The sequence below is a fragment of the Nostoc spongiaeforme FACHB-130 genome (assembly GCF_014698475.1).
GTDB lineage: Bacteria > Cyanobacteriota > Cyanobacteriia > Cyanobacteriales > Nostocaceae > Nostoc_B > Nostoc_B spongiaeforme.
Genome location: NZ_JACJTB010000021.1, coordinates 1 through 57,671, shown reverse-complemented (window position 1 = coordinate 57,671; position 57,671 = coordinate 1). Strand labels below are relative to the sequence as shown.

The following is a 57,671-nucleotide window of genomic DNA, read 5'->3' as shown; positions in this document are numbered from 1 at the left end:
CGACTCAATAAAATAATCGTAAACTTGGTAGACTTTCAGACAAGGTAGTTCATAATCTTTAACTGCTACCTCTTCCAGAAAATTCCGAAATGATAAAGGTTCACTACTCGTTAAAAAAGTAAACAAAGAACGGTCATTTTGAGCATACTTTTGACACAAACTTGGTAACACCAAAGCCGCTAAGGGATGTAGAGGATAAACATTTTTAATTACTTGCGCTGTAACTTCCTCATCGACAATAACCGATTCTAGATACTTACTCCACTCCTGTGCATAAGTATGAGTCGCGCTTTCAATATTAGCTGCGGCTGAAGAGTTAATTGCTGCACCAATCAAACCCATCATTTGTCCCGATGATTCAGTAAAGGGAATATCTTCAAATCTCCCCTGAATCTTCGCCCATTCGTTGCGTTGAATTGTCGCTAATCTTTGACTATATTCCCCAAAGGCTTGATGTAAAATTCCTAAAACATAAACGGGATGTTGACTATCTTTTGGTAATTCTGCTAATTGTTGTAAAAGATATAAATCTTCATCACCTTGAGCATGAGCCGCATACTCTAGATTCTTCCCTAATTCATCAATTACCAGAAAAACACCCGTTCCTGATTCCTTAGCCAATTCTAATATCAAATGCGGAATTTCTCTGCCATCAACCTTTCCACCATCATTAATTTCCGCTTCTAAATCTACCAACTGACGTACAACGCCGATTTTATTTCTTTGACTAGCAGTCCAAAAATTATCTACACCAGTCAACAAAGCCCGAATAATAGTATGGCTAATTGGTTCTCTTTGTCCCGTAGCCACAGCCCGAATTAATCCTTTAGGGTTAATTTTCTCTTGGATTAATTGATAAATCTCACTATTTTTACCTAATTTATCCTCAGCGATCGCTAAAGCTTTAAGGTAAATTTTACTCTGGGATTTAGCCGCCAGAGAAATTAAATAATGAGCAAAAGCCGATTTTCCAGTTCCGTAAACACTAGTTAAAGTCCAAGCCCTATTCCCTTCATTGTTATTAAAATTATTTAAAATTCGTTTGAGCGAATCAATCGCTCTTTTCGTCAGTACATAACCCTCTAAAGCTTCCACACTATCTAAATCTCTTTCTAAATTAATAGACCGAGAATAGCGACGCTGCAAACTAAAATAATAGGATAGCTTTTTGTTAGTCATAATTTCACTCATGTTTATCAATAAATATATAGATATAATCCTAATTTTTCTTTTAATCCTATTCTCTCAGATAATATCTATCTAAAATTTCTTCAGCTAATATCTCTGGATTTTCCGGTGAAGATAACTGAATCAAACCTGCGGTATCTTCTAGAATTATCGCGTTAAATTCCTTAGTCACTTTTTCAATAGCTGCCAATAAAACACTCTCTGTCAATTTAAATACCATCCCTGGGCTACCTTCATCATAAAGTAACTTGCGAATAGTAATTGTATTGCTGTCTTGATTTGCCCAACTAGCATACTCTAAACAAGTGGCAACTATCACCGATGCAGGTAAATTAGCTTTCGCACCAATTTTAAACTGATAACTTTTACCAAAATGACGAATTAAACCCAGTTCATTAAAAGGACAATCAATCGAATCTTCTATGGGGCTATTATCTCTAATAAACTCTTGTGTCGCATACATTCTTAAAATACAACTGATATCTTTCATAAAAGATGAATCAGCAATTTTTTTATCAAAACTCTTTATATAGTCTTGTAAACCAACTAAAATGTCTTCTTTGGTAAAATCTAAATCTCGAAAAACATTAAAAATATAATACCAAGCCGCCGCTTCACAAGTAGGTTTCAACAAATTCCAATGTAACAACCACAATGAAGCCGGATCTTCTAAATAAGCATCCCAGCCATTACTTCCCAAAAGTTTTTCGCCAAATGTTGTCGGTGAATTATTTTTATCAATTAGCTTAAACGCACTACACCAATAACGAATAGCACGTACCATATTTTTACCAACACCTAAACGCACAGGTGCATCATCTAGTAAGAAAACTCCAGGATTTTTCTTAGCTGCATCAAATCCTTTTTTCAACCAGCCAAAACGCGGATGAAAAGTTTCATGGTTCGCAAATGTTGGGTTAACAGCAGTTTCTAGATATTTTAAGTTTAGATGAGTTTGGATCATAATATTGAAATTAATAACTTTAAAAGTTTACAACTGAATCATAATTAAAATATTTAAAGCTGCTAATATTGTGGGGTATTTTTTTAAATATCAATCTAGTCTATCTTGCCTAGATTGGTTAACACTTTTTGTAACAACTCCGTAGTCCGTATAAGAACTGTAGCATCCGTCATCCTTGATATTTTATATTACAAAAGTAATACAAAAACTAACCCAAATAATTATTAAAAAGTAAGTATCGAGTATGATGGCTTCTTTGCCTATGGGAATTGAATTCTAAAACGCGGAGTTATAAAAGCGATCGCACTAATCCATGATCTGGTAAGACCTTAATGTATGGAATGACTGCGAGTGCCAAAGGATTAAAATATCAAAATAGTTAATGCGATCGCCAACACTACTGCACTTGTAGTATTCAAGAATAATTAGGATATCTTAAATAACATCAGGCGTAAATCCTAACTCAGCAATCAGGGCTATTATTGTGGAACTGTATCTGATTCGTCATGGCATCGCCCAAGAGCGGCAGGCTGGCATTAAAGATGAGGAAAGAGAACTCACCAAAGAAGGACGGCAAAAAACCGAGAAAGTCGCCCAGCGTCTGCTCAAGCTAGATTTGCAGTTTAATTTAATTGTCGCCAGTCCCTTAGTCCGCGCTCGTCAAACAGCAGAAATTCTTGTCGCCACCGGACTGGGTTCACAATTAGAAGAATCTTCTCACCTCGCTCCTGGTGGTCATTTTTCCAATTGGTTAGTTTACTGGTTAGAACCGAAAAATTATGCGCCAAATACCCAACTTGCCTTGGTTGGACATGAACCTGATTTAAGCAACTGGGCAGAAATTCTCCTTTGGGGAGAGGTCAAAGGCTGTTTAGTCCTGAAAAAAGCAGGTATGATCGGAGTAAAACTGCCAGAAGCAGGAGCTGTTGTGGGTCGTAGTCAAATGTTCTGGTTGACACCACCCAAGTACTTGCTATAACAGTTTTTCAACTCTTCTCGAAGAATTGTTGTGATAGCGACTACTGTTATGGCGAAAATAATTTCTGGTAAGTTAGCGTGATCGAATATTTCACAAAGCAAATGGTGTTGCCATGATGGTGTGCGAATACAAGCCCGGTTTAGAAGGCATTCCCGCAGCCCAATCGAGTATCAGCTACGTGGATGGGCAGAAGGGAATACTAGAATATCGTGGCATCCGGATTGAGGAGTTAGCCGCCAAAAGTACCTTTCTCGAAACTGCTTATCTCCTGATCTGGGGTGAATTGCCAAGTAAAGAAGAACTCAAAGCATTTGAGGAAGAAGTTCGCCTCCACAGGCGGATTAAATACCGGATTCGGGACATGATGAAATCCTTCCCGGAAAGCGGCCATCCAATGGATGCTCTGCAAGCCTCGGCGGCGGCTTTAGGCTTGTTTTACTCCCTACGTGATTTACATAACCCTGCCTACATTCGGGATTCAGTTGTGCGCTTGATAGCAACTATCCCCACAATGGTGGCTGCATTCCAGTTAATGCGTAAGGGGAATGACCCTGTAAAGCCCCGCGATGACCTAGATTATTCCGCCAATTTTCTCTACATGCTCAACGAGAAAGAACCGGATGCTTTAGCGGCAAAAATCTTTGACATCTGCTTAATTCTGCACGTTGAGCATACAATGAATGCTTCGACCTTTAGTGCTAGGGTAACAGCTTCTACCTTGACTGACCCTTATGCTGTAGTAGCTAGTGCTGTAGGCACCTTGGGCGGCCCTTTACACGGTGGAGCCAACGAAGAAGTCATTCAGATGTTGGAAGAAATCGGCTCAGTCGAAAACGTCCGTCCTTATGTTGAGGAGCGCCTACAAAACAAACAAAAACTGATGGGCTTTGGGCATCGCGTCTACAAAGTTAAAGATCCACGCGCTATCATTCTCCAAGAGCTTGCCGAGCAACTGTTTGACAAGTTTGGGGGAGATAAATACTACGACATTGCCCAAGAAATGGAACGGGTAGTCGAGGAAAAACTTGGTCACAAAGGCATCTACCCTAATGTTGACTTTTATTCTGGTTTGGTGTATAGGAAGATGGGCATTCCTACAGACTTGTTTACACCAATATTTGCGATCGCCCGCGTTGCTGGTTGGTTAGCTCATTGGAAAGAACAACTAGCAGAAAACCGTATTTTCCGTCCCACCCAGGTTTACAACGGTAAACACGAAGTTCCTTACACCCCGCTCGAACAACGTTAACTAGCCGTGTGTCCGTTCAGCAAGCACCTACCTACAAGTAAAAATATCAGCATCAACCCCCAATTTAGGGAATCAGAAATCCTATAAGCAGCAAATAACCGTTGCCAGCATGGAAGCGGCAGTTTTTTGATGTTTGCCTGTGGTATGGGCAATGAAGTCAAAAGATAAAAGGCAAAAGTAAAAAGCTCAAACTCTTTTGCCTTTTAACTTTTTACTTTTGACTTTTTCATCCCCCATAGCGAATACCAATCCTACCTATAAGCAGAAGTTCTTGTATAGCTACAGGGACTGAAAACCATGCAACGATATACTAGGCATGGGAATATGGCAATAAATCTTCAATCAGGAGTCATCTCAGAAAGGCTGAAGGCTGAAGGCTGAAGTAGAAAATTCATACTTCATACTTCATACTACCCTCCGGGAAGCCACCCAAAGGGTGTCTACACACTTCATACCTCAACTGACTTAAAGAGCGGAAACATGAATTCAGGAATTGACCTTCAAGGAACGTTTATTAAATCCCTGACGGATTTAGGACTATCAGACAGCACAGCCAAAGCACTTTGGATGCCGTTGCCAATGATCCTGATGCTGATTGGGGCAACAGTGGGTGTATTAGTGTGTGTGTGGCTGGAAAGAAAAATTTCAGCAGCAGCACAGCAGCGAATCGGCCCTGAATTTATTGGGGCTTTTGGCTTACTTGCTCCAGTTGCCGATGGTTTAAAGCTGGTGTTTAAGGAAGACATTGTACCAGGTAAAGCTGACCCCTGGTTATTTACTCTCGGCCCCATCATTGTGGTACTGCCAGTATTTCTGTCTTATTTGATTGTGCCGTTTGGACAGAATATTGTAATTACTAACGTGGGTATGGGGGTGTTTTTGTGGATTGCCTTGTCTAGCATTCAGCCAATTGGCTTGTTAATGGCAGGCTACGCATCCAATAATAAATACTCCCTCTTAGGGGGCTTGCGAGCAGCAGCGCAATCTATTAGTTATGAAATTCCTCTGGCGCTGAGTGTGCTGGCGATCGCTATGATGTCTAACAGCCTCAGCACCGTTGATATCGTCAATCAACAATCTGGTTACGGTATCCTCGGCTGGAATATATGGCGACAACCAGTCGGCTTTCTCATCTTTTGGATTGCCGCTTTAGCAGAATGTGAACGCTTACCCTTCGACTTACCCGAAGCAGAAGAAGAACTCGTAGCAGGTTATCAAACTGAGTACTCAGGCATGAAATTTGCTTTGTTCTACCTCAGTTCCTACGTCAACTTAGTGCTTTCTGCTTTATTGGTATCAGTACTATATTTAGGCGGTTGGGATTTTCCCTTTCCCATCAACACCATCGCTAGTTTGTTAGGTGTCAGTGAAACTAATCCTGTCTTACAAGTAGTCACTGCTGGTTTGGGTATTACAATGACCGTACTCAAAGCCTACTTCCTAGTGTTTATCGCCATCCTCTTGCGCTGGACAGTACCCCGCGTACGCATTGACCAACTCTTAGATTTAGGATGGAAGTTTTTGTTACCTGTAGGTTTGGTTAATCTTCTATTAACCGCAGCCCTGAAATTAGCCTTTCCCGTCGCTTTTGGTGGATAGTCAATTGTCATTAGTCATTGGTCATTAGCAAAGAACAAATGACCAAAGATCAATGACAAAGGACAAATGACAAAAAAGAGAGAGTGAAACACAATGCTAAAGTTCCTGAAGCAAGTTGGTGATTACGCCAAAGAAGCAGTACAAGCTGGTCGTTACATCGGTCAGGGGCTATCCGTCACCTTTGACCACATGCGGCGGCGACCAGTTACCGTACAGTACCCTTACGAGAAACTCATTCCTGGAGAACGGTTTCGCGGTAGGATTCACTATGAATTTGATAAATGTATCGCCTGCGAAGTCTGTGTGCGTGTATGTCCCATTAACTTACCTGTAGTTGATTGGGAATTTGAAAAAGCTAGCAAAAAGAAAAAGCTCAAACACTACAGCATCGACTTTGGGGTTTGTATCTTCTGTGGTAACTGTGTGGAATACTGTCCCACCAACTGTCTATCCATGACAGAAGAATACGAACTTTCCACCTACGATCGCCATGAACTGAACTATGACAGTGTAGCTCTCGGCCGTCTGCCTTACAAAGTCACAAATGATCCAATGGTGACACCGCTACGCGAACTGGTTTATCTACCCAAAGGCGTACTTGAACCCCACGGTGTCCCCGCAGATGCACCCCGCGCTGGCGCACGTCCAGAAGACCTTGCAGAAAAATAAATGTCATAAGTCATTTGTTCTTTGTCCTTTACTAATGACTAATGACTCATGACTAATAACCATTGACCGAGGATAAAAAAGTGAATCTAGCGGAAGGTGTACAGATTATTTCGTTTGGCGTACTAGCAGTAATGCTAATTGGCGCAGCACTTGGTGTAGTGTTGTCTTCCAGCATTGTTTATTCTGCCTTTTTGCTAGGAGGCGTATTTATCAGCATCGCGGGAATGTACCTGTTGCTTAATGCGGACTTTGTAGCCGCAGCCCAAGTGCTGATTTATGTTGGGGCGGTTAACGTGTTAATTTTGTTCGCCATTATGTTGGTGAACAAACGCCAAGATTTTGCGCCATTTCCTAGTGCTGGAGTGCGGAAAGTACTCACAGGTGTAGTTAGTATTGGGCTATTTGGCTTGTTGAGTGCAATGGTTTTGGCAACACCTTGGGCATACTCCACTACACCCGTAGCTGGTGAAAGTTCGATAGTGTTGATTGGTGAGCATTTCTTCAGCGACTTTTTATTACCCTTTGAGTTGGCTTCTATTTTGTTGCTGATGGCAATGGTAGGCGCAATTATTTTGGCGCGACGTGAGTATCTGCCAGATCAAGTTTCACAGTCAACTGTTCTAACTTTGCCAGAACGCCCCAGAGAACTTGTATCAGCAGGTAGAGACAGCCAAGACTAAAAAGTAAAAAGTAAAAAGTGAGCCAGTGCGGTGGACGGGTTCCCCGGCATAAAGGAGACAGTGCCGTGGGCGGGTCTCCCGACTTGAGGCAACTGTCGTCAACTGGCGAACTCGCAAGAGTAAAAAGTAAAAAGAATGGGTTAGATGCGGCAAAACCTTCATAACCAACTATTTTCTTTTTCTTTCTTTTGCTTTCTAACTTTTTACTTTTGCCTTTTGCCTTTTACCTTGTCCAGCATATTAGAGAAGGAATAATAGGATTCATGCAACTTCAGTACTTTTTATTACTGGCCGCCGCTTTGTTTTGTATCGGCATTTATGGTTTAATTACCAGTCGTAATGCTGTGCGGGTGCTGATGTCAATTGAGCTACTGCTAAATGCTGTTAATTTGAATTTAATGGCATTTTCCAACTTTCTTGACTCAACATTAATTAAAGGCCAAGTATTTACCGTATTTGTCATTACTGTGGCTGCTGCCGAAGCGGCGGTAGGTTTGGCGATCGTTTTGGCCATTTATCGCAACCGTGATACCGTCGATATGGAGCAGTTTAATCTCCTGAAATGGTAATTGTGCGTGCAACTCAAGCAGGTAATTATTGCTTATAAGGCGCGAGATTCTCAAAGTAAACGCTGGGCAGAAATTTGTGCCAAGCAGCTAGAAAATCGCGGTTGTCATGTACTGATGGGGCCTAGCGGGCCAAAAGATAACCCTTACCCGGTATTTTTGGCATCGTCTAATCAACCAATTGACATGGCTTTAGTACTCGGTGGTGATGGTACTGTTTTAACTAGTGCCAGACATTTAGCCCCAGCTGGTATCCCCATTCTTGGTGTGAATGTGGGTGGTCATCTGGGCTTTTTAACCGAGTCTGTAGATGAATTTCAAGATACAGAAAAAGTGTGGGATCGGCTGTTGGAGGATCGTTATGCTATTCAAAGGCGAATGATGCTACAAGCCGCAGTGTATGAAGGTCATCGCACGAATTTAGAACCAGTCACCGAACGCTACCTATCATTAAATGAATTTTGTGTTAAACCCGCTTCTGCCGATCGCATGATCACCTCTATCCTAGAAATGGAAATTGATGGTGAAGTAGTCGATCAGTATGTGGGAGACGGGTTGATTATTTCTACTCCTACAGGTTCTACTGGTTACACTGTTTCGGCTAATGGCCCTATCATGCACGACGGTATGGAAGCTGTCACCATTACTCCCATTTGTCCCATGAGTCTTTCTAGCCGTCCCTTGGTGTTACCACCTGGGGTAGTGGTGAGTATTTGGCCTTTGGGCGATTACGATTTAAGTACTAAATTGTGGATGGATGGGGTGTTATCTACTTCCATTTGGCCAGGACATCGCGTTGATGTGCGAATGGCTGAGTGTCGAGCTAAATTTATTGTCTTACGCGAAAACAATTCCTATTATCAAACACTGCGCGAAAAGTTACTCTGGGCAGGTACAAGGGTTCGCTACAGTAACAATCATCGTAATTGATTGACAGTCCCCAGTTGTCTGGAAGTAATTCTCAGCGTTTGATCACAGGTAATTGCATCGAATTAGTAATTCTATGAACTTTTAGCCCCTGAATAAATTCGGGGGTTTTTTGTGTTGATTGGTTTTGAAGCCCGCCTCCGCAGACTTTGTTCATGTAGCCGCGACTTCTAGTCTTTGGGTGGAGAAACGAAACGCAACATCATTAAAACTAAGGTTTAACGCAAGCAACGTGATTAGAACCAACTTTGTAAACATCTGCTTTAGCAACTTGACTAACCAGTGTCACTTCTCCTTGATTATTAGACACCCAACCAGTTGCAGGAACTATTGAAACAATATGAGAAGACTTTTGTGGTGTAGTCACACGACTTGCTGAACCATTTTGGGGTTTTGCTGCTACAGTTAAGCGCGTATCAGACCACACTACATCACTACTCAAATAATCATCAGGACTTGCAGGTAAACCACCACGGCCAGTCACAGTAAATTGACTACCTGTCTTATCATCAAAAGTATTACAGCCAGAATCAACCAAACTAGCTGTGTTGACTGTATCTGCTGGTAAATTAGTTAAACCCTGAGTGGGGTCAACATTAGGTGTATTGATAATAATTTCGCCATTAATTCCTGTTGTAGAACTGGCAGTAATATCACTGCTATTAATACTGTCATTCAGGCGAGGTTCGATACCAAAAATGCCTTGCGTGTTAATTTGGACTTGACCACCTGTACCGGAAAAAGCATTAGCTGTAATGTTGCTGTTTTCTTGTGGCAAAGCAATGACAAAACCTGCATTAATGTTGATGTTGCCCCCATTACCACCAGCTTGTGCAGTACCAGCAGTCGTAGAGATTTGACTACCACGACGTAGTAATAGGGCATTTCTCGCGTTCACGGAAATATTACCACCATTCACAGAGCGGGATTCGGCAATAAATCTGCCACCATTATCTAACAGTACAAAGGGTGAGTTAACTTCGATATTTCCTGCGCTGCCTAAGCCATCAGACCGGACAAACAAACCACTAGCAGCATCAACATTGGCAACATTGCCACCAAATCGGGCAACTCGGTCATTGAAAGTTGCATCACTACCACTAATAATTGCTCTCTCTGTAGCATTAACCCTAATTGTACCTGCACTTCCCCTACCAGATGTCGTACTCAGCAGTTGACCTCCATTGAGAACTTCAACGGTATTTGCATTCACTGTAATATTGCCAGCATTATCATCATTTGCTGTTCGTGCATCTACCACAGCACTATCTGAGAGGCGGAATAAATTAGTATTGACAGTGATATCACCACCTTTACCTGTGCTAAATGTTGAGGTAAATAACCCACTAGAGAATCCAGTCACAGAAATAGTTCCAGAAATATTAACAGCCTCAGAAGCGGTAATGTGAATGTTGCTTGCATTTCCTTGCCCACGAGTTGAAGCAGCAATTTGAGCGCCATTGGTTAGCGTAAGTAAATTTGTAGTGATATGGACACTGCCGCCATTTCCTACTGCGCCTTGTTCTACTGTGCTGAATATATTTCCATTATCAAATGAGACATTATTAGCAGCAAGGATTACATTGCCTGCATTTCCTTGCCCACGGGTTAAGGTAAGCAGCTGACTGCCATTGTTGAGCGTGAATAAATCAGTAGAGATGCGGATGCTACCGCCGTTTCCTACTGCGCCTTGTTCTACTGTGCTGGCAATAACACTAGGAAAGTTGCTATCACGTCTTGTATCGCCTAAAACGACCTCAAGAGCATCAATAATCACACTACCTGCATTTCCTTCCCCAAACGTTGAAGCTTGGAGTTGAGCGTTATTTTTGAGAGTAAGTAAATCTGTGCTGATGCGGATACTACCGCCGTCTTGTAACGCACCCTGCCCCACAGTACTGAAAGCAAAACCTCTATCGAATAAGACCTCACGAGCATTAATAATTAAATTGTCTGCCTTTCCCTGCCCAAAAGTTGATACACTGACATAAGCACCGTTGGTAATGGCAAGTGAGTTTGTGTTGATATGGATATTGCCACTGTTACCTACAGCTCCCGGCTCTACTGTGCTAAGAGCGGCAGTGGCAAAATTGCCATTACTACTTGTACCATCAAACAATACCTTTTGAGCATTTATAATCAAACTACCTGCATTTCCCTGCCCACGGGTTGAAGCAGCAATTTGAGCGCCATTGGTTAGCGTAAGTAAATTTGTGTTGATGCGTATATTGCCACTGTTACCTACGGCTCCTGGTTCGACAATACTAAAGACATCTCCATCATCAAATGAGACATTGTTAGCAGCAATAACTATACTGCCAGTATTTCCCTGACCACGGCTTAATGCAAGTAGTCTAGCACCATTGGAGAGGCTGAGTACATTTGTAGTGATGTTAATGTTACCTGCATTACCTGTCGCATAAGGAGCTACAGTATTTTGAATGCGACTTGATTGATGTATTGTAATTGCATCTGTAGCATTAATAGTTATATCTCCTGCTTGGCTGTTAAAATTTCCTAATCCTAAAGCAATTCCAGCAAATACTACACTACTGGATAGAAAATCTATATTCCGAGCATTGATAGCAATACTACCTCCATTTTCAGCAGTAACATCTAAAATACTTCTATTGATCAGTGAAACATCTGCTCGTGCTAAATTTTCAGGGAAGCTCAAACTCAAAATATTGCCGTTAGTAGTTAAGCCTACTGTTCCCGGTTCTGCCACTGCTCCGAGTTCAATTCTGCCACCTTCTGTAAAATTGACAAATAAGAAGCTATTGTCCAGGCTGACATCACCTCCCAATAAGAGTAAGCTTTGACCTTCAAATACTCCTAGTGAACTACCAGAAACTCTGATGGGTTGTGGTGGTCTGTGGTTAAATAAAAATCCACTGGGGTCGCCGACAATGGTTAACAAACTACTTGTCCCACCAGGATTTGTCGCACTGAATTGAGTGCCATTAGACCACACTAAAGCATCGGCTGTGGTGGCAATAAATGAGCCTCTACTGCTACTACCTACATCTAAACGGGCGTTGGGGCCAAATACAATTCCACTGGGATTGATTAAATATAAATTGACATTGCCACTTTGGGTAAAAATGAGACCATTAATGTTAGAAGGAGAGCCACCTGTAACACGCGAAAAGATGTTTCTGATGTTGGCATTGCTTTGAAAATTAGCCCTTTCTCCTTGATTTAAGCTGAACTGACCAAAGCTGTGGAATAAATTACTCCCTACTGTTTGCCCAACTGACTGCGGAATTATATATATTGGGCCGTTTAAGGTTTGTACAGGGCTGAGAGTACCATCTATGGTGATGTTTTGCGCTAGAACATTGTTTGCAGAGGTTGTAATTATGGCGCTACTCAAAGCTAAAATCAACTTGAGTTTTGATAAGTAATAACTTTGAGTCATCTTGATAGTTTTCTCTTCCATACCCTGAATAAATTCTTAATTGTCGAAATGTTCAGATACTTGACTTCTTTGAGAATTCGGGTATCTTTTTGTTCAATAAACAGTTAATTGCTAGATTTTTTACGTGTTTTCCACATCAAGTTGGCAATTAATGACAAATTTTTGACGTTTTAACAGTAGTATTCAGGATAAGCTGAGAAATGTACTTTACACAATATAGTTAACCGAAATTTTTAAGTGCGCTCAACTCACGCGATCGCCTAAAAGGTCTAAAATAAGTATTCAAGTGGAGGAAATCTAGCTTGAAACTAATATTGGTAGCACCTAACCCTTTATTGTGTGCAGCCTTTCAACAGCATTTTAGTTACTTACCGAATGTAGAAATAGTTCATAACTACTTTGAGTGGTTGACAGACTTTGATTGCTTGGTCAGCCCTGCTAACTCTTTTGGGATGATGGATGGTGGTATAGATGCAGCTATCATCCGCTTTTTTGGTCGTGCCTTAATGGAAAAAGTGCAACAACGCATTTTGCGAGATTATTTGGGTGAACAGCCTGTAGGAACTTCAATGATTGTGGAAACAGGTCATCGTCACCACCCTTTTTTGGCACATACACCGACTATGCGTGTTCCAATGTCAATTATGGGGACAGATATTCCGTATATTGCAATGTGGGCTATGCTGTTGGCAATTCGTCAGCACAACCAACACAGCAATCAAAAAATTCATACCATCGCTTGTCCAGGTTTGGGTACAGGTATCGGGCGAGTGCCGTATACTGAGGCCGCTAGACAAATGGCTTTAGCCTACGATAATTTTCTCTATCCACCTAAGCATCTCAACTGTATAGTTGCAGCTGAAAGACAATTGCAAATTTGGGAAGGAGGAGATTTACTTTCCACAGTATGATAGCCCGAATTACAAATCCCTTAAATCCTGTAAAATCGCCTCAACAGTTATCTTAAGTTGGGGTAAATTTTGTTCAATCACTCCCCACACACGGTTTAAGTTGACTTTTAAATAATCATGAATCAATACATCTCTAAAACCAGCTACCTGTTGCCAAGGTACATCAGGATAAGCTGCTCTAATTTCTGGAGATAACCGCTTGGTTGCTTCCCCAATTATTTCAAAATTTCTAATTACCGCATCTTGAATGATCGTGGTTTGCAAAAATGTCTCTTTCCCATCCTGGGTATAAGATTCGATACGCTGGATACATTCAAAGATGTTGCTCAAGTAAAGCCTGTCATCTCTCATAAAACCACAGCTTCCCGCAACACTTTATCTTTAATTAACTCATGTAGAGTTTCAGTTTCAGTTACATCTACTTTACGCCCCAGTAATTCTTCCAAGGACTGCATCAAAGCAATCTGGTCTAATAAGGTTCGTTGGGGTTCAAGTTCTACTAAAAAATCTACATCACTATCTGGTCTGGCTTCCCCCCTAGCAACTGAACCAAACACCCGTACATTATATGCTCCGTACTTAGCGGCAATTTGCAGAATTTCCTCTCGGTAAGCTTTCAGAATTTCATCAATGCCCATCGCCAAACTCCAAATGAGCAGTAACTTACTTCAGTCAAGTTGTTTGTCATCCGAGTTCAAACCCGTTGTAAACTTTCCTCTTGAATCAAAGTAACAAAACCGCCTGAAATTATTTTGAAATTATTATGACAAATAAACGCTTGTATCACATTGGTTTTGGGCAAGAGGCTTTAGGGAAATCGCCTCCTACTATTGCTTTATTATCGGGCGATCGCGATCGCACTTGTCTGATTGCCGAAAATTATTTCCAAGATGTACGTTTATTATCCCAAAATCGCGGTCTAGATAGTTATTTAGGCTATTTACCGAATCATCGCCCTATCTTATCAGCAACTAGTGGGATGGGTGCGCCTTCTTTAAGTATTGTGGTGAATGAATTGGTGCAGGTGGGAATCCGGCAGATTATTCGCATCGGGACTTGTGGCTCAATTCAACCTCATGTACCAGTCGGCAGTATTGTGATTAGTAGTGCCGCTTTGTGTCGTCAAGGTGCAGCTAATGACATTGCACCTATAGAATATCCGGCGGCGGCTGATCCGTTTTTGACGGTGGCTTTAGTCAAGGCTGCACAAGAATTAGGATTTGAGCATTATTTAGGAATTACGGCATCTGTTGATACTTTTTATGAAGGACAGGAACGCACTGATTCAGCAAATCCCTATTTAATGCAATCGCTCCGGGGAATTACTGAAGAGTATCGACGGTTGAATATTTTGAACTACGAAATGGAATGCGGCACATTGTTCAAAATGGCAGGTGTGTATCAATTTGCGGCGGCGGCTGTTTGCGGTGTGGTGGCGCAACGCACTGTTGATGAGGGGATAGTTTTAGAACAGAAAGAGGTGGCTGTGGGAAATGCGATCGCTACTGCTATCCATGCCATCACCAATTCTTGTGTCTAGCTTTAAATATTACCTCAGTATATTTATGGACTCTTCATTTAATCTTTAAATTAGCTTTTCCTCAATCTCGATAATATAGATTTATTAGGTGAAAACTTCATAGTTTAAATATTAATAAATCCTAAAAAATACTGGATTTTACCAGCCAACTTATTGAGGAATCCGTGAAATTGAGCAACTGAAACAATCAATCTAAAATTTTAATAAAGAATTTATTTTTCATATTGATAAACAATCGGAGAACATCCTCAAATGAACTGTGCTTGGAAACGGGGAATTACTAATATTAACGTGGCGTTGATTGCAGTAATACCAACGCTGATATTCTCAGCATTTACACACCGGGCAGTAGCGGAAGATAAAGGTACTTGTTTTATGGTGACTGCTTCTGGAATGACGGTGGAGTTAACCAAGCTTTGCGGTGATTCTCAGAAAATCAACACAACTTCTGGGGGTAAGGTTTTTCGGATACCTATCAAACGTCACTTTGGTAGAACCCCGGTGATTGATGTCACTTTTAATAACCAAAAAACCTTTGAAATGGTTGTCGATACAGGTGCTAACGGAACCTTAATTACCCAAGCAATGGCCAATGCTTTGCAAGTTAAACCCACAGGTAGACTGCAAGCTCAAACTGCTGATGGTAGCCAAGTACAATTTTCTACAGGCAAAGTTCAGTCTATCTCTGCCGGTGGGATGGTAGCCAATAATCTGGAGGTGGCGATCGCATCCAAAGCCGATATTGGCTTACTTGGTCATGATTTTTTTGGTAACTATGACATCAAAATCTCACAAACAGCCGTGGAATTTCATACGCGCTAAATAAACCCAAGAGACTGGAAGTCTGGCGCTATTTGGGATTACTCCTGATCAATGAAACTATATAGAATTTTGAAGAAAAAAGGAATGTGGTTTTTCGCATCACATTCTTGTTCTGAATAAAATTTTCCTATCTCTAGCGTTAATACATCTCTAAACGCTCGTTCTGAACTAGTCCATGCTTGAGGCGGTTGAATCTGTTTCCAATATTTTTTGGCTTTGGCAATTGTCAGTAAAGCTAAACTTAAAATGTTTTTATCTAAATTATTTTGACTATTGATAAAATTGAGTTTCCAAGAATTTTTAAAATTTGTGATATTATCAAAATCTAAATTTGAGCAGTAGTTAATTCGATTAAATGTTTTTTCTAAGTTATCTTGTAAATCTCTATCTTCATGCAAGCTATCAACTATATCAAGATAAATTTGCTCAAGATTAACAACTGAATCTTGATAAACTGGTGTATTTGAGTAATTGTCCAAGACTGACTGAATATCAGGTGTTAAAAAGTATGCTTCTTTGTGAACTAAGCCAGTCACCCATATACGATGATTTATACAATTCCCTTCATTAATGTTCGCTTTTTCATACAAATTGTAGAAAATAGAATCAGTATCTTTAAAAGTGTAATCGTTTTTTATGCTGGCTATTTGAATATCTAAATCTACAATGGCAAATAGCTGATGAGGACTGAGATAAGAGTTAGCAGGATTTTGATTATGTAAGTCTAAAATACTAAAAAATGTATTTAATACATCTTGGCGATCGCCACAATTAAAAAATTTAGGTGTACACTGACGATTCCACCATCTTGGAATGCAAGCATGATAAAAGTTAGCATCAGGCATTTTCTCCATACTGTTATATGCTTGAGGTGATGGCCTACCATTAACTTTTACTATATCTCCTTCACAAAGTACAACTATTTTATCTAGTATTCTGCTTGATGTAATAATACGTTTACAATGTTCTTCTAGCTCTGCTTCACTGAGACTCATATTTCGCTGCTTGGTGATTTGTTTGGATTGATAAGTTTTGATGGTAGTAATTTAACATGAGCAGGTGTAACTGCTTCACATAGATCATAAGAATGTGTCGCTAAAATATATTGATTAGTGGGAGACCATTCTTCTAAGTCTCTAACTATTTGATATTGCCAATCTGGATGGAAATATATTTCAATTTCGTCCATTAATACAATTGCATTTTCTATTTTATTATATTTAATCAACATATATAAAAATAGTCTTTTGAGTTCACCATGACTTAAATCTTCTGGGTAAAGTTCTACATCATCTTCATTTTTTTTGAAAATAACACCAGACAAATCTTCATTCAAATTAATCTTTTTATCAATAAATATAGAATTTAAATCATTTAATAAGGCCTGATAGCTATCACCATATTTTCCTGTTTTTATAGCTTGAATAAAATCTTGATCACGAGCTTGAGTAAAAGATTTAATCAGGAAATCTATAGCCATAAAGTCATAGGTAAAAAACCCAGGTAGTTTAATTTTTTCTTGTTTTAATTCTAAATAGTAATTATTTTCACCTTGAGCCTTAAATAATAACTTTCTAGAGTTTTGAGAAAAAAATAGAAAAATTTGAGAATTTGGTGCTGCTAAAAATACCTTATCCGATAAATTTCTCAAAAAGGATTGAATTTTGTTTGTATCTAAGTTATTAACATGGCAAAGTAAAATTTCTTTTTTATATTTATTCTGCTCAGAATGAAAATAAATATCACAAATATGTATTAATTTACTTTTATTCAGATACTCTGTAAATTTATTATCAAAATACTCATCCTGCTCGGTTTTATCAATTACCACACCTGATAAGCCACCGATTTTATGAGCTTCATTTTTCGGTTCAGTATATTGTCTTAATTTATGTTCATAATTTTCATTAAGCCTAGAAAAAATTTTTTCGATTACTTCATCATTATTATCAACATTTTTAAATAAATCTTTGATAAAGGTTTCTGTACATAAAAAAAACTCTAGTTCTACAGTTTTACAACCATCCCAAATATCAATTATTGCTAAAACTCTCTTATCAGAGTTTTGATTAATCTTAAAACCTTCAGTTATATTTTTTAAAAAATCTATTCTATCTGGGTGAGTAGAACAATGCAATAATATAAAAATTAATTGTAATAATGTACTTTTACCACCGCCATTCAAGCTACCCAATGGAAATATACTAGGAGTAAATTCTTTTTCAAAAGAAATATCAACATTCTTTAAAACACGAAAATCAGGAACTCGAATTCTCTGCAAAAACATAAAAACTCCTAATTTTTTAGTATTGATTAATACTTTTAAATAAAAAGATACTTGCTCATCTCCTCTCGAATATGTTCTATTATGGCTTATGAAAACTTATGCAGTGGCAATTATTGAGAAAAAATCATTATCTATCAACATCTGCATAAGTTCTCTGAACGCTGCTAATCTTAATTTTGCAGATAAGTATCTAAACTGGGAACATCAACCCAACTGCTAGTTTGATGAGATTGATGAGATAAATCCATTAACAATTGGGAATAAACCCCTTCCCGTAAAGATGGGACGACTGACTGTTTTTGGTCAATTCCTTGTAGCCATTGGTCTATAACGCGGATAAATGCAGAAATACGTCCGTCGGTGAAGTTTTGGGTAAACATTAATGACTGAGGAATTTCAATTTCTGTGAGTGGTTGTCCGATTTGGGAACCCCAAACGCGAAAACCGTGGATATAGTCTTTTTGATTTTCGCTGCCTAATACTAAAGTACCGCGATCGCCATACACTTCTAACCAATGAGTACGCGGTGCGTGAACCACTGCACTAATATTCAGTTGACAAGGTGTTCCATCGGCTAATTCCAGGGACAACAAACAATTATCATCGGTTTCCACCGGCTTGAGTTGATTAGTGCTGGGGTCAAGGCGGTTGGGGATGGCTGTACTTAAATAAGCACTTAATCTGCGGACTGGCCCAAATAACCAATAAATATAATCAAAGGCGTGGGAACCCAAAGACCCCAATGCACCACCACCTTGGGCTTGAGACGAATACCAATTCCACGGGCGAGAAGTATCAGCGCGAGAAGAACCAAACCAATCAATTTTAATCAGGCGTTTGTTACCGATATAACCTGATGCTAATAAATCTGCAAATAATTGCCAGCCGGGAACAAAGCGAAATTCAAAATCTACTACCGCAGTTAGTTGATTGGCAATTGCTAATTGATATAATTCTTTAGCTTCAGTTGCATTTAAAGTTGTGGGTTTTTCTAATAATAAATGTTTACCGGCTTTTAGCACAGTTTTAGCCATTTCATAATGCAGAAATGGTGGTGTGGAAATACTAACTGCTTGTACTTCTGGGATGTTGACAATATCAGTAATGCTGGTACAAGCATGAGGAATTTTATGGGCATCAGCAATGGCTTGGGCTTGATAAATATCCCGATGATAAACAGCCACCACATTAGTTCGAGGATGGGCAAGAAACCCAGGAATATGGACTTTTTGACCAAATCCAGTCCCAACGACAGCCACACCAACTACATTTTGATTCATGGTTAATTCTGCACTTCTAAATTAAATTTAACAATTCCAAGATTATTTACATTAATCATCTTGAATAATTATCACAATATAATACGATAGTGATGACATTCATTACAGAGAAAACTTCGGCGATCGCTCTGTAATAAATACTTGTTTTAGATTTTGGCTTGGCTGTTATTTCGCTGTGTCTCCAGCGTAATTTATGTTATGACTGCTGAAGATCATGTTGTCTCACCTGTAAATGGATTGGTATTATCCGAAGAAGTCTTTTTCTTTGAGCGATCGCTTTGTTGGAATTTTACAAGCACTAACACCGAAAAATAGCACTTACAAAACTACTTACCGAATTGTGCGCCAGGATGGTCAAATCCTCGCGGCGGGATTTCAAGCACATCTAGCCAACCCAATTGAACCACAACAACTACTATAGGAATCCGATTTGATTTCTGAATCTAGTTGTGTAGGCAGGGAGTAGGGAATGGGGAGTAGGGAGTAGGAAAAAAGCCTGACCTGGGTGTACTGGTTTTTTTCATAAATCAAATATGAGTCCTATAGATGCGATCGCAATGGTGATCACTTGATATTCAGAGACTTAATTTAAGCCCAGTATTCTGGTTGAATTAATTCGTTGGCAAGCAGTATTAAGTTAGCAAAATCTATGCGGCTGAAGAGTATCCAAAATCGAACTTGGGCGCGGGAACGGTGAATACCTGTTGATTTAATCATCCGCCACAAGGTAATAGCTAATGACAACCAAGGATATGTACAACGAATCACTTGCCAGAAAAGCTTGCAAGACATCTTTCTTTCAAAATTAGCTATTGGAAGTAATTAAAATTTAGCCAAAAGTAAATTCATTAGGATTGACTGGTTGCACATTTAATTCCTTACGCCACACTGTCACAGGCTTTTCCCAAGCTTCTTCCCATTTTTGGGCAATCAGGGGTTTGGCATTTTTCCCCATTTCCCATCCCCGTGCGATCGCCATTAACAGTACCGAGAGTCTCTGCGGTTGCCATACTGTCACAGCAATTAAAGCATTGGCAATGAGCAAACTAGCTAAAGGTAGTTGAAATTGCGCTAAGTAAAAAGCTTGCAAGCCAATTTCTCCGATTTCGCTTGTCTCAAATCCGGTAATGATGTGCCAAATATCATGGGTTTGTTGCCAGCGATTCTCGACGTAACTTGTATCAGAATTAATCTCAATGCCTGCTTCTATGGGTTGAAAGGCCAATTCTTTCATTTGGCTGGCGTAGGCATAACCTAAAGAATCTGGAGGATATTGTGATAAAGCCACTAAATCATGGGGAGACGCAATATAACGTTCTGCCAAGATATTTGCCACTTCTGGATTTTCTCGCATGGTTGCAATTGCTAGTTGAAAAGACCGACTGTCAACCAGACTGTGGCTCAATTGCCAAACTGGTTCTAAATTACCAGTTTCATCAAATAAAAGCGTCACAAAAGCTTTGATACCTTTGAGTTTCCGCACAATAGCTGGCAAGGTTGTCCAGAAAGATTGGTTTATCAGGGTGAGAGATGACATGGTATGTATTTTTCAGTGTGGATTTGAAGAAGAATTCAGAAGTCAGAATTAAATTCTGAACTCTTTTTTTGATAAATTTAATATGAACAATGTTCATGTTTTTAATATATGAACATTGTTCATATTTTGTCAATGGTAGTCTGGAAGAATGACAAAAGAATCTCAGAAAGCCTCAACCATGAGGAGAAAACCCAAGCAAGCACGCAGCCAAGAACGAGTGCATCACATTTTGGATGTAGCGGAACAGTTGTTTATTGAATTGGGGTATGAACAGACAACGACAAGAGCGATCGCTACTCGTGCAGCAGTTCCTGTAGGTTCGTTGTATCAATTTTTTCCCGATAAAGATGCGATCGTTCGAGCCCTGGCCAATCGCTACTTTGAGCAGGAATATCAAATGTTTGTGCAACTCCATACAGAGTTGGCAGAAGCTGATATTAAAACCTATGTAGACTGCATGATAGATGCCTTTGAGCAGTTTGCCGAACAACATCCAGGTTATCGCGCAGTTTTAGGAAGATTAATCGATTTCATTACAGTTGCTGATGCCAGTAAATGGAATGAATATGATCAGCAAATGCTAACTGAAATTGCTCATTTTGTATATCGACGCAATCCCGAACTTGATGCGTCTCAATGTGACTTGATAGCAACAACCGTATTCAAAGCTGCCAATGAATTGCTCTGGCTTTCATTCGCCCGTGATCAACAGTATCGAAAACAACTATTAGCAGAAACCAAAATTTTAATTACTGCCTATTTGCAGACGTATAAAATTTAAAAACTTATGTTTATAGCACAGTCTGATAGGTAGAGCAGAAATTAAAATATTAATAAATGGCAGATAACCAGGAATATTCAAAAAGATTGCACTAATTAAATAAATTGGTAGCCAGCTAAGAGCCACAATATGACATAATATCTGCTTGGTATGTGATAGTCTGATTCATTGCCTATTTCAGAATTTATCTCGTTAAAAGATAGCAGTAATATTATTCATAATCAGCTTTGATTTTGGCAAAATTGACCATGTGTATCAATTAAAAATTCAGAAAGATCCGCAGAGATTTAAAACTGTATATTTGTCGCATTCTTTTTCAAATTTCTATTATTTAATATATTTCATTTTAATAAATAAATGTAGATTTTTTACTAGTAATCTTACCAATACTTTATAAAAATTAAACTTTATTCTTTCATATATAAGAATCAGAATATATTTCGCAACAAAACTGGACAAATACTGGAAAAACCCATATCTATAAAATTAGATTACTTTTGAGTAATCAAGAAGGATATTATTTGCAAAGATAATCAATCCAAAAAATTTATCTAAAAATCTTGTGGATATACTAATGTATGTGACTCATAAACTGAGATTTTCGCCTACCCAACTAGTTACTGTAACAGTACTACTAACTTTACTCTTATTTATTCCTCAAATTTGGCTGAACTGGCAAGCATATTATAACTTCAATAATCTTACTAAAAATGAATTTAGATTACAAAAATTGAGTGACGAAATTATTTATCTTGATGAAGTATTAACCATGTCAGCCAGGATGAATGCTGCCACAGGTAACATAATGTGGGAAAAACGCTATCGTCAATTTGAAAAAAAACTGGATATGGCGATTCAAGAATCTATTAAACTAGCGCCTCAAGCATATAAAAGTGAAGATGCTCAGAAAATTGATGTAGCTAATCAGCAGTTAGTTAACATGGAATATCAATCTTTTAATTTAGTGAAGGGGAATAAGCAACAAGCAGCGCAAAAATTACTTTCTAGCCGCGAATATGAAACTCAAAAGCAGATTTATGCTGATGGTGTGGCAAAAAGAAGATTGAATATATCATTAGAACTACAACAACAAGTTGCTCAATATCGCCAAAAAATATTTTGGGCAATTTTAGGTTCTGTTGTTAGTTTAATATTGCTGATTCCTTCATGGCTATTGGTATTGAGATTATTGCAGGAATATTTAAAAGCCAAAAAAATTGCTCAAATTGCTTTGGAAGAAACTAATTTGATGCTAGAAACAAATGTTGCAGCCAGAACAGAAAAATTAAATCAAAAAAATATTGAATTAGAACAAACATTACAAGAATTAAAAAACACACAATTACATTTGATTCAAACAGAAAAGATGTCTTCTCTTGGTCAACTAGTGGCAGGGGTAGCTCATGAAATTAATAATCCTGTGAATTTTATTTATGGTAATTTAAAATATGCGCGGGAGTATACTCAGCAATTAATAGATTTAATCAATTTGTATCAACAAGAATATTCTGGTAATAATTTCTCAATAAATACTGCACTCACAGAGATAGATATAGAATTTGTTCTGGATGATTTGCCTAAAATTTTATCCTCAATGGAAGTTGGGGCTGATCGTATCTGCGAAATTGTATTAACATTACGTAACTTCTCGCGTCTGGATGAAGCTGACATGAAACCTGTAGATATTCATGAAGGCATTGACAGTACTTTGTTGATTTTACAACATAACCTAAAAGGTAAGACTGGTCAACAAGAAATTAAAATTATCAAAGAATTTTGTGATAATTCACCTCTCGTTGAATGTTATGCGGGCGGATTAAATCAGGTATTTATGAATCTACTTAGTAATGCTATTGATGCTTTACGAGAAAAGGAAATAGAAAACTCCAAGCAAAAGATTGAACAACAGACTAGTTATATTCAGATTCAAACTCAAGTTAAAAATGAAGAATACATAATTATTCGCATCAAAGATAACGGTTTTGGTATACCAGAGGAATTTAAAAGTAAACTATTTGACCCCTTTTTTACTACTAAACCTGTGGGTAAAGGTACTGGCTTAGGATTATCTATTAGTTATCAAATTATTGTAGATAAGCACAAAGGAAATATTAACTGTATTTCTTATCCAGGTAAGGGTACAGAATTTGTGATTGAGATTCCTATTAAACAGACATCATATAACTTATAATTTTTACCGCAAAATTCGCATTGTTAAAGGATAGCGATAATATTCTCCATGATAAGCTTTAATACCAGCAAATGTAACTAAAAATGATTGTAATAAAAGTAAGGCGATAATTAAAAATGTCCAAACTAGAAGTAAGCCATCTAAAACAGATTTGACTTCATTCACTGCACCATTAGTTGTGATGGCAACACCACAGCTACCCAAAACGAGTAGTAAAGAAAAAATAATCACTACCAAAGTATACAAAGTTAAGGAAATTTGAAAGTTTAAAGATTCTCTACCTTGAAAGTCAATCCAAGGATATTGAGCTTTTTTGAGTCGCCAAATGACCAAGGGTAATAAAATATTCAACGGTAAATATAAAGGAATACCCAGAAAAACTAATCCAAATAACAATAGCCATGCTACGAAAGCCGAAAGATGACATAACATCGCCCATGTACGCATTTGTTTTTGGACTTGTTTTCTCATGGCTTGTGAATGAGGAGATGGATAAATAGAATCTCTATTTACCACACTACCTTTAAACTAGCAGGAGAAAAGTTTAAAATTTAAGTATTTCTCGTTCATAATTTTCGGGTAAAGGTTCTACTTCCCAGACGATACCTTCCCCTGGTTCTAAAGCTACTTCGACAAATAGTTGTTCGACTGCGGTTATAGCTATATCTTCGTTGTTGGGAAATGGCTGTAAGTCTTCTGTTAGCAGGCGCAGTTTAAAACCGCCAGGGATGGCTGCGCCGACTGTGGCGTGACGCAACTCAAACCGCCAATAAGGTGAGTCTGGTTCGCCTTGGGGGATAATTGTCAGTTCGTAGATTTGTCCAGCGATCGCTAACTGCCGTGATATATTTGCCTCAGTTGGTCTATCTTCGACACTCCGCGCCGCCGCACTTAATTCTAAATTCCACCGTTCCCAACCAATTGCTTGGGCAAGTTGCGATACACCACTTTCTAACCATTGCAACACAGAACGCTGTTCGGGTAAATTAATCCGGCGTTCGTACAAACTTTGTCGCCAACCGCTATGTTCAATTAATCCACCCCAGAGTTGAAAAGGAATCGCTAACCGGGGGGTGATGACTTCCGCATTGCCGAGGCGGTTAATTAAGTTTTGGGCTTGGGCTTGTGGTAGGGTGGGAATTACCGCAACGCTGGTACGTGTCGGTTCGGCTGGACAAAATTCCCGCGCCACAGCTAAAACACTGATATCAGTAATTATCTCACTAGCATTTAGAGAATAGGTGCGATCGCCTGGATCATAATTACCCTGCTGCTTGAGTTGGGTGTGAGTACAATAACCCCAAACCCTGACATAACCTGCATCTGCTTCTACTTGCACCGCCAAATAATAATCTCCCACCCAACTCGGTAAATCTATCCATTCTTGGGGTACACGTAATTCACTGAAATCAATATTTTCACTGGGAACTAAGATAAACCTTGTTGCATCTACTGTAACAGCAGTTCCATTTACCAGTTCCCAAAAACTGGATAATGCAGTGGTAGTTGGCCAAATCTTTGCCTGTGGTGTAAAGTCCTCCTGTAACCAAGGTAAGACAGCATTCAGGCAAAGTTCATTCAAATAAGCTTGATATTCCGCACTGGGATGAGAAAAAGCCTGACTACCTTGGGTAAATTCGGGAATCTCTAAAATTAAGTCTGTAGAATTAGCAAAAGTAACAGTCATAGCGGTTTCTCCAGGGAAAGGTTTGGCTTGTTTTGGCGCTACTAGGGAACATTCTCTTTCCCGCACAGGCTACAAAGAATTTAGTTAGAAGATGGACTGTAGTAATTTTGTAGCCATTCTTCCATCACAGCACTCATACTTTTAAGTAAGTCTGATGTCAGAGAAATATGCAGGCTATCTTGGCACCAATTAGCTAAAGACCGCAACAAAACCTCCTTAGCTTTCGTCAGTCGCCGGGAAACAGTATACTGCTTGATATCTAATTGTTTGGCGATCGCATCTTGATTGAGTTGCTTTGCGTAGTATAGTTGCAATATTTCCTGAATTTGGGCTTCTAATTGAGCGATCGCAGTTGATAATACTTGGTTAATCTCACTTTGCTGTTCACTTTTAGCTTGGGCTTCTTCTTGAGTGATGATTTCGTTAATTAACGATTCTTGCGTCCCTGGTAAATTATCCAATAACTCAAATCCATCATCACCACCTAGAGAAACATTCAGAGAATCGGGGGTGGGATAAAGATATTTACGGACAGCTTTTGCCGCACTGAGTAACCATTTTTCCAGAGTTGGGGAATTAGCAGATTGGGCAGTTTGGGAATTGTAGAATTTGGCGATCGCTTCCCAAGTGGTATCATCTGGACGAGATAATTGGCGCGAATTACCTGCTTTGCTGGGAACATACAAAGTTTTAAACCCATTCCAAGCCAAAACATAGGCGTGAATTGTCTCAGGAGATAAACCAGCATTTTGCAAAGATTCTACCAACCGTTTTTGACTGGTTTTGCGTAACAAACCCCAATCGCTACAGATATCAACTTCTTGACGCTGACGCAAAGTTTCGCGGATAGCAGTACTAAAAATCAGACTGGCGTAGTTTTTTAAGGTACTGCTTTGGGAAGGATTAAAATTTTTTAAGACAAGTTCAACTTGAGCGATCGCAATTTGGAAACAATCAGCCAATTTAAACTGGCTACTGGTGAAAGCTGCACTGGTTTTTTGCGATATCCAATAACAGGGTTCTTGTAAATAAGCTGTAAGATGTTGTTTCGCTAAAGCTGCGGCGGCTGAATCTTGCCAAAACTTATACCAATACAGTACCCAAAAATATTCCGAATTTTCTTTTGGTATTTGCTGAAGACAACTTTGGATGCTGCGACGCAAGCGTGATTCCGTCGCCCATCGACTGAAGCGATCGCCTTCAAACTGCACAAAAGTTGAAAAAATTTCAATAATGCTTTGTCGAGGTTGCATAAAAAAATTACACGCCGACCGATAAAATAACGAAGCCTGCACAAACTTTACTACAAGGCAATTGCATAATGTTTCGCTAGATTAGGAAATTTTGGATAATTTTTATCCGGTTCAAGGCTAGTAGCAATAGAACAAGTAATTGGTAGATGCACCCTGATAACTAATTCCCCTGGCTGGTTTATACCAACTGGGGGATTTTTTTGGCTAAAAAATCAGTGGATGCGATCGCACCCACTCTGATATATTCAATAAATTAATGATGGCGAATCTTGGCAATAACCTATCACCTGTAACCTGTAACCTATCACCTGTTATATAACTTTCGCCGCGACGGAGTTCGGCGTAAAGGTACAACTTCAGCTTCGTTACTTTCCCTAGCTACTCGAATTAACAATGCAGCAGCCACTAAACTAGCAATCATCGAATTACCACCGTAACTAAACATCGGTAAAGGTAAGCCTGTAGTTGGTAAAGCGCCTGTTGCAACAGCGATATGTAATAAAGATTGTCCAATCATGACAATAGTGACACCGATCGCCACTAAACGATTCACAGGATTTTTGGCTTTCATCGCTACAATTAATCCCAAAGTGGTAAACACTGCTAACATCAGCAGCAGGGCGATACCACCCGCAAAACCAAACTCTTCGGCGAAGACTGCAAAAATAAAGTCAGTATCTTGAATGGGTAAGAAAAATTGTTTTTGCTGCGAAAAGCCATAACCAGCGCCCCAAGTTTGACCAGAACCAACAGCGAGTAAACTTTGAACTAACTGATAGCCATCGCCTGTTGCATCTGCCCAGGGATTGAGAAAAGACATCACCCGCTTGCGCTGATATTCTTTGATGCTAATACTGAGTACGGCTAATAATACTCCGCCTATTGCTGTGCCAGCTAAATATTTATAAGGTAATCCAGCAGCTAAGGCAATTAACCAAATTGTCATCCCGCAAAGTGCGGTTGTACTCAAGTTAGGTTGGGCGAGAATGCCCAAAAGTACCAACCCAAAAATTACCAGCCAAGTCAAACGCACTCGCCAAGGTATTTGTTCCCATTGTCCAAAAAGTCTGGCACTTTGCAACACTAAAAAAGGTTTGATTAATTCTGATGGTTGGATGGGGATGGGGCCAATGGCTATCCAACGTGCTGCATCAAACGCTTTTTTACCTAAACCTGGGACAAGAGTCACGAAAATTAACAGTAAAAACAGTCCTAAAAACCAATGGGATACCCGCAAAATTTTGCGTAACGGCAGATTCACAATCAAGTTGAAGATAACTAGGGAAACTATCACCCAGATAATCTGACGTTTGAAATAATATAATCCGTCGCCTTGACGTGCGTCGGCAACTGGGTAAGATGCTGAATACAGCACAATTAACCCAAAAAATAACCAAATTAAGGTTAACCAACGCAATAGCCGCGCCTCTACAGCCCAGCTAGTAACAGAATTATCAAAAATGGGAATCAGTCGAGTTAGATTCACGATTCAGTACAGGTAATGCTTAAAAGTTAAGGTATAAACTCATAACTTATAACTTATAACTCAAATTTGTCTTGAGAGTACCGCAAGTCTGGAAGTGACTAAATAATTCACACCGTGTGCAACTTTATCTCAAACCTAACCCCCAACTCCTTCCCTATAAGGAAAGAGAAGCAAGATTCAATGCCATACTCCGCAGGAGCCGCTATGCTATGACATTAGACATCTGCGAAAAATATTGAACAACTCAGGCTCCTTTGCCAAGCATTGCAGGCACATCAATTTCCTTAATACAAGTTGCCCGCGATAATGAGAGAATACAATCAATAATACACAGAAGATCGCTTAAAGGAATTGCCTCACCACCTGATAGATTATTCGCTGCCAGATCAGCTAGGACTTCGGGTGTACCTACATTGCCTGGATTGATCACTGTGACACCGATTTGTTGCGATCGCAATTCTTCACGCAATGAATGAACTACACCCCGTAAACCAAACTTAGACGCACTATTGGCAACTTCTCTCCCTGAGAAATTATCCAAACCTGACAGTGAACCCATAAAGATGATTTTAGGGTTATCTGATCGCCGCAGAGTAGGTAACAAGGCTTTAACCAATCGAATTGGAGCTACCAGATTCACCGCAATTACTTGAGTAATGTCTGTATCGGAGCAATCTTCAAAGCTATACTGGCTGGTAAACGCATGAGTTTCCCAAGTTCCTCCCATGTATAACAGCGCATCTAAACAATCACCTCCGATTGCTTTTGCTACTTTTTCTACACCTAATAAATCAGATAAATCTGCCTGAATCCATGTACCAATTAGTGTCGGAGTTCGAGAAACTGTTAGTAAGCGATCGCACTTGGATGCTAGATGTTCAGAAACCGCAAGCCCGATGCCACGGCTTGCGCCAGCCACAAGAATCGTTTTGAATGACATATATGTTCTCCTGTTTATATCAACTCAAATAATCGCTACAAACTTTCAATACTACTTCCGTCAGGTGAGTTTCAAGGGGAATTTCAAGCTGAGATGTAGTGTAGTGCTTGGACAGCACCGTTAATATAACTTGGCATAGACAAATTTCTTGTCACCTCTATTCTGTCTAAAAGTGTGCTGACGGTTGTAATTGCCTGTTGTATATTTTGTACCCTGTAAACTTGATTAGCTCTTTTGGCTTGGCGATCGTACAATCTTTGAAAGGCAAATGCTACTAAAGGTACGCCCACAGCCGCACATTCGTAAACTGTGTTGTATCCTGCACCACCAACAACAATATCAGCAGCCGCTAGACATTCAATTCCTGGATGGTGTGATATCCATAAAGCTTCGGGAATATCTGCGGGACAATTAGCAGCTAAAATTCTGACTGCACACTGGGGGAAATTTTGCTGTAAGCGCAGGGTGAGTTGGGCAAAGAAAGATAATTCTGAAGCGTTCCCGGCTGCACAAACTAAAATCGTTTTGATATCTGGGTTAACTTTGAAAATATGCGATCGCACACTCATTCTATCCGGTAATTCTTCACAATTGCGAATTAACCAAGGGGCTGTATGCTGCACATTTGGTAAGTCAGCCAAGGGTAAATCTTGCCCTTCGCCGGGAACAATTACTGTATCGTAGTTCTGGGCGACAAAAGACCGCAAATTTTTAGCAGTTACATAGTCTGGGTTGATATCTCGATGAATTAAAATGCGGGGTATGGCTTGCAACTGTGGTAAGATGTCTGCTAACTCACCGCCTAAGCCTCTAGGAAAAGTGTCTATAATTAGGCGATCGCATTGAGTACTCAAGATGATTTCTCGTACTTGCTGACAAGTTGTAGAAAAACCAGCCTGTTCAGAAATGTAGTTTACTATGCAATTTTCATGATTGATTTTTAAGGCGTAGGGACTGTTAGTAATAATCGTAACTTTTCTATCTTTGGCAGCAATTCTCCCCAAAGCCAAAGCCCGATTCAAATGTCCCCAACCACCCCCAAGGGCGTAAATTAACCAGGTGTTTGTCAATTGTAATTTGTCATTTGTTATTAACTAATAATTCCTGACTCCCTACTCCCTACTCCCTACTCCCTACTCCCCACCCCCTTCACATTCAACTTGCTCCCATATTAGTTTCAAAATCACTATCTCTTTCTGCTTCAAAACTTATAGCATCAGCTTCGGTAAAGTCTACATTACCTGTTTCGTGGTTGTATGAATAGTTATCGCGGTCATGATAGTAACTACTACCCCAATAACGGTAACTACCATATTCGGGATAATAGGCATAATCATCATCATAAGATGTATTACAGTCAGGGCAGTTGGTTCTATCAGTGCGTCCACAACGGCGTTTAAATAAAAAGCCTACCATACGATCGCACTCTCCTAGATTGGCAAAGTTAACGACAATTTCACAACTGCCAATTTGAATGCGATCGCCATTTTGCAAGATACCATTAGTTAATTGATTATCATTAATTTTGATAAAATTATTTGTACTTTGGTTAATAATTGTTAGCTCTTGATTTTGCCAGTCAATTAAAGCATGGTAATCTGCAATTAAGTCATCCTCGATAACTATCCTGGAAACTCTTTGTTCATGAATTTGCTGTGGCATCGCATCAAATTGTTTACCAATAGCCACTGGGGTTTCTAAGACTGGTTCTGTGCGATCGCCTGTATTTGGATCTATCCAAGTTAGCTGTATTTGCAAAGTCTATTGTCCTCCTGTTAAATTGACTGCATAAGCTAAAGCTGCTTGCTGTTCGCGGTTGAGAACATCGAAGCCAAAACAAGCAAATGCAATTGGTGAAATGCTTGATTTGGTATAAAACACGGTTTTACCCGATGGATTTCTTAAAGCCGTCTTGCCTTCTTTAATTCTGACTTGATAAACTAGCTGTTTATTAGGGTTTAAAATTTCGATACCTTTATCATTTGATTTAATCTGATAAACTAATTTTTTCCCTGCATTTTCTAAGCCATAATCACCATTATTTTGCCTTATCAGACTATATAAACCTTGATTTTGGCTGGAATTTTCTAACTTCCAAGAGCCTTTTTCTGTGACTACATAACCTAAAGTTTTATCAGCAGGATTTTTAAATTTTAATTTACCAGATTTTTCTGATTTAATTCTAGCTATTTCTTGCTCTTTTCCATCAACTAATTTAGCACCATCTGCTTGGGGCTTAAGTTCAAATAAATCAGTCCCAGTTTCGGTTTTAATTTTAATTTTATCAGTCCGCGTGGCGACATTAGTTGTATTTTCAGCCACAGGAGGACTATTTACTTGATTTGGCTGTTCTACAGTCTTGTTATTTGTATTGTTACATCCCAGGATGGCAGTAATTAAAAAAACTAAAGTTGCAATTTTTAAAACTCTATTCTTCATAGATTTAGTTTAGCTTTCTTCATTGTTGTCAGCAAAATTAACTCGTTCATAAATATCACTCAATGCAACTTCAACATTCAGTGTTTGAATTGATAAAGTTGCTGATTGAGTTTCAGTCTCAGTAAATAACCATTGACCTTCAGCAGTTTTAACATACTGCATAACATGATAGTTATACTGGTCAATTAAAATATATTCCTTAAACTCAGGAATTGAGCGATAATAAGTAAATTTATCGCCTTGGTCATAGTTTTTAGTTGATTTCGATAAAACTTCGGTAATTAAACAAGGGTTCATCACAGTAGTCGTATTTGTTCCTGTATACACAGGTTCTCCGGCAATTACCATCACATCTGGATAAGTATACTGGCGATATCGAGGAATCCATAAGCGAACATCACTGATATATATTTCATAATCTTGAGCCTTCAAAACAAACTTTAAGTAAGCATAGAGATTGCCTGATATTTTATTATGATTAGTAGTACCACCAGTCATGGGAATAATTTCTCCATCACGATATTCATTCCTAAATTCTGCTTTCTCTTCCAGTTCTAAATATTCTTCAGGTGTGTAATGATGTGGTTTGATTTCTAACTGCATATTTCACCTGCTTTTAAGTTTGTTTAATCATTATCAGTCTATTGTAGTATTTTGATAACTAGATATAGCATCCTATTTGATATGTGAACAACAGAGATAAGGGAGACAAGGATGACAGAGTAGACAAGGGAGAAAGATGTTTGTAAATTATTTAGGATTGCTATGTAGGCTACTGCTAACAGATTATATTACTTATTTAGACAAAGCTTGTGCTAGATTCAACACTTGATAAAGACTTAAAAACATCGCTGTAACTGTTTGATATATTTCCTCTTGATTGTCAGCGACATTCGGTGCTATCCTGACTGCAAGCTGCATAGATTTATCTGTTAATCTTAAGTTTCGCAGATTGGATAATTTTGGTAATTTTAATGCTCCGTCAATTTCATCTTTTAAAACTTTGATTGCGCCATAGCGACGCTGAGGATAGACCATATCTAAATGAATATCTAATCCTCCAGACTTAGTTTTTGATTTATATTTACTTTTACCACTGCTACCACGTTTCCAGCCGTACTGCTTTTTAGATAAAGAAGTGGCAGATAATTCAAAGCGAGTCTTATCGAGAAACTGTCCTTGAATTCTCATCCATTCATGTTGATAATTATCTATTTTCCAATCAGGTTTACTAGGGTGGGGTGTGGTACTTGTTTTATGCTCATTTTTTTCAGTTTTATTAAAAGATAATTGCAAATTTATATTCGCATTTGTATCCATATCTCTCGCTAACATTTGTAAAATTCTTTGTGTAGACTGATAGCGATAATTAATCACGTTTATTCTGCCAAATTTTGACTGCTTGACTAATGCCAAAATAAAAGCGATCGCTAGAACAAAAACTGCTAAAGTTAATAAGAGTATCAGCACACCTAATAATTGAGCATCAGGTATAATAATAGAACCAACAATTATCATAACAACAGCAATTAATATTCCCCAAAAGTAATTTAATGCCTTTTTACCATATTCCTTTTGTTTCAGTTCTGCGAGGTGATCAATCTCTACTATTTCTTGCAAATCAGCTATTACTTGCTTAATTGATGCTTGCGCTGTATAAGTCAAGTTTTGCCGGAATTGTTGTACATCGATAGGCATAATTATTTACAACTAAATCAGCTTTAGTAAAATTTATTTCGTTTTTATTAAAAAAAGTAATTTTTAAATCTATTTCAATATTTTGCAATATTTTTTAATAAATTAAACTTTGCTTTTACTTTGATTATCCTCAATCATCAAAATAAAGCAATTGTATCTGATATTTGCAGTATGTGTAAGGTTGGTATTCACGACTATATTGTAGGCTAATTGAAAGTTTAGCTAAAAATGCCCACCTGCCATCTATATATATGACTCATATTTGATTTCTGAAAAAAATCAGTACACTCAGATCAGGCTTCTTTCCTATTTCTGTACGGGCGGGTTGATCAAGAATTTCGTTTACCCACAGATTGATTGAGTAAACCCGCCCCTACCCATTCCCTATTCCCTACCTACACAAATAAATTCAGAAATCAAACCAGATTCCTATATATATTTATGAAGCAATCAAAAATAGCTTATATTTCCTTTGATACTGTACCAGCACTAAAAGGAGCAGCAATTCATATTACAGCATTTGCTCAAGCTTTAGGAACTGCTTTTAATGGCATCCAGTTAGTAACAGTTTCACCAACAAGAGAATGTAGAGATAGTGAAGAAATTTATCCGCAGGTTATTCAAACAACGTTATCAGCTTGTGGCGATAATTTGATTCAGCGAATTTTATACTTTCGTCATTTATTGAAATTATGGTTGCAAGACAAGCAATTTCAAGTTATACATATTCGTTCAATTTATGAAGGCTTTGTAATTGCACAAAATAAACAGAAATATTGTCAAAAATTAATTTTTGAAGTGAATGGCTTACCTTCCATAGAGCTAAAATATCGCTACCCAAATGTTGTTGATGATCAAGAGATTTTACATAAGTTATATACTCAAGAGCAAATTTGTCTAGCAGCAGCAGATTTAATTATCACACCCAGTAGTATTACCTCAGAATATTTACAAAATCGAGGTATATCAGATAATAAAATTCGAGTAATTCCTAATGGGGTAGATTTGGATGTATTTACCTACTCTGGAAAAAACCAAAATTTAAACAATCAATCTCTCAGGCTAATATATTTTGGTACTTTATCACCGTGGCAAGGTGTAAATTTAGCAATTGAAGCTTTAGCTTTAATCAACCGCGAGATTCCTGCTGATTTAACTGTAATTGGACAAGGCAGAAATGATCAAATTAAAACCTTAAAACAACTGGCTGTGAAATTAGAAGTTGCTGACCAGCTTAAAATATTAGAACCAATATCACAGCAAGAATTAGTTCAATATATTCATAATGCTGACGTGATTTTGGCACCTTTAACAGCAAACGATCGCAACTTAATTCAAGGCTGCTGTCCATTGAAGATTTTAGAAGGAATGGCGACAGGTACACCTGTAATTGCTAGTGATTTACCAGTAGTGCGAGAATTAGGCGAAGATGGCGTACATTTTTTGTTAGTTAAACCCAGTTCCGCCAAGGCTATAAAAGATGCAGTTTTGCGCTTGCGAAATGAACCAGAATTAGCAACTTATCTCGCCGCTAATGCTAGAGGGCGAATAGAACAGCATTATACTTGGCAACTGGCTGGTGAAGCTTTAATTAAGGCTTATACTGAGTTGGGGGTTGAGGAAGGGGATAAGGTAGACAAGGGAGACAAGGTAGACACACATCTTGCACCTAGCCCCAACGAATGAAATTCGCGGCTATAGAAACGAAGTCCGCCTACGCGGACTAATGGAAAATCAAGGGTTTTGAACCCGCGCAGGCGGGTTTTGTCTGTGTAGCCGCGACTTCAGTCGCTAGGTGCAAGATATTATATAGATAAGGGGGATAGTTTGCTGATTTGATTTTGCATTTTTACTTTTGACTTTTGACTTGATTTCACCCTTAGTTTTTTAAAAGACGGTCAATAACAATTTGCAGTCGCTGTTGTTCTTGAGCGATAGAATATTCTTTGAGGATGCGATCGCGTGCAGCTTGAGTAATTTGAGATTTGATCGTGCTGGGCATTGTCAAACATTCTAAGACAGCTTCACCTAATTTATGCAGTTGCGATCGCGGCAAAATAAAACCATCTTCACCATGTGTAATTACTTCCGTAATACCCCCCGCATCACTAGCAATACAACAACAACCACAAGCCATTGCTTCTAAAAGTGCATTTGGCATTCCTTCCCACAGTGAAGGCTGGAGATACACATCACACAATTGTAAGTGTGCCGCCACAGCTTGAGTATCAGGTAAATGTCCCGTCACAATAATTCTTTGTGCATGTTCTGGGTGTTGAGTTGCATAAACTTGCAGCACAGATTCCTGAGAAGCCCGCACTTCACCGATAATCAATAAACAAGCTGGACGCTGATTTCGCACCGTTGTTAAAGCATTTAATAAAAATTGCTGTCCTTTCTTCTCCCGCAATTCTCCACAAAATCCCAATACTACTTCTTCTGGTGCAATTCCTAAAGATTCCTTATTAATTATCGACTGAGGGGCAAAAATTTCTGTGTCTACGGCATTTTTCAACACCAACACATCATTTCTCCCACTCAATAGCTGAATTTTGCGCGACATATCAGCACTCACAGCCGTAATTACCTGAGTTTGTTGCAGAGTCCATTGCAAACGGGCAAAATCACCAGGGGGAAACATTTCTTTATCAATATCATTCCCACGGGCGCTAATAGTGCTGGGTATTCCTTGCATTCCTCCAAACCAAGTTGCTAAAAAACCGCTTGGAAATACATAATGCCCCCACACTGCATCATAATGCCAACAAGAATGCAACCATTCCAGCACATTTAAAGTATGGGGCATAGTCATATCCCAATTACGGTATAGCCCAATACGATAAACACGGGATTTGCCATCTATACTTTCCGGTGGTAGAACTTCCCCCGGTTGTAGATAACGACTCCAGGTAACAACATCAACTGCTACACCCAACTGACACAGCGTCCCTACTAGCCTTGTCGCACTCCTAGCCAAACCCCCCACATCTGGGGAAAATCTTTCTGTAATTAACAGCAACCGCTTCATACAAACTTTATATATCTTTGCCTTGCAATAGCACAAATTTATGAATACACAAAAATATCAGGATATTTCTTTTATTTCTTGATTTTGTGGCATAAATTTATTGAGCCTGGGCGATAGATACTACAACACAGTCCTGAACACTAGGTATAACATTATGACTCGCACCACCCAGAGAGTAGATGATTTAGGCATCACGTTGCCTATCACTCAAGCCGCTTGTAAGATAGCTGAAAGATTTGCCCATCAACAACCAAACTCGACCAAAGCAGAACAAGTACGATTGAATACATTGGCTGTCTGGGTGGTGAATGAGTATTTGCAATTAATGGAAATTCCCACCAACCTCAACGTTGGCGATAGTTGGAACCCGATAATGCAGTTATGTAGTAACGTAGCTGACTTAGAAATTACCTCTGTCGGTCGTTTAGAATGTCGCCCAGTCAAATTAAATGAACAAGCTTGTGTCATTCCGCCTGAAACTTGGGAAGACAGAGTAGGTTATGTGGTGGTGCAAGTAGATGAACTACTCCATGAAGCCCATATATTAGGATTTATGCGGAGTGTGCATGATGAATTTTTACCATTGCATCAACTACAACCTCTAGAAGCATTAATTGACCGCATCGCCCAATTGCAAGTTTCTCCAGCTAAAGCTTTAGTAAATTTAAGCCAATGGTTTATCGGTCAAGTGGATGCAGGCTGGCAAACAGTGGAAGCTTTACGAGAATTGTTAGATTCTAGACCTAATTATGCTTTTCGTGGTAGTGTAACTACGGAAGAATCATCTGCTAACCAACGCTCACAAACTACTAAAAGAGCAAAACTCATTGATTTGGGTATTCAAATTGCTCATCAACCCTTAATGTTGATTGTTGAAATTAGCCCAGAAGAAAATCAAACTAGTATCCGTTTGCAACTGCACCCCACAACTAATCAAGTTTATTTGCCAGAAGGTGTAAAACTCACAGTATTAGATGAGTCAGGCGCAGTATTTCTAGAAGCCCAAGCCCGCAGTGCAGATAATTATATTCAATTGCAATTTCGGGGAGACATTCAAGAACAATTTAGCGTCGAAATTTCGTTAAATGATATGAGTGTGAGAGAACAATTTATGATTTGAAAAAACAGGCTAGTACAACAAGGCAAAAGTAAAAAGGCAAAAGTAAAAAGAAATAATAAGGATACCACAAGCCTTTTAGCAATTTCTTATGGTCACTGAGCGTACTTGTACTGACCGCAGCCGAAGTAGCCGAAGTGTGGTCTGTTTATTTACGCCGTATTGTACTAAAGGCTAGGGACTAGATTTAAATTGTTACTCTGCAATTTGCGATAAAATTTAAAATTTTTTATTGGTCATGGCTAAGTTAGTGGTTTTGAAATTTGGAGACGTTAGTTTTAACCAAGGGTTTGGTGTGACGCTTCAGATTGGTGAAGAAAGCGATCGCCCAACCACAGAAATCACTGGTAGACTGCCACCATGCCCAGAAATGCCGCTATACTACACCCGTTGGCAATCAAGTTATCGTCAAATTGGTAATACCTTTCGCTTAGATGCTGAGAAAATCCAAGTCACAAATGTTTCTATTACCCAAAGTTGTCAAGATTTAGCCCATGTTTTACAGGCACGTTTTAATACTTGGTTGCGTTCCGAAGAATTTCGCCCACTGCGGGAAAAATGGCTAGAAAAACTCATGCCTACGGATGAAGTGCGGGTAATTTTACAAACAGATAATAGTCAATTGCAGAGATTACCTTGGCATCTGTGGGAATTACTGGAACGATATCCTAAAGCAGAAATAGCGATCGCTTCACCAACCTACGACAGCATCCCCCAACTCCGCAAGCAAAACCACAAAGTTAAAATTTTAGCCATTGTCGGCAACAGTCAAGGCATTGACACCCAAGCAGATTTAGCCATTTTGCAACAATGTCAAAATGCCGATATCACCTTTTTAGTAGAACCACAGCGTCAAGAATTAAACGATTTTCTCTGGCGGCAAAATTGGGATATTTTATTCTTTGCGGGACACAGTTCTAGTCAGGGAAATGATGTCACAGGGACAATTTATTTAAACAAAACCGATAGCTTCAGCATTCACGAGTTAAGATATGCCCTCAAACAAGCCATCGAACGCGGCTTGCAATTGGCAATTTTTAATTCCTGTGATGGTTTGGGACTAGCGCGAGAATTAGCTGATCTCCATATTCCCCAAATGGTGATTATGCGCGAACCTGTCCCCGACCAAGTAGCCCAAGAATTTTTGAAATATTTTTTAACAAGTTTTGCTGGGGGAGAATCTTTATACCAAGCAGTCCGCCAAGCCAGGGAACGTTTACAAGGCTTAGAAGATAAATTTCCCTGTGCGACATGGCTACCAGTAATTTGTCAAAATCCCGCCCAAATCCCCCTAAATTGGCAAGAACTCACACCGCCAACCAAATCAGTTTCAATTTCAAATAAATACCCCAAATTGCACTGGAAATTAGGTATAGCCTCCAGTGTCGTCATGACATTGGCAATTTTGGGGCTGCGGTTTTTCGGAGTTTTCCAAAGTGCAGAACTCCAAGCTTACGATCAAATGATGCGATCGCGCCCTGATGAAGGGTCAGATCCGCGACTATTAATTGTCACCATTGACGATGCGGATTTAGTCAACCAACGCCGTAGCGGTCAGGTTTTGAAGGGAACTTCTTTATCTGATCAATCACTCAATGCCCTACTAATCAAATTACAAGAATACCAACCGCGAGCGATCGGTTTAGATATTTATCGTGATTTTCCCGCCGAACTCCCAGAGTTAGCTCAAAAGCTGCAAAAAACTGATAATTTAATTGGTGTGTGTAAAGGTAGTGATTCAACTGTCATGACCAAAGGCATTGAACCACCACCAGAAATTCCCAAAAATCGGCAAGGATTCAGCGACTTTCTGCATGATCCCGATGGAGTGGTGCGTCGCCATTTGATGTTTTTCACCCCAGAAACAGCATCCCTGTGTTCTGCTGACTATGCGTTCAGTACACAATTAGCATTTCGTTATCTTTTACCCTTGGGAATTCAACCAAAATTTACCCCCCAAGGAAATTTACAGTTAGGTAATACCATTTTTCCCCGTTTATCATCTCGTAGTAGCGGCTATCAAGGCATTGATGCCAATAGTGGACAAACCTTACTCAACTATCGCGCTACTAAGAAAATTGCCGAAACCGTCACACTCACCCAAATTTTATCGAGTCCGATGAACTCTAGCGCCATCAAAGACCGAATTATTTTAATTGGTGTGACAGCTAGAGGTGACTTTCCTGACTATTGGGCGACACCATTCAGCAGCAAATTAGACACACAAATGCCCGGAGTTACTGTTCAGGCACACATGATTAGCCAAATTATTAGTGCCGTCTTAAATCAGCGACCATTGTTGACAGTTTGGCCTTTTGGGTGGGAAATACTTTGGATTTGGGGTTGGTCTGTGGTTGGTGGCTTGTTGGTTTGGCGGTGGCGGCAGTTACCCTTGTTGGCATTAGCCTTGGGTATTACCTCTGGCATACTTTATTTACTCTGTCTCGGTTTATTAATCTGGGGTGTATGGGTGCCGTTTATACCTTCAGCTTGGTTGCTGGTAGGAACAACAACTACTATTGCCATCCAAAATTGCCCGTCGAAGTTTTGGCAAAAATTTAAGAAGGCAAAAGTTGAAAGGCAGGAGGCAGAAGGCCGATAAAAGAGTTAAAAACACAAACAATTAACCGCCCGAAACAGCAGTTTACAGAGATATATTCAACTTTTTCAGCCTCACACAACTGGAGTTTACAACTGATGAAAATATTACTCGGATTAACTCTAGGCTATGTAGGTGTTTTAGCCAGCCAAACCCTAGCACTAGCAGCAACACCAAAGCCAATGGCAACATCGATGCCAATAGCTAGTCAAAATATGAAGACTGTATCCCAAACAGTAAATTTTAATCCACCTAAACCACCAGCAGATCCACCGCCAGGAGGTCGGGTATTGGGTGGTGCAAAACGCGGTTCTTGTCCCCAAGTCAAACAAGATTTGACGGCTTTAGTACCTTATACAAAAGAACCGTCTTCAATTACAAATGTTTGGTCATTAACTACATCACCAAACCCAACATTTTGGTTTTATGTGCCGTATTCCCAAAAAGACAATCTTCCCGCTAAGTTTGTCTTGCAAGAAGATCAACCGCAATCAAAGGAATTGTATAACCAACCAATAGCACTGCCAAAAGATCCGGGAATCATTAGTGTTACTTTACCTGCTAATGCTCCCAAATTAGCTGTTAATCAACGATACCGTTGGTTTTTGACTGTTGCTTGTGAGACTCAAGAAACATCACCTCCTATTTTTGTAGAAGGAGTAGTTAAACGAGTTAACCTCAGTCAAACAACTATCAAGGAACTGCAAACAGCCACACTTTTACAAAAATTTGCCATCTATGCCCAAAATGGTATTTGGCATGAAGCAATCACAATACTAGCTACCCTCAGACACGAACATCCCCAAGATTCAAAACTCAACACACAATGGCAAGATTTGTTAGCCAGCGTCCGTTTAAGCGATGTCGCTACAGAACCAATTTTGTCAGATAAGCACTAAATAAGGGTGTAGGGGTGTAAGGGTGTATGTATCTAAAACCCCTAGACCACACACCCTTACGCCCAGTTTCCACAGAAAAATTTACACTCCACACTTCATTTAGCCAAAATGCAAAATCAAGTCACAGTTATTGACCATCCGTTAATTCAACATAAACTAACTTTGATGCGGAAGGCTGAAACTAGCACGACGAAATTTCGCAACCTCCTCAAAGAAATTAGTTTGTTGTTAGGTTATGAAGTAACGCGCAATTTATCTCTAAAATATGAAGAGATTAAAACACCCCTTGCGCCAATGAATGCACCCGTGCTTGCACCGGATAAAAAGCTGGTGTTAGTGTCTATCATGCGGGCGGGACAAGGCATTTTAGATGGTATGTTGGAGTTAATGCCATCAGCAAGGGTTGGTCATATTGGTTTATACCGTGACCCTAAAACTTTAATTCCGATTGAATACTATTTCAAAGTTCCCCACGATGTTGAACAACGGGACATGATTATTGTTGACCCAATGTTAGCCACAGGAAATTCTGCTGTTGCGGCTGTAGACAGGTTGAAATCTACTAACCCGTTATCGATGAAGTTTGTTTGCTTACTAGCAGCCCCAGAAGGATTACAACATTTCTGTACTGTTCATCCTGAAGTACAAGTTTATACTGCTGCTATTGATGAGTATTTGGATGAACATGGTTATATTATTCCAGGTTTGGGTGATGCAGGCGATCGCTTATTCGGTACAAAATAAGTAGACACTATCCTTCAATTCCATTGGTTTGCGAAGTAAAAACTAAATATATCTTGAGATAGAGAGCAATCAATCAGTTTATGTATTATTGTTGATCTAATTACCTATAGCCTTTTTAAGAGAGGGCTAGAGGGGATAGAATTCTACACAGCGTTATAAAAAATTAGTATTAATTCCATATCCCACTTCACAATCTTTACTTCTTGCTAACTGTATAAGAATTATTACATTTGTTTTGAAATAGTGAAGAAATAACCACATCCTGACATAAATATATGGTTGATTTCCTGATAGTAGATAGTAAGCGTTCCGAAATTAGTTAATAGGCGCTATGCTGAAATAGATTAGCTGATGCGGTACAAACAAATTATTACTACCAGTAACAAGTTTTCAAAATTTTGTCAAACCTGGATTTTTTAACCAAAAAATTTTGATAGGCTGCTTTATTTTATTAAACATAATACAATTTCACAGACCAAATTAACTGGTTTAGCATAAAAATTGCTCCTGACTATTTTTTGCTGGCGTAATTAAGATTGTGCTTGACATGGCTCGTTTTTAAGTGATAATAGCTAAGGCTATAATTGCTATCTAAGTTTTTTTATTATTTATAGTGAGCAATTTTTTTGACAAAATAAAATAGTGAAAAAATATTATTTAATCTGACCTTGATTGTTTATATGTAATGGTATATATGATATGAATATATATTATATTAATTATCAACACCAACCCTATTTTAGAGAGACTCAACTCATCAAACTACTAGGATTAAATACTAACAAAAATAATGTCATACCCCACTATTGGACAACTTGAAAGAGAAATTGCACAGCGGATTAGTGCTTTTTATTATGAACAACTAGGGCAACGTCCTAGCCAAGTTGTATGTCATTTTTTTGATACAGAATTAGTAATTTCCCTAGAGAAATCAGCTTCCTCAGTTGAGTTAACATTAATATCTGGTGGGTATGAAAACTTGGCCGAACAAGTCCGCTTATTTTTAGACAAAATTATTAAACTAAAACTACAAAATTTATTGGAAGAAATCATTGGTAAGCCAATAGTTGATTTAATGACTAATACCAATTTAGTTACAGGGAGAACTGGAATAATTGTAGTTTTACAACAGTTACCAGAAGTGCGAAATCCTGAGTCCATCCCTAAAGCAAACTTGAAGAATTTAGCTGAGTGAAATGACAGGACAAAACTGCATCTAGTTTATGCAAATTATATGGTTTTGTCAGATAAGCATCTGTACCCGTTAAAAAAAGGCGTTCGGAGTTTTTTTCCAGATACCAAGGAATTACTGCAATAATTGGAATTTTGGCAGTTTTTTTATCTTGTTTAAGGTAATCAATAACTTGACCGCCAGTAATATCAGAAATCATCATATCTAAGATGATTAAGTCAGGTTGATGTGTTTGCGAGAATATCAAAGCTTTGATTCCTTGTTTAGCACAAATGCAAGCATAATGTAATGCTTTGAGGTGGTAATTTAGGAGTTCTAAATTGTATAGATTCTCTTCGACAACTAATATTAGTGGCTGTCTCTTCATAAACAACAAGTCACCTTTAAGTTAAAGACTACCTACCCAAAATTCTGAATTTTCATTCAAAGAATAACTCCACTAACAGCGAAGTCGTATTCTCTAGTAAATATTTGATGGTTGACGAGGTTATCTTGACAAGGCTGTTTGCGGCTCGAAATGGACTAGCTCGTGTATGACTCACTAGGTTGATTGTCTATGCTGAAGTTAAGGGTAGACAATGACAAGCTAATGGCAATATCAAGCAAACATCATGACTAAAAGTGTACATTTCTTCTAGGGTGATATGCAACTGTATTCAGTATCAAATTTTCTAACCACTGTTATAGAACTTATGATCATCTGCGATGTTCAGGAAAATAATTAACGCCCAAAGCTTTTGGTGGTGAAGCTTTAGCCGCGAGTCCCAACAATGCGAATAAAGCGATCGCATAAGGTAACATAACTAGAAACTGGTAAGGAATGTTTGCACCCAAAGCCCTGGATACGTAACTGTAAAGCTTCAGTCACGCCAAATAATAAACAAGCCGATATTCCCCTCAAAACTGGTGGGACTGTGTTTCAGCAGCAAGTGTGGCTTACATTGCGAAGATTCTTGGGGGTATAACTATTGCTTATGCTGAGTTAGCCGCAAGAGTGCGCCGTTGGAATATCGTAGAGTCTACGTAAGTCAGACCTTTGATATAGGAATACGGTTTGATTCCTGAATCTAGTTGTGTGGTGCGCGTTCGCAAAGCGTCTCGCAGAGAAGCCCAGCGCAAGCGCGATACGCAGGGAGTAGGGAATGGGGAGTAGGAAAGAAGCCTGATCTGGGTGTACTGATTTTTTTCCCAAATCAAATATGAGTGTTATAAATCTACCTTGGCTAAAAAGTAATTTTTTGTTTATCTACCGAAGGAAGTATATAAATCGTTTATTTAAAAAATAACCTAAGATAGATGCGGATAATATTTATTTTATGAGAAATATTACAACACATATAAATCTGACAACAAAATAATTAGGTACTTATTAGTAGTGGGAAAAAAGCAGTATAAAAATGCCTGGAAGCGAGAAATAAATGATATTGTCCGTGGTATTTGTGGAGGTTTTTTATTTGGCATTCCACTAATATATACAATGGAAGTATGGTGGATTGGCTCATTAGCAAAACCGAGATTAATTGCAATAGCGATCGCCTTAATGTTTGTTGTAGTTTTTTTACTCAATTATACAGAGGGATTTCGTAAACGCAGAAATACTTGGCGACTAGATGAAGCCGCAATAGATACTGTAGAAGCAATAGCCATTGGATTTGTTTGTTCTGCATTTATGTTGTGGTTATTGCAAGAAATTACCCCAGCAACATCCTTAAAAGAATCACTAGGAAAAGTAGTTTATGAAGGGGTACCATTTACCCTCGGTGTAGCGTTAGCTAACCAATTTCTCCAAGCAGGTAATCAAAATAATTCAACATCAGCCACGCATAAAAATAATTTACACGCCACATTAGCTGATTTAGGTGCAACTGTCATTGGTGCAACTGTGATTGCTTTTAACATTGCACCAACAGACGAAGTTCCTATGTTAGCGGCGGCTATTTCTCCTCCCTGGTTATGGGTGTTAATGGCTGCGTCTTTAGTAATTTCCTACGCTATTGTCTTTCAAGCTGGTTTTTCCGACCAACAAAAACGTAGACAGCAAAAAGGAATTTTTCAGCGCCCATTAAGTGAAACTACTATATCTTATTTAGTATCTTTGCTGGCTAGTGGAGCAATGCTATTCTTCTTTCAAAAGCTCACTTTATCAGACCCTTGGATAATGTGGTTAGAACATACTTTAGTTTTGGGATTACCTGCAACTATTGGCGGCGCAGCAGGTAGGTTAGCAATATGATGGAAACAGAACCACAACCAGAACGCTCTTTAGCTGAATGGATCACATTTGGAATAGCTTTATCTATTCTGGCAGTTGTGATTAGTTTAGTCGGGTATATATGGCTAAATGAAAAAAATCAGCCTCCTATTTTGTCGGTAAATCAAAAATCAGCAATTAAAGAAATTGATGGGAAATTTTATGTTCCCTTTGAAATAGTTAATACTGGTGGTGAAACGGCGGAATCAGTGCAGATTATTGCTGAGTTACAAATTGCTGATCAAGTGGTAGAAACGGGAGAGCAACAAATTGATTTTTTATCTGATGGCGAGAAGGAAGAAGGTGCATTTATTTTTAGCAAAAATCCCAGTCAAGGAGAGTTAAATGTCCGGGTTGCCAGCTATAAATTGCCATAATTTAAGTGTAAGGCTTTAGGAGTCAGAATATTTATCAAAATCAGAACAATTGTTACAAATCAATCTAGCAATTATCTTCAATTTTTTCTAAATTCTGATTTCTGACTCCTGAGTGCTGAATTCTTACAGTTAATTTATCTTTGATTTGCAATTTGCGGTGGCGGTAAGATGACTTTTTTCGCTAAACCCAAACTTTTTAAAGCTTTAATACTCCACCAAGTGATGTCAATCTCCCACCACTGAAAGCCAGATTTGGCAACGTGGGGAAAAGTATGATGGTTGTTGTGCCAGCCTTCGCCATAAGTTAGGATTGATACCCACCACAAGTTACGCGCACCATCATTCGCGTCAAAGGTGCGATAACCCCAAAGATGGGATGCAGAATTAACAAACCAAGTGGAGTGCCACAATAATACTGCTCGCACAAACATTCCGTAGATTACGAAAGACCAGCCGCCTAAAGCATATAAGAATAATCCCAAGGGAATTTGCAACAATAAGAAGTAGCGATCTAGCCAACGATAGAAAGGTTGTCTTTCTAAATCTGGCGCATATTTTTTATAAGTTTCATAGTCAAAAAACTCTGGACGGGGATACATAATCCATAGTATGTGGCTCCACCAGAACCCACGTTGGGCAGAGTAGGGATCTAAGTTAATATCTTCTGTATGGGCATGGTGCTGGCGGTGTCCACCAATCCAAAAAATCGGCCCACCTTGGAGTGCTAAGGCTCCGATAATGGCGATCGCATATTCTAACCACTTGGGTACTTGGAAACTCCGATGGCTTAAAAGTCGATGATATCCTAAACAGATGCCAATACTCCCGAATAACCAATGGAGAAACACTAGCAATCCTAGCGCCGACCAAGAAAAAAACCAAGGAGCCAACATAGCTAAGGCGTGAATAGCAGCAAAAAAAGCCACATTCACCCATCTCAGGCGGGGTGAATTTCCTGTCTCAGAAGCAACCGCCAGATATTTTGCAGTCATAAACATTTCCGTTGATGGATCATGAAGTGATTTGCTGGGATTTGGGTAAACTTCCCCAAGAAATTGACCCATTCTGTAAACTAGTTCGTTACAGTGAACTTAAGCAAGTATCACTTACATTAGGCATCGTAACAACTATTGGTTTTTTATGCAAGTGCCACTTGCATTATTTCTTATGGCATCTCAATCAATCTCAGCCCGCCAACGTTTGATTCAAGCAGCACTAGAATTATTTACTACACAAGGAGTTAGTAGTACTACTACTCGCCAAATTGCCGAAAAAGCTGGAGTCAATGAAGTGACTTTATTTCGCCATTTTGGGAATAAACATGGTCTACTGTTAGCAGTATTAGAAGAATCGGCAGCATTTAAAGATTTGGGAGAATCTTTAGTCCAGAGAGCAACTCCTCCGGGTAACGTTTATCAAGCCCTGAAAGATTATGCAAGTGATAGCTTACATACATTAGAACGAGTCCCAGAGTTTGTGCGGTCGGTAGTGGGTGAAGCAGACCAATTTCCCGCCGAAAATCGCCGCGCTTTGGGGAGAGGATTAACAGAAGCTAACCGCTATGTAGCGCAGTATTTAGCCACTGTGATTCAACAGGGAGACCTAAATACCTATCTGCCGGCAGAAAAATTAGCCAGTTTACTGAATGGCATGATTTTGGGATATGCGGTGATTGAATTCACAAGCGAATTTCATGAACTGTGGGAAGATCGAAATGATTTTTTAGAGAATTTAGTGGAGTTGTTTTTACATGGAGCGATGTCTACTGCACCCCAATTAACTAAAGAAACTGTAATTATCCAAGAAGTAGCTGATTTGCCTGGGATTTTAGTCCATAAAATTTTGCAAAACTCCAGAAAATCGGGAATACAAGATTATGCTTTAGCATACCTTTTATTTGGTGCTGGTTTATCTGTTGCTGAGATAATTGGCTTGGAGCGATCGCACCAAATTTTCGATAATCAAGGACTAATTCTGCAAATCACCACCCCAGGCTTACCTCGCCAAGTTCCTTTGAATCAGTGGATTTTGGGTAAACACTACGGTTCTCATACCAACAATCCTGTAATTAAATGGCTGAAAAGTCGCAAAGATCATCATCCAGCGATGTTTATTGACAATGTAGGTAATCCCCTTTCTGAGTCAGAATTGCTGCAACGTTGGGAAATTTGGACTCAAGAATTGTTAACACCCCAAGGTAAACCACCAGAAATTACTCAAGCACAACAAACATGGTGTGTAGAAATGTTAATGCGAGGTGTGAGTTTAGATGATTTGAGTATTTTAACAGGTTGCGATCGCTCTCAGTTGCAGCCTTATGCCCGCCGCGCCAAAGAAAAAGCAGCCCTAGAAGCAGCAATTCGGTTAGATCATAAGCCGGCATGAAGTAATAAGGCAAAAGTTCAAATTTAAAAGTTAAAAGCAAGAAAAATATTTGTAAACGCCTTAATGTATCGATTTCTGACTTTTTACTTTTTACTTCTCAAATCCTTCTGTCTTATAGTAGATGCCTAATAGCTGTATAAAAATGAGACTTAGCTAAAATCACCTCTTGCCTTGTTTTATGATGACGCTCATCCAGAAAATACATGAATCAGAAAATCAGCAAAATCTTCAAGCAGTCGGGGGTCATTCCTTATAGAGTGCAGAACGGCACCGTCGAAATTTTACTAATTACAACCCGCGATCGCAATAATTGGGTAATTCCCAAGGGTGGAATTGCCAAAGGTATGAGTCCGCCTGCTTCCGCCGCCAAAGAAGCTTGGGAAGAAGCAGGTATCATAGGACAGGTAGATGTTAACGCCGTAGGTAGTTACAGGTATCGCAAACGTGGCAAAATCTACCGAGTGCAGATGTATTTATTGTTAGTTGAAATGCTGAGTGAAGATTATCCTGAAGCGGGGCAGAGACAGCGAGAATGGTTAGATGTGAACATCGCCATTCAAATGGTGAAGCAAAATTCCCTGAAAAAGATTTTGCTTCAATTTTTCCAATTCCAATCTAACTCTTGTCTAGCATTTGTGAATACACAAACTTCAGCCTAAAAACAAGAGATCAAGGCAAGAGAAATCGCCAAAGTCTGGATATTCATTCCTTGATGGTAAAAGTGCCAGATTTAGCTATGAAATCAATCGAAAATCTGCAATTGAAATTTCTCAAGCCTTTAAAATTATCTATGGATTAACCTAAAATCCAAAATCTAAAATTGTCCGACGCTTTTTTGATACGATAAAAATTCCGACTCGTTACATAACGATTGAAATATGAGCAAAGGCACCCTGTTTGATAAAGTTTGGGACTTACATACCGTTGGTACACTTCCTTCAGGGCTGACACAACTATTTATTGGCCTGCATCTAATTCATGAAGTCACTAGTCCCCAAGCCTTTGCGATGTTGCGCGAACGAGGTCTGGAGGTACTGTTTCCCCAGCGCACAGTAGCGACAGTAGATCACATTGTGCCTACAGATAATCAGGCACGTCCTTTTGCCGACAGTGTGGCAGAAGCAATGATTCAAGCCCTAGAACAGAATTGTCAAGAAAATAATTTAACTTTTTATAATATTGGTTCCGGCAGTCAAGGTATAGTCCATGTGATTGCCCCAGAATTAGGATTAACCCAGCCAGGAATGACGATCGCTTGTGGAGATAGCCACACATCAAGTCATGGTGCGTTCGGTGCGATCGCCTTTGGGATTGGGACAAGTCAAGTCCGCGATGTTCTCGCCTCCCAAACCCTAGCCCTCGCTAAACTCAAAGTCCGCAAAATAGAAGTGAACGGCACTCTCAACCCCGGTGTCTACGCCAAAGACGTAATTTTGCATATTATCCGCACCTTGGGCGTGAAAGGTGGTGTCGGTTACGCCTATGAATTTGCCGGGACTACCTTTGAGGCGATGAACATGGAAGAACGGATGACAGTCTGTAACATGGCGATCGAAGGTGGGGCGAGATGCGGTTACGTCAACCCCGATCAAGTCACCTACGATTATCTCCAAGATAGAGACTTTGCCCCCAAAGGTGCAGACTGGGATCAAGCAGTAACTTGGTGGGAATCCATCAAGAGTGACGCTGATGCCGAATACGATGATGTCGTTGTCTTCGATGCTGCCGAGATTTCACCCACAGTTACTTGGGGAATCACCCCCGGTCAGGGAATCGGCATTAATCAATTCATCCCCAAACCCGAAGAATTGGCGGAAGAAGACCGTTTTATTGCCGAAGAAGCTTATCGTTACATGGATTTATTACCCGGTCAAGCAATCAAAGGCACAAAAATCGATGTCTGCTTTATTGGTAGCTGCACCAACGGTAGACTCAGCGATTTGCGAGAAGCCGCCAAAATTGCCCAAGGTCGTCGCGTGGCTGAAGGAGTCAAAGCCTTTGTTGTCCCCGGTTCCGAACGAGTGAAGCAAGCCGCCGAAGCCGAAGGATTAGACAAAATCTTTGCCGCCGCAGGTTTTGAATGGCGGGAACCAGGATGTTCGATGTGTCTGGCGATGAATCCCGACAAACTCCAAGGTAGACAAATCAGTGCTTCTTCTTCTAACCGCAACTTTAAAGGTAGACAAGGTTCTGCCTCTGGTCGCACATTACTGATGAGTCCGGCGATGGTGGCGACTGCGGCTATTAAGGGCGAAGTTGCGGATGTGCGGGATTTGCTGTAGGAGAAGGCAGTCCCGATGAAACAAGTTTCATAGCCAAGCATGAAAGTGGGACTAGCATTTTTACTCAGCACTCAGCACTCAGCACTCAGCACTCAGCACTTTCAAGTCAGGAGGTAAAATGCTCATACTTCGCGTTTACCTCTGCGTTTACAAACCAAATCTTTTTATCTCGCGCAAAGGCGCAAAGGCGCAAAGAAAATTATGGGAAGTGAAATTAAACAAGTATCTGGGCAGGCTGTACCTTTAGTTGGTGATGATATTGATACAGACCGGATTATTCCTGCACGTTTTTTAAAGGCGATTACCTTTGATGGTTTGGGTGAAAATGCGTTTATTGATGACCGCACAGCTTTAAAGGGTGAACATCCCTTTGATCAGCCACAATATCAAAGTGCAAATGTGTTGATTGTGAATCGCAACTTTGGCTGCGGTTCATCACGGGAACATGCGCCACAAGCGATCGCTAAATGGGGTATTAAAGCTTTAATTGGTGAAAGTTTTGCGGAAATCTTTTTTGGTAATTGTGTGGCTATTGGTGTACCTTGTGTAACTGCGGATGGGGCAACAGTCAAACAATTACAAGAACTAGTTACAGCAAATCCCCAAGCTACAGTAACAATAAATTTAGAAACTTTACAAGTACAAATTGGTGACTTGACAGCCCCAGTTTTCATCGGTGAAGGTTCCAGAAATATGTTCGTTTCTGGTAGTTGGGATGCTTGCGGTCAGTTAGTTGCTAACGCTGATAAAATTCGCTCTACTGCTGCAAAATTGCCTTATGTCGGTTGGGGTAAGTTAGCGGCAAGTTAATCAGAACTGATGCACAAAATTTAGCATAACGCAACCCTGAGAACCACTTTTGTGAGAAAAGGGTAGTGTTATGCTAAACAAAAAAGCCTTGGGAAGTAAAATGCAATGAAGACTCGTAGCTTTACAGTGATTCTTTATAAAGAAGATGATATGTACATAGCTGAGTGTCCAGAAGTTAGCACTGTAGATCAAGGTGAGACTATTGAACAAGCGATTATAGGTTTGAAAGAGGCGACACGGCTTTACTTGGAGGAATTTATTGAAAACCTGTAAATCTAATACATTTTGTTGATGAAGATGCAATTTATCGGCTGTTGTAGAGACGTTGGATAAAACCTCTCTACATTTCAATATGATTCTAACTCCTGACTTCTGACTTCTTCCCCATAACACTAGTAACTACATTAATTAAATTTTCAGGGTCAACAGGTTTAGTTAAGTAATGCTGAAAGCCGGCAGCGAGAATTTTTAAGCGGTCTTCTTCGTGGGAAAATGCAGTTAAAGCGATCGCTGGAATATCACCGCCGTTTTCTGGTGCTAAAGCGCGGACTTGTTGGATTAAGTTATAACTTTCTTGGTTTGAGAGACTGAGGTCACTAATCAAGATATCTGGTTTTGTCTCTTCAATAATTACCAGTGCAGTTTCAATTGATGCTACTGCGGTTGCATTTGCGCCATACTCTTCAAACATAAATGCCAAAAAGTTGCGGCTATCAGTTTCATCACCGACAACCAAAACTTTCAAGCCTACCAAGGGTGTATTACCTGTTGTACAAGCAACCGAGTTTTCTGCTTTACCATCTAGACTTGGACTTGGCATTAAGGGAAGTCTTAAGGTGAAAGTTGCACCTTTTCCTTTACCTGGGCTGTCGGCGATAATGATGCCGTGGTGTAGTTCTACCAAGTGACGGACGATCGCTAGTCCTAATCCTAAACCATTGTGCGATCGCGTGGTGGTACTGTCTGCTTGGCGAAACCTTTCAAATACTTTGGGCAGAAAGTCTGGTTCAATGCCAATTCCGGTATCAATTACCTGAATTTGAGCATAAGATGAACTAACAAACCGAATGGGAGATACGCCAGAGGATATGAAAACTTCTCCTGATGGGGTTAGCTCTCTAGGCTCTGCATCAGTTTCTTGGATGAGTTCTAAATTGACATTAACTTTACCATGTTCTGGTGTGAACTTAATGGCATTATTTAACAAATTCCAGACTATTTGTTGTAAACGTACTGGATCACCGCAAACTGAACCAATGGCAGAATCAAGAATTGTGTTGATTTGAATATGTTTAGCATCAGCTAAGGGACGTACTGCTTCTAGGGCGGCTTCAATGACAGCCACTAAGTTAACTACACATAAATTCAGTTTTAGTTGACCACGAATAATCCGCGATACATCTAAAATATCTTCAATTAATTGCACTTGAGATGTAGCATTACGTTCAATGGCTTCTAAAGCTTTCGCAGTTGCTTTGTCATCCAGTTTTTTAGAACGTAATATTTTTGACCAGCCCAGCATAGAAGTTAAAGGTGTGCGGAGTTCGTGAGAAAGCACAGCCAGAAACTCATCCTTCATTTGGTTGGCGGCTTCTGCTTCTTGTCTGGCTGTTTGTTCTCGGATGATTTGAGCGCGGACTTCTTCAGCTTGCTTGCGTTCAGTGATATCTTCGAGAGTGCCGACATAGCCAAGTAATTTTCCTTGCGCCGAAACCATCCGGGATGAGCGCACCTGTACCCAACGCCGACTATGATTAGCTGTGAGAAATTGAAAATCTTCTGAGTAGTTTTGGACACCAATATCTAAATATTTTGACCAAGTAGCGATCGCTCTTTCGCGGTCATCGGGATGGACAAATTCTAGCCATTGTTTTTCTAAACTTTCGGCTGCATTTAAACCACAAATGGCCTGATAGTGAGGATTCGTATACTTACATTTTCCTGCCGTATCTATTTCAAAAATCCCCACCGGCGAACAAGTACTCAAAGAACGAAAACGTTCTTCACTTTGCCGTAATTCTGCATTCACTGCTGCTAGTTGAGTTGCATGTTCTTTAATTGCTTGCGTCTTTTTAAATAGCTCAACAAATACTGTAACTTTCGATATTAATATGTTCGTATCTATAGGCTTAAGCAAATAATCAACCGCCCCTAGTGCATAGCCTTTAAATAGCATTTGGTCACTAGTACTAAAGGCGGTGAGAAAAATAATTGGAGTTTGACGCGACCTTTCTCGACTACGAATTAAATTAGCCGTTTCAAAGCCATCCATTCCTGGCATTTGTACATCCAGCAAAATGACTGCAAAATCTTGATGCAGCAGACACCGCAAAGCCTCAGAACCAGAGGTTGCTTTAACTAAATTTTCTCCCAGTCTTTCTAAAATTGCTTCTAGTGCCAACAAATTTTCTAATTTGTCATCTACCAAAAGGATGTTGACTTTGGGTTCAGGCTGCATGATTTATCGCACTGTAATTCAGTTCAGGTCTAGGTTTCAATCTCTTGAAAGGGGATTGCTTGAATTATTATGACACGCCAAAGTTTCTCTCATTTGTCATTTGTCAAAAGCCTGAAGCATGAAATTTCACACTTCAGACTTCACACTTCAAATTTTCCCTTATCTTTGCAAACTGCGAGGATCAAGGGCATCTCTTAAACCATCACCCAGTAAGTTAAATGCCAGTACTGTCAAAATAATCAGCACGGCTGGCGGCCAAATTAACCAAGGTTGGAGTACCAAAATTGAAGCATTACTGGCGAGGGAAAGCATATTTCCCCAAGAAGGATCAGGCTGTTGAATGCCTAAACCAATTAAACTTAAAACTGCTTCAGCACCAATAAAACTCGGAACGGCTAAAGTTGCGGAAATAATGATATAAGTGGCAGTCTGCGGCAGAACGTGACGCACAATAATGTAAAGGGGATTGCCACCCATTGCCCGTGCAGCCTGGACAAATTCTCGTTCTTTAATCGAAAGTACTTGTCCGCGAATTACCCTCGCTAAACCAGCCCAACTAATTACAGATGTAATAATCACAATTAATAAAAAGCGTTGGGTACTACTCAACCCTGGTGGTAAAACTGCGCCTAATGTCACCAACAAATAAATACTAGGGAAAGTCATCAATACTTCTGCCAAGCGCATAATCACACTATCTAGCCAGCCACCAAAATAGCCAGAAATCCCCCCCAACAACAAACCGAGGGGGAAGGTAAAAATTACGCCAATAATGCCGATAAATAAACTAATGCGACCCCCGTGTAGCAAGCGGCTGAATTGGTCGCGTCCTTGGTCATCAGTCCCGAAAATATTTAATCTAGCGTTATTATCTGCACCAAATAAATGCCAAGTTAAGGGGATACCGGAAAAAATTGTGACATCATCCCATTTGGGTGGTAGGGGTAAACTCAACTGCAACAGGCGGTATTCTGTCCCAGATACAAATAAACGTAGAGGAGATGGCTTGGTAAAGTCTACAATTAACTGGCGATCGCCTGTCTTAATATCAGTGTTACCTTGAGTTGTTGGGTAAATATGAGGGCCAATAAATTGCCCAGAAGACTTTGACACCCAATAAATTTTTGTTGGTGGTAGCAGTGAACCATTTGGCTGTGATACATAAGGGTCATAAGGAGCAACAAAATCAGCCGCAATCACTGCTACATAGAAAATTAACAGCAAAATTGCCCCAAACCGCGCCAAAGGGTTTTTCTTGAGTCTTTGCCACCAATTCATAATTTATTAGTCCTTTATCCTTTGTCATTGGTCATTTGTTGTCTAAGTTTACTAATGACTAATGACTAATGACTACAATCTAAGCATGTAACTGCTCCATCATGTACATTTGTTCTTCTTGAATTTTTTCATGTTCAACGACAAACACATTGGAGTAGAGGTTTGCCATCACTTGTTTGCCTTGTTGGGTGAGTGATAAGTAACGCAGACTATCCTTGATATAAGGATGTACACCATTCCAATAAAACTTGGCGTAGTTTTTGCGTAAATCGGCTGGGGTTTCGTAGCCTAAAACTTTATTCATCCCCGTTTCTTCAAATTCGTAGTATAGCGAGGTAATTTTCTTTAAGTAACGTGGGTCACTTAATTGTCCAATTAAATCAGCTGCCCTTACCAAGCCAGCAAAACTCACAGTGTCATGATGATCTTCGGCTGCTGGTACAGGAAAACGAGTCCATTCAATGTTACTTTTAATTACCTCAGCATCTATGAGCTTGTGACCACCAAAACGCTCATCAATGAAGAGCTTGGCTCTATCGACATGATAAGGTGTCAGACTGGCATCAGAAGCACCAGGATGCAAGGAAATCATTCTGCCGTTTTTACCTGTGGCATATAAACTTGCTGCTTCTTGGTCTTGACGGCAAACTCCTTTGACATAACCAATATCGTGGCAAACTAAGGAGATAATAAAGTGCAACCAATCTTCACTCGAAACACCACCTTCGCGGATGTGTTTGCCACGTAAAATTTCTTGCCCTACCAAGGTGACTAAAATAGAGTGTTCGACATTGTGATATAGGGCATCGCTATTGGCAATATTTTCCAACGCCATACTCCCAGCCCAGGCTATGATGTCTTGATAATCATTTTTGAGACAGCCATAAGTACGACTGTAGCCTTCTCGAATTTGCTTGACAAAAGCATCTATTAAAATTTCAGTGGCGTTGAACATATTGGTTGCTCAGTTCCAATCAAAATATTTCTTGTTTGTGATTAAGATTCCCAAATTTAAGGCTTTAGTTGGTATTTAAAAGTATATTCATCCTTTTTAACCCAGGTAAGGCTGTGAATGCTAGTTGCAGGAAATCTGGATCACATGATAGGTATACTTTCTTAGTTGGCTGTCAACAGACACTATTTGGCGTATCCTACGGTCATTAGTGTTTCATATTTATATACAAAATCCAGTGATCTGCATACAAAGGATCTGTGACGTTAATAAGACCTAGAGTGTGATAGCAATACAAAGCCAGACAGAGTAAAAATTTCCGTATAAATACGGTTTTTTCTTTTTATTTATCATAAAAAACATGACTTATGTCATCGTAGTCATATTGGGGATTATTACAGTCAAAACTGAAGATGGAAGTCAAATTTAATATACAGTAACTAGTCGCAAACTTTTTTAAAAATAATTAACATTTGTGTGTTTCCGCAGTGGAGGTGTGTCCCTTGAGTGATGAAAGTATTCCAGAACTGGAACGAGAAGAAATTGTCAAAGTATGGCAGAAATCAGCCAGACAACCGACTCGCCCTTGGCTAACACCAATGTTTATGGGTGTTGGCGTAGGGATAGCGATCGCATTAGGTGGGATGGGTGTGTTAACTCAATTACCAGCGAGGCAAGAAAAAGCTGTAGCCAATAAAATCACGCCTAAATCTCAGCCAGTCCTGACGGTGACGGTTTCCCCAGTCGAAACTACCCGTGTTTCTCGCACCTTAAATACTACAGGCACGATCGCCGCCCGTGATTTAATCCCAGTTCTGCCCCAAGCCAATGGTTTACAAGTCAAAATCATTCCCGAAGATATTAAGGAAGGCACCTATATCAAAAAGGGACAAGTTTTGGCAATTTTAGATGATTCTATGTTGCAAGCCCAAATGAGTGGAGCCAGAGCCGAGGTAGAATCCAAACAAGCTGATGTGGGTTCCAAACAGGCGGGTGTGGTTTCACAGCAAGCCACTGTTGCATCTTATCAAGCGATCGTGCGGCAAAGAAAAGCTGATTTAGCCCAGTCCAAGGCTAAGTTAGAAGAAGCCCAAAAGAATTATCTGCGTTATCGCAAATTGGCAATGGCTGGGGCGATTAGTCTGCAAGAACTGGATACTCGCGCCTACACAGTCAAAACAGCTACCGAGGCGGTGCGGTTAGCGGAAGAAAATATTCGCAGCGCCCAAGCCAATGTAATTAGCGCCCAAGCCACTACCGGCAGTGCTGTCGCCAATATTTATAAAGCGGAAGCAGATGTGCGTACTAGTGTGGCTAAAGTTGTACAAATACAAACACAGTTAAAACAAACAGTAGTCCGCGCCCCGATTTCGGGAATTGTGGCGGAGAAACTCGCCAGAGTGGGTGATGTTACAGGTATCCCGCCCCAAACCCAAGTAGGGACGGTGATTGGGGGAACACAAAAACTGTTTTCGATTATTCGGGATGGCCGATTAGAACTGCAAGCCGAAGTTCCCGAAATTCAATTACCACAAGTAGAAATTGGTGCGGCTGTACAAATTACCTCCGATATTGACAATCGCGTGCAGTTGCAAGGGCGAGTTAGAGAAATACAACCTTTAGTGAACGATAAACGCAGAGAAGCAACAGTCAAAATTGACTTGCCTTTAACCAACTTACTCCGGCCAGGAATGTTTGCTCGTGCGGCTATTACAACAAATACAGCACTGGCAATGGCAGTACCACAAAAAGCCGTACAACCCCAAGCCGATGGCAGTGCGATTGTATACACCCTCTCCGGTGATGATCTCGTCCAAAGCCAGAAAGTAGAAGTCGGAGAATTAATAAATAGCGAACTCGTAGAAATTAAAAATGGCTTGCAATTAGGCGATCGCGTCATCGTTGATGGTGCAGGTTATCTCAAAGATGGCGATCGCGTCAAGGTGACAGGTGATAGGTGATAGGTTACAGGTGACAGAGTTAGAGTCATTTGTTTTTCTCCCTTGTCCCCCTGATCTCCCTTGTCTGGGTGAACGAAATTTTGTGTGGGATTTCTAGCTAAGTATCCAAAAAATTACCCCCCACACTCCCCCTGACAGGTGTAGGTTTTTTACAAAGGTGTGAGTAGTCAATCACTCTCGACAGAAAATAAAAGCAGAATCATAGAGTGAAACAGAGGCTCAAATGCTAAAAAATGAGTACCTC

53 protein-coding genes and 1 pseudogene (1 of these 54 running past the window's edge) are annotated in these 57,671 nt (G+C 39.6%); 27 read left to right on the top strand and 27 right to left on the bottom strand.

What is annotated here, in order from left to right; all coding sequences use genetic code 11:
- Both H6G74_RS16515 and H6G74_RS16510 read right to left on the bottom strand, forming a co-directional pair.
- Window positions 1-1,179 carry the 5' end (the start) of a hypothetical protein gene (locus H6G74_RS16515; RefSeq protein ID WP_190968706.1) on the bottom strand. 2,325 nt of this gene lie to the left of the window's left edge, so only the first 1,179 of its 3,504 coding nucleotides appear in the window; its start codon is at window positions 1,177-1,179; its stop codon lies off the left edge, out of view.
- A 58-nt stretch (window positions 1,180-1,237) separates the two neighbouring features.
- On the bottom strand, window positions 1,238-2,152 hold the full coding sequence (locus H6G74_RS16510; RefSeq protein WP_190968705.1) for a DUF4007 family protein: 915 nt from the start codon (window positions 2,150-2,152) through the stop codon (window positions 1,238-1,240).
- Between the two features lie 484 nt (window positions 2,153-2,636).
- Here H6G74_RS16510 and sixA point away from each other — a divergent pair, with 484 nt between their 5' ends.
- The 7 genes from sixA to H6G74_RS16475 all read left to right on the top strand — a co-directional run bounded on the left by sixA (window position 2,637) and on the right by H6G74_RS16475 (window position 8,824).
- Window positions 2,637-3,131: a phosphohistidine phosphatase SixA gene (sixA, locus tag H6G74_RS16505; RefSeq protein WP_190968704.1), complete on the top strand. Its 495-nt coding sequence runs from the start codon at window positions 2,637-2,639 to the stop codon at window positions 3,129-3,131.
- Between the two features lie 112 nt (window positions 3,132-3,243).
- A complete protein-coding gene (locus H6G74_RS16500) occupies window positions 3,244-4,380 on the top strand; it encodes a citrate synthase (RefSeq protein ID WP_190968703.1) in 1,137 nt (378 codons plus the stop codon).
- Between the two features lie 480 nt (window positions 4,381-4,860).
- Complete coding sequence (nuoH, locus tag H6G74_RS16495) at window positions 4,861-5,979, top strand: NADH-quinone oxidoreductase subunit NuoH (RefSeq protein WP_190968702.1); 1,119 nt, start codon at window positions 4,861-4,863, stop codon at window positions 5,977-5,979.
- Between the two features lie 93 nt (window positions 5,980-6,072).
- Window positions 6,073-6,648 (top strand): NAD(P)H-quinone oxidoreductase subunit I, encoded by a 576-nt coding sequence (gene ndhI / locus H6G74_RS16490; protein ID WP_190968701.1) that lies wholly within the window; start codon window positions 6,073-6,075, stop codon window positions 6,646-6,648.
- An 80-nt stretch (window positions 6,649-6,728) separates the two neighbouring features.
- Window positions 6,729-7,328, top strand: a complete 600-nt coding sequence (locus tag H6G74_RS16485) for an NADH-quinone oxidoreductase subunit J (protein ID WP_190968700.1) — start codon at window positions 6,729-6,731, stop codon at window positions 7,326-7,328.
- 263 nt (window positions 7,329-7,591) lie between these two features.
- Window positions 7,592-7,897: an NADH-quinone oxidoreductase subunit NuoK gene (nuoK, locus tag H6G74_RS16480; RefSeq protein ID WP_006199065.1), complete on the top strand. Its 306-nt coding sequence runs from the start codon at window positions 7,592-7,594 to the stop codon at window positions 7,895-7,897.
- A gap of 6 nt (window positions 7,898-7,903) precedes the next feature.
- A complete protein-coding gene (locus tag H6G74_RS16475; RefSeq protein ID WP_062288570.1) occupies window positions 7,904-8,824 on the top strand; it encodes an NAD(+) kinase in 921 nt (306 codons plus the stop codon).
- A 208-nt stretch (window positions 8,825-9,032) separates the two neighbouring features.
- Here H6G74_RS16475 and H6G74_RS16470 read toward each other — a convergent pair whose 3' ends face one another.
- Window positions 9,033-12,242: a two-partner secretion domain-containing protein gene (locus tag H6G74_RS16470; RefSeq protein WP_190968699.1), complete on the bottom strand. Its 3,210-nt coding sequence runs from the start codon at window positions 12,240-12,242 to the stop codon at window positions 9,033-9,035.
- A 302-nt stretch (window positions 12,243-12,544) separates the two neighbouring features.
- Between H6G74_RS16470 and H6G74_RS16465 the strand changes: the two genes are divergently transcribed.
- On the top strand, window positions 12,545-13,153 hold the full coding sequence (locus tag H6G74_RS16465) for a macro domain-containing protein (protein ID WP_190968698.1): 609 nt from the start codon (window positions 12,545-12,547) through the stop codon (window positions 13,151-13,153).
- Between the two features lie 9 nt (window positions 13,154-13,162).
- On the opposite strand, the gene H6G74_RS16460 is transcribed toward H6G74_RS16465, so the two are convergent.
- Both H6G74_RS16460 and H6G74_RS16455 read right to left on the bottom strand, forming a co-directional pair.
- On the bottom strand, window positions 13,163-13,504 hold the full coding sequence (locus H6G74_RS16460) for a HepT-like ribonuclease domain-containing protein (protein WP_190968697.1): 342 nt from the start codon (window positions 13,502-13,504) through the stop codon (window positions 13,163-13,165).
- Entirely contained in the window at window positions 13,501-13,791 is a 291-nt protein-coding gene (locus tag H6G74_RS16455) for a nucleotidyltransferase family protein (RefSeq protein WP_190968696.1), read from the bottom strand. The genes H6G74_RS16460 and H6G74_RS16455 overlap by 4 nt, the downstream gene beginning before the upstream one ends.
- Before the next feature lie 125 nt (window positions 13,792-13,916).
- Between H6G74_RS16455 and H6G74_RS16450 the strand changes: the two genes are divergently transcribed.
- Window positions 13,917-14,693, top strand: a complete 777-nt coding sequence (locus H6G74_RS16450; protein WP_190968695.1) for a nucleoside phosphorylase — start codon at window positions 13,917-13,919, stop codon at window positions 14,691-14,693.
- A gap of 252 nt (window positions 14,694-14,945) precedes the next feature.
- Window positions 14,946-15,515, top strand: a complete 570-nt coding sequence (locus tag H6G74_RS16445; RefSeq protein WP_190968694.1) for a retropepsin-like aspartic protease family protein — start codon at window positions 14,946-14,948, stop codon at window positions 15,513-15,515.
- A gap of 38 nt (window positions 15,516-15,553) precedes the next feature.
- Here the strand turns inward: H6G74_RS16445 and H6G74_RS16440 are convergent, their stop codons facing one another.
- The 3 genes from H6G74_RS16440 to H6G74_RS16430 all read right to left on the bottom strand — a co-directional run bounded on the left by H6G74_RS16440 (window position 15,554) and on the right by H6G74_RS16430 (window position 19,082).
- Window positions 15,554-16,510 carry a hypothetical protein gene (locus H6G74_RS16440; protein ID WP_190968693.1) on the bottom strand — a complete coding sequence of 319 codons (957 nt, stop codon included), beginning with the start codon at window positions 16,508-16,510 and terminating at the stop codon, window positions 15,554-15,556.
- Window positions 16,507-17,802 (bottom strand): AAA family ATPase, encoded by a 1,296-nt coding sequence (locus tag H6G74_RS16435; RefSeq protein WP_190968692.1) that lies wholly within the window; start codon window positions 17,800-17,802, stop codon window positions 16,507-16,509. Before H6G74_RS16435 ends, H6G74_RS16440 begins: the two co-directional genes overlap by 4 nt.
- Before the next feature lie 170 nt (window positions 17,803-17,972).
- Window positions 17,973-19,082 (bottom strand): Gfo/Idh/MocA family protein, encoded by a 1,110-nt coding sequence (locus H6G74_RS16430; RefSeq protein ID WP_190968691.1) that lies wholly within the window; start codon window positions 19,080-19,082, stop codon window positions 17,973-17,975.
- Between the two features lie 232 nt (window positions 19,083-19,314).
- Between H6G74_RS16430 and H6G74_RS16425 the strand changes: the two genes are divergently transcribed.
- Window positions 19,315-19,503, top strand: a complete 189-nt coding sequence (locus H6G74_RS16425; RefSeq protein ID WP_190968690.1) for a hypothetical protein — start codon at window positions 19,315-19,317, stop codon at window positions 19,501-19,503.
- A 167-nt stretch (window positions 19,504-19,670) separates the two neighbouring features.
- On the opposite strand, the gene H6G74_RS16420 is transcribed toward H6G74_RS16425, so the two are convergent.
- The gene (locus H6G74_RS16420; RefSeq protein WP_190968689.1) at window positions 19,671-19,874 is read right to left on the bottom strand and encodes a hypothetical protein; all 204 of its coding nucleotides are present in this window, start codon (window positions 19,872-19,874) and stop codon (window positions 19,671-19,673) included.
- A 37-nt stretch (window positions 19,875-19,911) separates the two neighbouring features.
- Entirely contained in the window at window positions 19,912-20,619 is a 708-nt protein-coding gene (locus tag H6G74_RS16415) for a Coq4 family protein (RefSeq protein ID WP_190968688.1), read from the bottom strand.
- Between the two features lie 148 nt (window positions 20,620-20,767).
- On the opposite strand from H6G74_RS16415, the gene H6G74_RS16410 reads away from it, so the two are divergent.
- Both H6G74_RS16410 and H6G74_RS16405 read left to right on the top strand, forming a co-directional pair.
- Window positions 20,768-21,400, top strand: coding sequence for a TetR/AcrR family transcriptional regulator (locus H6G74_RS16410; RefSeq protein WP_190968687.1), 633 nt, complete (start codon window positions 20,768-20,770; stop codon window positions 21,398-21,400).
- Window positions 21,401-21,974: 574 nt separating this feature from the next.
- Window positions 21,975-23,591, top strand: coding sequence for a sensor histidine kinase (locus H6G74_RS16405; RefSeq protein ID WP_190968686.1), 1,617 nt, complete (start codon window positions 21,975-21,977; stop codon window positions 23,589-23,591).
- 3 nt (window positions 23,592-23,594) lie between these two features.
- Here the strand turns inward: H6G74_RS16405 and H6G74_RS16400 are convergent, their stop codons facing one another.
- The 10 genes from H6G74_RS16400 to H6G74_RS16355 all read right to left on the bottom strand — a co-directional run bounded on the left by H6G74_RS16400 (window position 23,595) and on the right by H6G74_RS16355 (window position 33,094).
- A complete protein-coding gene (locus H6G74_RS16400; RefSeq protein ID WP_190968685.1) occupies window positions 23,595-24,062 on the bottom strand; it encodes a DUF4870 domain-containing protein in 468 nt (155 codons plus the stop codon).
- Between the two features lie 73 nt (window positions 24,063-24,135).
- On the bottom strand, window positions 24,136-25,278 hold the full coding sequence (locus H6G74_RS16395; RefSeq protein WP_190968751.1) for a DUF1822 family protein: 1,143 nt from the start codon (window positions 25,276-25,278) through the stop codon (window positions 24,136-24,138).
- An 80-nt stretch (window positions 25,279-25,358) separates the two neighbouring features.
- Window positions 25,359-26,531, bottom strand: coding sequence for a sigma-70 family RNA polymerase sigma factor (locus tag H6G74_RS16390; protein ID WP_190968684.1), 1,173 nt, complete (start codon window positions 26,529-26,531; stop codon window positions 25,359-25,361).
- Window positions 26,532-26,835: 304 nt separating this feature from the next.
- Window positions 26,836-28,017, bottom strand: coding sequence for an FtsW/RodA/SpoVE family cell cycle protein (locus tag H6G74_RS16385; RefSeq protein ID WP_190968683.1), 1,182 nt, complete (start codon window positions 28,015-28,017; stop codon window positions 26,836-26,838).
- Window positions 28,018-28,261: 244 nt separating this feature from the next.
- Window positions 28,262-28,957: an SDR family NAD(P)-dependent oxidoreductase gene (locus tag H6G74_RS16380; protein ID WP_190968682.1), complete on the bottom strand. Its 696-nt coding sequence runs from the start codon at window positions 28,955-28,957 to the stop codon at window positions 28,262-28,264.
- A gap of 83 nt (window positions 28,958-29,040) precedes the next feature.
- The gene (locus H6G74_RS16375) at window positions 29,041-30,027 is read right to left on the bottom strand and encodes a glycosyltransferase (RefSeq protein WP_190968681.1); all 987 of its coding nucleotides are present in this window, start codon (window positions 30,025-30,027) and stop codon (window positions 29,041-29,043) included.
- Window positions 30,028-30,112: 85 nt separating this feature from the next.
- On the bottom strand, window positions 30,113-30,715 hold the full coding sequence (locus H6G74_RS16370; protein ID WP_190968680.1) for an FHA domain-containing protein: 603 nt from the start codon (window positions 30,713-30,715) through the stop codon (window positions 30,113-30,115).
- A 3-nt stretch (window positions 30,716-30,718) separates the two neighbouring features.
- Window positions 30,719-31,396: a hypothetical protein gene (locus H6G74_RS16365; protein WP_190968679.1), complete on the bottom strand. Its 678-nt coding sequence runs from the start codon at window positions 31,394-31,396 to the stop codon at window positions 30,719-30,721.
- Between the two features lie 9 nt (window positions 31,397-31,405).
- Window positions 31,406-31,999, bottom strand: coding sequence for a Uma2 family endonuclease (locus tag H6G74_RS16360; protein ID WP_190968678.1), 594 nt, complete (start codon window positions 31,997-31,999; stop codon window positions 31,406-31,408).
- A gap of 192 nt (window positions 32,000-32,191) precedes the next feature.
- Window positions 32,192-33,094, bottom strand: a complete 903-nt coding sequence (locus H6G74_RS16355; protein WP_190968677.1) for a hypothetical protein — start codon at window positions 33,092-33,094, stop codon at window positions 32,192-32,194.
- Between the two features lie 441 nt (window positions 33,095-33,535).
- Here H6G74_RS16355 and H6G74_RS16350 point away from each other — a divergent pair, with 441 nt between their 5' ends.
- Complete coding sequence (locus tag H6G74_RS16350) at window positions 33,536-34,780, top strand: glycosyltransferase family 4 protein (protein ID WP_190968676.1); 1,245 nt, start codon at window positions 33,536-33,538, stop codon at window positions 34,778-34,780.
- Window positions 34,781-34,973: 193 nt separating this feature from the next.
- Here the strand turns inward: H6G74_RS16350 and H6G74_RS16345 are convergent, their stop codons facing one another.
- Complete coding sequence (locus H6G74_RS16345; RefSeq protein ID WP_190968675.1) at window positions 34,974-36,122, bottom strand: glycosyltransferase family 4 protein; 1,149 nt, start codon at window positions 36,120-36,122, stop codon at window positions 34,974-34,976.
- 154 nt (window positions 36,123-36,276) lie between these two features.
- Here H6G74_RS16345 and H6G74_RS16340 point away from each other — a divergent pair, with 154 nt between their 5' ends.
- From H6G74_RS16340 to H6G74_RS16320, 5 genes are all read left to right on the top strand, one after another.
- Entirely contained in the window at window positions 36,277-37,242 is a 966-nt protein-coding gene (locus H6G74_RS16340; RefSeq protein ID WP_190968674.1) for a DUF1822 family protein, read from the top strand.
- Window positions 37,243-37,477: 235 nt separating this feature from the next.
- Entirely contained in the window at window positions 37,478-39,841 is a 2,364-nt protein-coding gene (locus tag H6G74_RS16335; RefSeq protein WP_190968673.1) for a CHASE2 domain-containing protein, read from the top strand.
- 95 nt (window positions 39,842-39,936) lie between these two features.
- Window positions 39,937-40,737: a DUF928 domain-containing protein gene (locus H6G74_RS16330; protein WP_190968672.1), complete on the top strand. Its 801-nt coding sequence runs from the start codon at window positions 39,937-39,939 to the stop codon at window positions 40,735-40,737.
- 108 nt (window positions 40,738-40,845) lie between these two features.
- Window positions 40,846-41,481 (top strand): uracil phosphoribosyltransferase, encoded by a 636-nt coding sequence (gene upp / locus H6G74_RS16325; protein ID WP_190968671.1) that lies wholly within the window; start codon window positions 40,846-40,848, stop codon window positions 41,479-41,481.
- 790 nt (window positions 41,482-42,271) lie between these two features.
- Window positions 42,272-42,676 carry a DUF2294 domain-containing protein gene (locus H6G74_RS16320; RefSeq protein WP_190968670.1) on the top strand — a complete coding sequence of 135 codons (405 nt, stop codon included), beginning with the start codon at window positions 42,272-42,274 and terminating at the stop codon, window positions 42,674-42,676.
- Here the strand turns inward: H6G74_RS16320 and H6G74_RS16315 are convergent.
- A complete protein-coding gene (locus H6G74_RS16315; protein WP_190968669.1) occupies window positions 42,645-43,040 on the bottom strand; it encodes a response regulator in 396 nt (131 codons plus the stop codon). The two genes, H6G74_RS16320 and H6G74_RS16315, sit on opposite strands and share 32 nt — an antisense overlap.
- A 329-nt stretch (window positions 43,041-43,369) precedes the next feature.
- Window positions 43,370-43,559, bottom strand: a pseudogene (locus H6G74_RS16310) (ABC transporter permease); the annotation flags it as partial.
- Window positions 43,560-44,048: 489 nt separating this feature from the next.
- Here H6G74_RS16310 and H6G74_RS16305 point away from each other — a divergent pair.
- Window positions 44,049-44,906, top strand: a complete 858-nt coding sequence (locus H6G74_RS16305; protein ID WP_190968668.1) for a TIGR02587 family membrane protein — start codon at window positions 44,049-44,051, stop codon at window positions 44,904-44,906.
- A complete protein-coding gene (locus H6G74_RS16300) occupies window positions 44,903-45,301 on the top strand; it encodes a TIGR02588 family protein (RefSeq protein WP_190968667.1) in 399 nt (132 codons plus the stop codon). Before H6G74_RS16305 ends, H6G74_RS16300 begins: the two co-directional genes overlap by 4 nt.
- A 134-nt stretch (window positions 45,302-45,435) precedes the next feature.
- On the opposite strand, the gene H6G74_RS16295 is transcribed toward H6G74_RS16300, so the two are convergent.
- Entirely contained in the window at window positions 45,436-46,293 is an 858-nt protein-coding gene (locus H6G74_RS16295; RefSeq protein ID WP_190968750.1) for an acyl-CoA desaturase, read from the bottom strand.
- A gap of 175 nt (window positions 46,294-46,468) precedes the next feature.
- On the opposite strand from H6G74_RS16295, the gene H6G74_RS16290 reads away from it, so the two are divergent.
- The 5 genes from H6G74_RS16290 (at window position 46,469) to H6G74_RS16270 (ending at window position 51,051) form a co-directional block, all read left to right on the top strand.
- Entirely contained in the window at window positions 46,469-47,686 is a 1,218-nt protein-coding gene (locus H6G74_RS16290) for a TetR family transcriptional regulator (RefSeq protein WP_190968666.1), read from the top strand.
- A 203-nt stretch (window positions 47,687-47,889) separates the two neighbouring features.
- Entirely contained in the window at window positions 47,890-48,345 is a 456-nt protein-coding gene (locus H6G74_RS16285) for an NUDIX hydrolase (RefSeq protein WP_190968665.1), read from the top strand.
- 219 nt (window positions 48,346-48,564) lie between these two features.
- Window positions 48,565-49,968 carry a 3-isopropylmalate dehydratase large subunit gene (gene leuC, locus H6G74_RS16280; protein WP_190968664.1) on the top strand — a complete coding sequence of 468 codons (1,404 nt, stop codon included), beginning with the start codon at window positions 48,565-48,567 and terminating at the stop codon, window positions 49,966-49,968.
- Between the two features lie 201 nt (window positions 49,969-50,169).
- Window positions 50,170-50,778, top strand: a complete 609-nt coding sequence (gene leuD / locus H6G74_RS16275) for a 3-isopropylmalate dehydratase small subunit (protein ID WP_190968663.1) — start codon at window positions 50,170-50,172, stop codon at window positions 50,776-50,778.
- 105 nt (window positions 50,779-50,883) lie between these two features.
- On the top strand, window positions 50,884-51,051 hold the full coding sequence (locus tag H6G74_RS16270; protein ID WP_190968662.1) for a type II toxin-antitoxin system HicB family antitoxin: 168 nt from the start codon (window positions 50,884-50,886) through the stop codon (window positions 51,049-51,051).
- An 85-nt stretch (window positions 51,052-51,136) separates the two neighbouring features.
- Here H6G74_RS16270 and H6G74_RS16265 read toward each other — a convergent pair whose 3' ends face one another.
- The 3 genes from H6G74_RS16265 to H6G74_RS16255 form a co-directional block, all read right to left on the bottom strand.
- On the bottom strand, window positions 51,137-53,236 hold the full coding sequence (locus tag H6G74_RS16265) for a response regulator (RefSeq protein ID WP_190968661.1): 2,100 nt from the start codon (window positions 53,234-53,236) through the stop codon (window positions 51,137-51,139).
- A gap of 159 nt (window positions 53,237-53,395) precedes the next feature.
- Entirely contained in the window at window positions 53,396-54,514 is a 1,119-nt protein-coding gene (locus H6G74_RS16260) for an ABC transporter permease (RefSeq protein ID WP_190968660.1), read from the bottom strand.
- 79 nt (window positions 54,515-54,593) lie between these two features.
- Entirely contained in the window at window positions 54,594-55,469 is an 876-nt protein-coding gene (locus H6G74_RS16255) for an Npun_R2479 family HD domain-containing metalloprotein (RefSeq protein WP_062288443.1), read from the bottom strand.
- A gap of 500 nt (window positions 55,470-55,969) precedes the next feature.
- Here H6G74_RS16255 and H6G74_RS16250 point away from each other — a divergent pair, with 500 nt between their 5' ends.
- The gene (locus tag H6G74_RS16250; RefSeq protein ID WP_190968659.1) at window positions 55,970-57,427 is read left to right on the top strand and encodes an efflux RND transporter periplasmic adaptor subunit; all 1,458 of its coding nucleotides are present in this window, start codon (window positions 55,970-55,972) and stop codon (window positions 57,425-57,427) included.
- Window positions 57,428-57,671: the final 244 nt, after the last annotated feature.

Excerpts from the sequence above, each read along its gene's own strand:
- H6G74_RS16510 (WP_190968705.1), bottom strand. The coding sequence starts at position 2,152 with ATGATCCAAACTCATCTAAACTTAAAATATCTAGAAACTGCTGTTAAC.
- H6G74_RS16500 (WP_190968703.1), top strand. The coding sequence starts at position 3,244 with ATGATGGTGTGCGAATACAAGCCCGGTTTAGAAGGCATTCCCGCAGCC.
- nuoH (WP_190968702.1), top strand. The coding sequence starts at position 4,861 with ATGAATTCAGGAATTGACCTTCAAGGAACGTTTATTAAATCCCTGACG.
- ndhI (WP_190968701.1), top strand. The coding sequence starts at position 6,073 with ATGCTAAAGTTCCTGAAGCAAGTTGGTGATTACGCCAAAGAAGCAGTA.
- nuoK (WP_006199065.1), top strand. The coding sequence starts at position 7,592 with ATGCAACTTCAGTACTTTTTATTACTGGCCGCCGCTTTGTTTTGTATC.
- H6G74_RS16470 (WP_190968699.1), bottom strand. The coding sequence starts at position 12,242 with ATGACTCAAAGTTATTACTTATCAAAACTCAAGTTGATTTTAGCTTTG.
- H6G74_RS16460 (WP_190968697.1), bottom strand. The coding sequence starts at position 13,504 with ATGAGAGATGACAGGCTTTACTTGAGCAACATCTTTGAATGTATCCAG.
- H6G74_RS16455 (WP_190968696.1), bottom strand. The coding sequence starts at position 13,791 with ATGGGCATTGATGAAATTCTGAAAGCTTACCGAGAGGAAATTCTGCAA.
- H6G74_RS16450 (WP_190968695.1), top strand. The coding sequence starts at position 13,917 with ATGACAAATAAACGCTTGTATCACATTGGTTTTGGGCAAGAGGCTTTA.
- H6G74_RS16445 (WP_190968694.1), top strand. The coding sequence starts at position 14,946 with ATGAACTGTGCTTGGAAACGGGGAATTACTAATATTAACGTGGCGTTG.
- H6G74_RS16440 (WP_190968693.1), bottom strand. The coding sequence starts at position 16,510 with ATGAGTCTCAGTGAAGCAGAGCTAGAAGAACATTGTAAACGTATTATT.
- H6G74_RS16435 (WP_190968692.1), bottom strand. The coding sequence starts at position 17,802 with ATGTTTTTGCAGAGAATTCGAGTTCCTGATTTTCGTGTTTTAAAGAAT.
- H6G74_RS16430 (WP_190968691.1), bottom strand. The coding sequence starts at position 19,082 with ATGAATCAAAATGTAGTTGGTGTGGCTGTCGTTGGGACTGGATTTGGT.
- H6G74_RS16425 (WP_190968690.1), top strand. The coding sequence starts at position 19,315 with ATGGATTGGTATTATCCGAAGAAGTCTTTTTCTTTGAGCGATCGCTTT.
- H6G74_RS16420 (WP_190968689.1), bottom strand. The coding sequence starts at position 19,874 with ATGTCTTGCAAGCTTTTCTGGCAAGTGATTCGTTGTACATATCCTTGG.
- H6G74_RS16415 (WP_190968688.1), bottom strand. The coding sequence starts at position 20,619 with ATGTCATCTCTCACCCTGATAAACCAATCTTTCTGGACAACCTTGCCA.
- H6G74_RS16410 (WP_190968687.1), top strand. The coding sequence starts at position 20,768 with ATGACAAAAGAATCTCAGAAAGCCTCAACCATGAGGAGAAAACCCAAG.
- H6G74_RS16405 (WP_190968686.1), top strand. The coding sequence starts at position 21,975 with ATGTATGTGACTCATAAACTGAGATTTTCGCCTACCCAACTAGTTACT.
- H6G74_RS16400 (WP_190968685.1), bottom strand. The coding sequence starts at position 24,062 with ATGAGAAAACAAGTCCAAAAACAAATGCGTACATGGGCGATGTTATGT.
- H6G74_RS16395 (WP_190968751.1), bottom strand. The coding sequence starts at position 25,278 with ATGACTGTTACTTTTGCTAATTCTACAGACTTAATTTTAGAGATTCCC.
- H6G74_RS16390 (WP_190968684.1), bottom strand. The coding sequence starts at position 26,531 with ATGCAACCTCGACAAAGCATTATTGAAATTTTTTCAACTTTTGTGCAG.
- H6G74_RS16380 (WP_190968682.1), bottom strand. The coding sequence starts at position 28,957 with ATGTCATTCAAAACGATTCTTGTGGCTGGCGCAAGCCGTGGCATCGGG.
- H6G74_RS16365 (WP_190968679.1), bottom strand. The coding sequence starts at position 31,396 with ATGAAGAATAGAGTTTTAAAAATTGCAACTTTAGTTTTTTTAATTACT.
- H6G74_RS16360 (WP_190968678.1), bottom strand. The coding sequence starts at position 31,999 with ATGCAGTTAGAAATCAAACCACATCATTACACACCTGAAGAATATTTA.
- H6G74_RS16355 (WP_190968677.1), bottom strand. The coding sequence starts at position 33,094 with ATGCCTATCGATGTACAACAATTCCGGCAAAACTTGACTTATACAGCG.
- H6G74_RS16350 (WP_190968676.1), top strand. The coding sequence starts at position 33,536 with ATGAAGCAATCAAAAATAGCTTATATTTCCTTTGATACTGTACCAGCA.
- H6G74_RS16345 (WP_190968675.1), bottom strand. The coding sequence starts at position 36,122 with ATGAAGCGGTTGCTGTTAATTACAGAAAGATTTTCCCCAGATGTGGGG.
- H6G74_RS16340 (WP_190968674.1), top strand. The coding sequence starts at position 36,277 with ATGACTCGCACCACCCAGAGAGTAGATGATTTAGGCATCACGTTGCCT.
- H6G74_RS16335 (WP_190968673.1), top strand. The coding sequence starts at position 37,478 with ATGGCTAAGTTAGTGGTTTTGAAATTTGGAGACGTTAGTTTTAACCAA.
- H6G74_RS16330 (WP_190968672.1), top strand. The coding sequence starts at position 39,937 with ATGAAAATATTACTCGGATTAACTCTAGGCTATGTAGGTGTTTTAGCC.
- upp (WP_190968671.1), top strand. The coding sequence starts at position 40,846 with ATGCAAAATCAAGTCACAGTTATTGACCATCCGTTAATTCAACATAAA.
- H6G74_RS16320 (WP_190968670.1), top strand. The coding sequence starts at position 42,272 with ATGTCATACCCCACTATTGGACAACTTGAAAGAGAAATTGCACAGCGG.
- H6G74_RS16315 (WP_190968669.1), bottom strand. The coding sequence starts at position 43,040 with ATGAAGAGACAGCCACTAATATTAGTTGTCGAAGAGAATCTATACAAT.
- H6G74_RS16300 (WP_190968667.1), top strand. The coding sequence starts at position 44,903 with ATGATGGAAACAGAACCACAACCAGAACGCTCTTTAGCTGAATGGATC.
- H6G74_RS16295 (WP_190968750.1), bottom strand. The coding sequence starts at position 46,293 with ATGACTGCAAAATATCTGGCGGTTGCTTCTGAGACAGGAAATTCACCC.
- H6G74_RS16290 (WP_190968666.1), top strand. The coding sequence starts at position 46,469 with ATGGCATCTCAATCAATCTCAGCCCGCCAACGTTTGATTCAAGCAGCA.
- H6G74_RS16285 (WP_190968665.1), top strand. The coding sequence starts at position 47,890 with ATGAATCAGAAAATCAGCAAAATCTTCAAGCAGTCGGGGGTCATTCCT.
- leuC (WP_190968664.1), top strand. The coding sequence starts at position 48,565 with ATGAGCAAAGGCACCCTGTTTGATAAAGTTTGGGACTTACATACCGTT.
- leuD (WP_190968663.1), top strand. The coding sequence starts at position 50,170 with ATGGGAAGTGAAATTAAACAAGTATCTGGGCAGGCTGTACCTTTAGTT.
- H6G74_RS16270 (WP_190968662.1), top strand. The coding sequence starts at position 50,884 with ATGAAGACTCGTAGCTTTACAGTGATTCTTTATAAAGAAGATGATATG.
- H6G74_RS16265 (WP_190968661.1), bottom strand. The coding sequence starts at position 53,236 with ATGCAGCCTGAACCCAAAGTCAACATCCTTTTGGTAGATGACAAATTA.
- H6G74_RS16260 (WP_190968660.1), bottom strand. The coding sequence starts at position 54,514 with ATGAATTGGTGGCAAAGACTCAAGAAAAACCCTTTGGCGCGGTTTGGG.
- H6G74_RS16255 (WP_062288443.1), bottom strand. The coding sequence starts at position 55,469 with ATGTTCAACGCCACTGAAATTTTAATAGATGCTTTTGTCAAGCAAATT.